The sequence below is a fragment of the Nocardioides hungaricus genome, assembly GCF_054782915.1.
Genome location: NZ_BAAGRO010000026.1, coordinates 112,378 through 165,293, shown reverse-complemented (window position 1 = coordinate 165,293; position 52,916 = coordinate 112,378). Strand labels below are relative to the sequence as shown.

The following is a 52,916-nucleotide window of genomic DNA, read 5'->3' as shown; positions in this document are numbered from 1 at the left end:
CAGTTCTCATGTCCGCCAGCGGGCAGTTTCGTGGCCGTCTCCGGGCAGTTTCTCGTGGCCGCCCACACCTGATCTGGTAGCGGGGGCAGTGTTGTGGTTCAGGACATCCCGGACACATGTCTCAAGACATCCCGGACTGATGTCGCGCGACATCCCGGAATGAGCACAGCCCCGCCGTCAGCGTGCGGGCGTGACACTCAACCGATTGCTGATCACCTCGGTGGTGGTCGAGAACCGACCCGTTGCCCACGTCGCCGCCCAGTACGGCGTCTCTGTCTCCTGGCTCTACGAGCTCCTGGCCCGCTACCGCCGCGAGGGCGATGCTGCGTTCGAACCCCGCTCCCGACGGCCCGTATCGAACCCGAACACCACCCCTGCCGAGACTGTCGACCTGATCCTCGAGCTGCGCGAGAAGCTGTCCACCGCCGGCCTGGACTCCGGCCCCGACACCATCGGCTGGCACCTGGCCCATCACCACGGCGTCACCGTCTCCAGAGCCACCATCGCCCGGCATCTGACCAAGGCCGGGCTGGTGGTCCCGGAGCCGAAGAAGAAGCCGAAGTCGTCCTACATCCGATTCGCTGCGGCCATGCCCAACGAGTGCTGGCAGGCCGACTTCACCCACTACCGACTCACCCGACCCGACCGCCGACCGGGTGCCGACACCGAGATCCTGAGCTGGCTCGACGACTGCTCCCGCTTCGCCCTGTCGGTCACTGCCCATCGCCGGGTCACCGGCCCGATCGTGCTGGCCACTTTCCGCGAAACCGTTGCCGAGCACGGGATTCCGGCCTCGACGCTGACCGACAACGGGATGGTGTTCACCACCCGGCTCTCCCAGGGCAAGAAGGGCGCCGGCACCCGCAATGGGCTCGAGACCGAGCTCCGCCGGCTCGGGATCGTCCAGAAGAACGGGAAGCCCAACCACCCCCAGACCCAGGGCAAGGTCGAGCGGTTCCAGCAGACCCTGAAGAAGTGGCTCCGCGGACAACCCGAGCAGCCCACCACGATCGACGACCTCCAGGCACTCCTCGACGCCTTCGTCGAGGAGTACAACGACCACCGACCGCACCGATCCCTGCCCCATCGGGCAACACCCAGCGCGGTCTACACGACTCGGCCCAAGGCGACCCCGAGCACCGGCAACCGCGACGACGACACCCACGACCGGGTCCGCCACGACAAGGTCGACAAGGCCGGCAAGATCACTTGGCGCTACCAGGGCCAGATGTACTCCATCGGCATCGGTCGAACCCACACCGGAACCCGCGTCATCGTCCTGTCCCAGGACCTCGAGATCAGGATCATCGACGCCGCCACCGGCGAACTGCTCCGCGAGCTCGTCCTCGACCCATCCAAGCGCTACCAACCCACCGGACGCCCACCCGGCCCCACCCGCTGAAATGAAGGAGGGCCGAACCCACGTCTATTGGGTTCGGCCCTCCGTGATGTCTTGAGACATCACATGGTAGCGGGGGCAGGATTTGAACCTGCGACCTCTGGACCTCCAGCGCGTGCTCGTCTCGCAACGGGCTTGTTTGACCACACTTGCCGGCGTGTGCTCTGACCTGCGCAGACGCGCACAAGCCAGCGGCGCGACCCTGCACCGTCTTGATGCTGTCTGCTCGTAATAGAGGGCTTGCGCTGGCGTTTTCGGTACATAAGCGCGGCATGACTCGAATCGCAAGTGGGTTCGGAGAGCCAGGCTCACTACCCGCGTCTATCCATCGCCACGATGCTGGGCAACCAGCTGCCCAAGGTCGAGCAAATGTTTCGCAACGCCCAAAGGCGCGAGCTCCTCACCCACGGTTCAAGCCAGCCCCCACACGAGGTAGAGAAGGCCCGCATCCAGCGTCAGTGCTCAAGCGACGAGTCCCCGGATCGCCCACGTGCGCGCCACGGGCGACCAGGCCAGAATGAGCCGCCCAGCGAAAGCGTCACCCCGGCACCCTCAGCGGGCGAGGGGAGAGCCGAGACTCCCAGGGCGCAGAGGCCGACGGCCCGTGGCCGTCGCGGCGACGTGCACGATCGACCGGGCCTCCTGCCCGTGTTCGTCCCCGTGGTGCACTGTGAAGACCAGCACCGTGTCAGGCGCCAACGGCACCGCGGCGAGCAGCGCGAGGCCGACCGAAACCGTCACGGGTGGCACTTCCCCGGGTGTGGCGGCTCCGGAGTGGGCATCCCTTGCCCGAGGAACATGAGGGGCACGTCAGAGCGCGGCTACGTCACCGACCACAATGATCGCCGGCGGCTGTACCTCTTCGTTGTCGATCGACTCCCCGAGTTGACTCAAGGTCGTGCGGATGACGCGTTCGCTCGCCATTGATCCGTCCACGACGATGGCCGCGGGCTGACCGGTGTGGCGTCCGCCATCGATGAGGGTCTGGGCGATCACAGCGGCGTTGTGGACGGCCATCATCAGAACGATCGTGCCTCTTGATGCGGCCAGGGCGTCCCAGTTGACGAGGCTGTCAGGGTGGCGGGGCGGTACGTGTCCTGAGACGACGGTGAAGTCGTGGACGACACCTCGGTGTGTGACGGGGATTCCCGCCAGCGCTGGTACGGAGATGGACGAGGAGAGGCCGGGGATGACACGGACCGGGACCCCGGCTTGTTGCAGGTGAAGCACCTCCTCGAACCCTCGTCCGAAGACGTGGCTGTCGCCTCCCTTGAGGCGGACGACCCTCTTTCCGGCTCGTGCCCGGTCGAGCAGGACGGCGTTGATGTCTTTTTGGGCGGTGAACCGGCTGCGCGGGAACTTGGCGACGTCGATGAGCTCCACATCGGGAGCGAGCCCCGCAAGCAACTCATGAGGCACCAGCCGATCGGTCACGACGACATCCGCGCCGAGCAGCGCCTTGAGGCCGGCGATCGTGATGAGGTCCGGGTCGCCTGGGCCGGCGCCGACGAGTGTGACTCCGGTGAAGGAGGCTGGGTCAAGGCAAAGGGCTTGGTCAGGCATGAGCGTCATTGTCCAAGCCAGGTGAGGTGGTCGCCGATGGCCACGGCGCCGTTGGGGACGTCGACCCACGGTGCTTCGTGTGGCTTCATGCCTTGGAGGTACGCGACGGCGGACCGTATCGCGTCCCCGTGCGACACGAGGACGGATACGTAGCCGCGGTCGAGGTCGCTGAGCACAGCACCCATGCGGTCGTACACGTCCATGTGCGACTCGCTGATGTCCATCCGTTCTCTCTCGTTCTTCAATGAAGACCCTGCGTGGTGACGACGGCTGACTAGGCATCGTCACCGTCGCCACGCAGGGCCCTCACGAGCTGTCACGACACGCGAAGAACGAGGAGCGGGGACTTCTACACGGCCACCACCGGGGACAACCCATGGCCACCAGCGGGGACCGCTACCTGGCCACCAGCGGGGACTTTTTCATGGCCACGGACAGACGGGGTGCTCGCCTATCGATCCCGATCTCGCCAGCATCCCAGCCGCGCAAGATCGCGATCACTTCTTCCACCCCGAGCAAGGCCTAGCTTCCGGACCGAGGTCTTGTGACCGTCCGGCTGTGACCGTCCGGCAAGGGGTCATCCAGCCGCGGCTCCACCCTCGAGCGTTCGTTCGATCCATCGTCGGAGGTCGTGAGCGGGTGCGGCGCCGGCGCGTCGAGCGAGGACCTCGCCCCGCCGCAGGATCATGAGAGTGGGGATCGCCCGGGCGTCGTAACGCGACGCTGTCGCGGGGTTGTGGTCGACGTTGACCTTGACCAGCTTGAGCGAGCCGGCCATCTGGGTAGCGATCTTCTCCAGCGCTGGGCTGATCTGCCGGCAGGGGTCGCACCAGGGCGCCCACAGGTCCACCAGAACGGGTAGAGCCGCGTCGCGGATGACAGAGTCGAAGGTGGCGTCGCTGGCATCCACCATCCAGGGCAGAGGCTCATGACACTTCCCGCACGACGGCCGTCCGCTGCCGGCTGCGGGTACCCGGTTCTTCGTGCCGCACGCCGGGCACGGAACCACCGAAGTCACTGCTGTTGACATGTGGTCTGCCTTCCTCGCCTTCGGGGACCCTTGAGCCCTGGTCGAGCTCGGCGGCCCGGCGGCCCAGCTGGATGCTCTCTTCCGAGTCTAGGTCCTGGTGAGTCCTCCTGGATGAGCACGATCAGAGAGCTGGTCGAGCACGACCGAAGCAACGATCGGGCTTGTCGCGGTTGGGGTGTTATCGGTACGGGACGTCGACTACGGTCGCTGGTTCGATGCAACGAGCCAGGCCCGGCGGCTTCCTCGCGTCGTACCCGAGCGTGACGCTCTTGCGGGCGCGCAGGACCGTCGTTGCGAGCGCACGGCGCAGAACCTCCAGCGGGACACCGTGCCGAGCAGTCTCGGACGCGGTCGCTTGCTCGGCGTTGATGTCAAGTACTGCGACGTGGTCGAACTCGAGACCCGTAACTGCGTGAGGTTCCGCGATCGCGACCCCCGGCTCGTCCGCGGGCCATGGGCGAGCCTCGTCGAGCTCGGCGAAATCGATGCCGGCGGCCTCCAAGGTGACTCGCACCTGGCTCAGGTGTTCCGGTCCGCCGAACGAAACTACGAGGGCGCTTTGCTCGACCGGGTCGAGGTCCTCCAGCTGGCGCACCAAGTGGTCGATCAGGCGACGGGGATCGCCCCACAGGGTGGGTCGAATCCCGCGGGGGGCCTCAGCGGCCGCGTGCTTGTGGAGTGCGATGCCGTCTTGTGGTCGTGACCCGAGGATGCCTGTGGCGAGCGCGACCACCGATCCGGGGCAGCGCCAGCCACGGCTGAGGTGGTGGGTGTGCTCGACAAGCGCCGTGGCGCGTGAAGGCACACCCGACAGGTCGTCGAACACGAATGTCGACGCATGCTCCGGTGCTGTGTGCCTGGCGATGGCCCGGACCTGGGTCGCTGAGGCGTGCTGCGCATCGTCCACGACGAGGATGTCGCTCTGGGTCTCAGTCGAGCTAGGGGCCGCCGCGGCCATGGCGGCCAGGTCGTGGTCATCTACTAGACCGTGCTCGGCCTTGAACTGGTGCAAGGGCACGACCACACGGTCGACGACCGCTCGGCGCAGCTCGGGGGTCAGCTCCTCGTGTGCGTTGAATGCTGGGGCCGTCGGGTGGCCGGTGATGTATTCGTTAAGCCGATCAGGGTGGTAGGTCCCCAGTACCTGATCGACCTCGTAGCGCAACCGACCATGGCTGAGTCCTAGGCCCTCGCCGAGCTCCCAGATCCGCTTTTCCCGTGCATTCTTCGGCCAGGTGAGACCGTGGTACTTGGCGACGCTGCGGTTGAAGGTCTGCGGGGTCTCGACCCTGACCCTCAGTAACGGATGTCGTGGGAGGTGGTGAGCGACGACGTCACCCACGTAGCCGACGAGTGGAGTGTCGTAGACCAGTAGCGTGACACGCACAGGCTCGGACGAGGAGGCTTCCTCCCGCTCGCGCAGCCGGACGCGGGCAAGTTCTGCGGCCCGGCGGATCGCGACCGCTGTCTTGCCCGAGCCAGCTGGCCCGTGCAGGCCAACTACGCCCGGCGTCGGGTCGCCGACTACCCCGTGCTGCTCGGCGCTGAGAGGCGGAGATGTCAGCTTGCGCACGTGAGTCGCCCGCCGGGCCGGCCGGTAGGCCCGTCTGAGTGAGTGCCCCCGGAGAGCAGGGCACCGAATGCGAGGTGTTCGCATGCCCGGGTCTTTGCCGAGGCGGATCTCATGATCTTGGGCTGGGCGTCGAGGACTCCGCATCGTCTGCTGGCTGGTGCTGGACCAGGATCTGCCCGGCCTCGACGTCGACCAGTAAGGTGGCGCCGTCGGGGATGGCCTGTGCCAGCAGCTGTCGGCCGATGCGCGTCTCGACCTCCCGCGCGATGAAGCGCCTCAGCGGTCGCGCACCGTAGACGGGGTCGAAGCCTTGCTCGGCGATGTAGGCGAGTGCCTTCTCGGTCACTTCGAGGCTGATCCGACGATCGGTGAGCCGATTACGGAGTTCGTCGAGCATCAGGTCGGCAATGCGTTCGATCTCGCTCATTGCCAATGGCTTGAACAACACGATCTCGTCGATCCGGTTCAAGAACTCTGGACGGAAGTGGCCCCGCAATTCGGCCATCACGCTGTCTCGCGCGGCGTCGCTGATCTCTCCGTCCCTGGTCACGCCATCGAGCAGATAGGGCGAGCCGATGTTCGACGTCATGATGAGCACCGTGTTGCGGAAGTCCACGGTTCGGCCCTGGCTGTCCGTGAGGCGCCCGTCGTCGAGGACCTGCAACAAGATGTTGAACACGTCAGGGTGTGCCTTCTCGACCTCGTCGAACAGCACGACCGAGTACGGCTTGCGTCGCACGGCTTCTGTCAGCTGACCACCCTCGTCGTATCCGACGTAGCCCGGGGGTGCGCCGACCAACCGCGAGACCGTGTGCCGCTCCTGGTACTCGCTCATGTCGACGCGCACGATGTTCTCGTCCGTGTCGAACAAGGAGGCGGCCAGCGCCTTGGCCAGCTCGGTCTTGCCGACGCCCGTGGGGCCGAGGAACATAAACGATCCGATCGGTCGGCGGGGGTCCTTGATCCCCGACCGCGCCCGGATGATGGCGTCCGCGACGACCTGGACCGCCTCGTCTTGGCCCACCACACGCTCGTGCAACACCTCGTCGAGGCGAAGCAGCTTGTCTCGCTCCCCCTCCTGCAGTCGGTGAACCGGGATTCCGGTCCACCGCGACACGATTGCGGCGATCTCGTCCTCGGTGACGACCTCACGCAGAAGCCGACGGTCACGCTGCTTGACGGCGAGCTGCTCCTCGGCGGCCGCCAGGCGCTCCTGGAGTTCGGGGAGGCGGCCATGTCGCAGCTCGGCTGCTCCGTTAAGGTCGTACTCGCGCTCTGCCTGCTCTGCTGCGACCTTCACGTGCTCGATCTCGGCGCGCAGAGCCTGCGCTTTGCGAAGTGCCTGTCGCTCGGCCTCCCACTGAGCGCGCATCGCGTCGGCCTCGGCACGTACGTCAGCCAGCTCCTTGCGCAGGTCCTCCAGCCGGGCCTGGCTTGCCGGGTCCTCCTCGTGGGACAGCGCTGCCTCCTCGATCTCCAGGCGCGTAACTCGACGGGTCAGCTCGTCAAGCTCGGCAGGGAGCGAGTCGATCTCGGTGCGCAGCATCGCGCAGGCCTCGTCGACCAGGTCGATCGCCTTATCGGGCAAGAAACGATCTGAGATGTAGCGATGGCTCAAGGTCACTGCGGCCACCAGCGCCGTGTCTTGGATCTTCACTCCGTGGAAGACCTCCAGCCGCTCCCGAATGCCCCGCAGGATCGACAAGGCATCCTCGACGTCTGGTTCGTCGACCAGCACCGGCTGGAAGCGGCGTTCGAGGGCAGCGTCCTTCTCGATGTGCTGCCGATACTCATCGAGGGTCGTCGCGCCGATCATGTGCAGCTCACCGCGTGCAAGCATGGGCTTGAGCATGTTGCCTGCATCCATGGCCCCCTCGGATGCACCGGCGCCGACGATGGTGTGCATCTCGTCGACGAACAACAAGATCTGCCCCTCGGCTGCCTTGACCTCGTTCAACACTGCCTTGAGCCGCTCCTCGAACTCCCCGCGGTACTTCGCGCCTGCGATCAGTGACCCCATGTCCAACGCGAACACGATCTTGTCCCGCAACCCCTCCGGGACGTCCCCGTTGGTGATGCGCTGCGCCAAGCCTTCGACAATCGCGGTCTTGCCGACCCCGGGTTCCCCGATCAGCACCGGGTTGTTCTTCGTCTTGCGTGAGAGGATCTGCACGACACGACGAATCTCGGTGTCCCGCCCGATCACCGGGTCCAACTTGCCGGTGGCGGCCTCGGCTACCAGATCGCGGCCGTACTTCTCCAGTGCCTCGTACGCCACCTCGGGCATGGCCGAAGTCACCCGCTGGTTGCCACGGACCTCGCTCAACGCAGCCAGGAAGCCATCCGCGTTCACGTGGTGCCGGTTCAGCACCCGCCCTGCTCCCGAACTGGAGCCCTCCTCGAGGAGCGCCATCATGAGGTGCTCGACCGAGACGTACTCGTCCTTGAGCGCGCGAGCCTGCGCGTCGGCGCGTTCCAGCAGCGTCGACAGTCGCTGCGTGACATGGATCTGACCTGGCATGCTCCCGGGGCCGGTGACGCGTGGGCGGCGTTCGAGCTCGGCTTCCAGGTCGCGCCGCAGCGCTTCGAGGTTGCCTCCCGCTCGCTCCACGAGCCGCGGCACCAGACCCTCGGGCTGATCGAGAAGCGCCAGGAGCAGATGCTCCCCGTCGACCTCGGTGTGCGAGTAGCGCAGCGCCTTGGTCTGTGCATCGTGGAGGGCCTCTTGCGACTTCTGAGTCAAGCGGTTCATGTCCATGATGGTGTCTCCTCACTCAGGCATGTGTTCGGGGTCAGGACGGTTGCGAGGTGCGCTCGGTCCGACGCTCGGATTCCAGCGCATCGATTCGGTTCAGCAGGTCCATCACCAGACCCAGCGCGGAGTAGTTGAGCGCGAACGACGAGCGCAGTCGTTGCATGCGTGCAACCGCCCGGACCTGCGATCGGTCAAAACACCATTGGCCGTTGGCATCGCGGGTCGGTTCGACTATCCCCAACACGATCAGACGGCGCACCAACTCGGGGTGGAGCCCGGTCATGGCGGCGAACGCGTCCAGGCTCAGCCGTGGGACCGGCACCAGCTGGTAGCCCATCACTCACTCCTGCCCATCACTCACTCCTGCCCATCACTCACTCGTGCCCATCACGCGATCCTGTCCAGGTGTCGCCGGATCGGTCTGCCACGGCCGGGTGCCTACGCGCACGGCTACTCGCCTGGTGCAGCGCTTGCGCCCGAAGGGCAGCCCCTGGTGACGGCTGAGTGCTCATGACCGCTCCTTGCGCGTCGAGGAACGCGAGCCTGATGCGCGCGCGGGCCGATCCCCGCGAGGGTCGAAAGTCGAGATCTGGTTCAGGCGCTCATACAGGTCACGCTCTTCGTCGGACAGGTGCCGTGGCACCTTGATGCTGGCTTGGGCGAAGAGGTCACCGGCTGGGTTCTTGCCGCGACCGGGCAGCCCTCTACCCTTGAGCCGGAGCTTCCCGCCGCTCGAGGTGCCATGTGGCACCTTGACCGTGACGGCCCCGCCTGGGGTGAGCACCTCGACCTCGGCGCCCAGCGCCGCCTCGGGCGGCGTCAGAGGGAGGTCAACGGTCAGATCCCGACCCGACACACGGTACCGATGGTGGGGGGCCAACCTAACCACGAGGTACAGGTCGCCCGCGGGCGCCCCGCCGCTGCCGGCGCCGCCCTGGCCACCCAACCTGATCCGCTGACCGTCGGTGACACCCGCGGGCACCGTGACATCGATCGTCTTGACCCCCTCCGCAGAACTCAGCTGCAGCTGCCGTTTGGTGCCGTGGTAGGCGTCCTCGACACTGACGGTGATCTCCACCTCCTGATCCGCGCCCGGCACCCGACCCCCGAAGCCGCCGCGGCGTCCGGAGAACATCCCCCCGAAGAGGTCCTCGATGTCGACGCCACCGAGGTCGTCGCCGTAGACCTGCCAGCCGCCCGCATCTCCGCCGGCAGCACCTCCCCCCCACCCGGGACCGGACCTGCCGCCGCCAGGCCACCCACCAGCACCGCTACCCGGGGCGCCACCTGCGGCGCCGCCCGTCTCGACGACCCGACGAAAGTCCGGACCGTAACGGTCGTACTTGCCGCGGGTGTCGGGGTCGGAGAGCACGTCGTATGCCTGCGAGATGCGCTTGAACCTCGCCTCGGCGCCGGGATCCTTGTTGACGTCGGGATGGTACTTGCGTGCGAGCTTGCGGTAAGCGCGTTGGATCTCGTCCTGCGACGCAGATCGTGGCACGCCGAGCTCGGCGTAGAAGTCCTCAGCGTCCGGCATCGACGTCCCCGGTCGCTACCACGACCGCTGCAGGCCGCAGCACCTGGCCTGGAGTGCCATAGCCCGCGCGCACCTCGTGGACGACGGCTCCGGCCGGGTACTCGGCAGCGGGCAACGTCGAGACCGCCTCGTGCTGCGATGGATCGAAGGCGGCTCCTTGGACCTCCATGCGGGGGTAACCCATCGACGCGACCACCTCGTGGGCCTGCGATCTCACACGTTGTACCCCCGCGAGAATGCTGTCCCGGTCGGCGTCGGCGTGCTGCAGGGCCAGGTCGAGGCTGTCTAGGACCGGTAACCATGCCCGGGCAACCTCACCCCGCGCTTCGGCGAGAGCTCGCTCAAGATCGCGCGCATACCGCTTGCGTGCATTGTCTGCCTCCGCCACGGCCCGCCGCCACCGGTCCTCCAACTCCGCGACCTGCTGGCGCAGACGCGCTACCTCGTCGGCGTCCGGTTGCGTGGTGCTGGCGGTGGCAGCGGACTCATCTGCCTGCTCAGGCGTTGCTTCCTCGCCGTTCGGTGCCGGACGTCCCCGTGAGTGTGTCGTCGAGTGCGTGGAGGGGTCTCCAGGGCCGTGCTGCCCGGCCCGGGACGCGGGGTTGGTGTCCATCGTGGTCAGCTGGTGGTGAAGTCCGCGTCGATGACGTCGTCATCCTCAGCTGCGGCGCGGCCGGGAGCACCGTCGCTGCTGCCGTCAGGTTGGGCGGCCCCGCTGGCCGAGAGCCCGGCAGCGACCTGTGCCAGCTCGCTGGCGAGCTCACGCATGGCGCTTGGAGAGGCGTCCGGGTCGTCGACGAGCTCCCGGGCCTGGGCGACCAGGAGTTCGGCCCGAGCGCGGTCGTGCTCGGCGACACGGTCACCCAGATCGCCCAGTTGCCGCTGGACACCATAGGCAACCGCATCTAGCTCGTTTCGCGCCTCCACACGGGTACGGAGGGCCTCGTCCTCGCCGCGGTGGGCCTCCGCATCTGCGATCATTCGTTCCACCTCGGACTGGTCGAGGTTCGAGGACTCACTGATCGTGATGGCCTGCTCGGCACCGGTGTCCTTGTCGCGGGCGCTGACATGCAAGATCCCGTTGGCGTCGATGTCGAAGGTGACCTCGACCTGCGGCACTCCGCGAGGTGCGGGCCGGATGTTCTCCAGGCGGAACCTTGCCAAGACCCGGTTGTCGGCAGCCTTCTCACGCTCGCCCTGGAGGACCACGATGTCCACCGCGGTCTGGTTGTCCTCCGCGGTGGAGAAGGTCTCCGAGCGCCGCGCCGGGATCGTGGTGTTCCGCTCGATCACCGTCGTCATCACCCCACCCAACGTCTCTAGCCCCAACGACAAAGGAGTGACGTCGAGCAGCAGGACGTCCTTGACCTCACCCTTGATGATGGCGGCCTGCACGGCTGCGCCGACGGCGACCACCTCATCGGGGTTCACCGTCATGTTCGGCTCTTTGCCCTTGGTCAGCCTCTTCACCAGCTGCTGGACTGCCGGAATCCGTGTCGAGCCCCCCACGAGGATCACCTCGTCGATCTCATTGGCGGTCAGCTTGGCATCGGCAATGGCCCGCTCGACCGGTCCCAGACAGCGCTCGACCAGGTCGGCGGTGAGCTGGTCGAACTTCGAGCGCATCAAGGTCATCTCGAGGTGCTTCGGGCCCGACGCGTCGGCGGTGACGAACGGGAGGCTGATCGTTGTCTGCGACACCGTCGACAGCTCCACCTTGGCCTTCTCCGCGGCCTCGAACAGGCGTTGGAGCGCCTGGGCATCCTTGCGAAGGTCGATCCCGTGATCGCTCTGGAACTGCTCGGCGATGTAGTCGACGACCTTGCGGTCGAAGTCATCGCCACCGAGGTGGGTGTCCCCCGCGGTCGAGCGCACCTCCACCACCCCATCGCCGACGGTCAAGATGCTCACGTCGAAGGTACCGCCGCCCAGATCGAACACCAGCACGGTCTCGTTCTCGCGCTTGTCCATTCCGTAGGCCAACGCGGCAGCCGTGGGCTCGTTGATGATGCGCAGCACCTCGAGCCCCGCGATCTTGCCGGCATCCTTGGTCGCCTGCCGCTGCGCGTCGTTGAAGTACGCCGGGACCGTGATGACCGCCTCGGTGACCCGCTCGCCCAAGAACTTGGCAGCGTCGTCGACCAGCTTGCGCAAGACCTGAGCAGAAATCTCCTCCGGGGCATACTTCTTGCCGCGGATATCGAAGCGGACCGCACCGTCAGGTCCATTCACCACGTCATAGGCCACTGTGGATTTCTCTGACTCGACCTCGTCATACCGCCGACCGATGAACCGCTTGGCCGACGCGACCGTCCCCTTGGGGTTGAGCACCGCCTGCCGACGAGCCAGCTGGCCCACCAGCCGTTCGCCGGACTCGGTGAAGGCCACGACACTCGGCGTCGTCCGCGCTCCTTCCGCGTTGGGCACGACAACCGGCTGCCCGCCCTCCATCGCAGCCACCACCGAGTTGGTGGTGCCGAGGTCAATTCCCACTGCCTTCGCCATCGTTCAGATCCCTCCCGTCGATGCCGCTTCAAGTCGCCGCCCTGGTCGTTTCGAGGGGAGCGACATCGCCGAGCCTAGAACTGAACCCGCCGCGAGCGCTACACACGAATCCGACAAGCACTGTCAACCCAGGGATTGCCTCACAGCCCCGTCCATCCCACCCTGAGAATGCGTCCACGGCACCTCGGCGTCAGGACCACGGGCTGCTGGACGAGTCCCTGCCCGAACCAACCCGGGGACCCTGAGGAGACGACCACGTGACCACGCCACGACTACCCGCACGCACGGAACCCACCACGTCAACGCCACCCTCGTTCTCGACGATGATCTTTGGCGACTTCGACTGCCCGCTGAGCTACCTTGCCAGTCAACTCGCAAGAGAGTTGGAGTCACACGGCGTCACCATCGACTGGCGCGCGGTCACCGCAGTCGGCAGCCGCGCCGATGCTCGCCAGCTCGATCGGCTTGCCGTCGATCTGCGCATCCCCGGCGCCCGACGGCCGCTAGTTCTCCCCGCCCGCCCCAACCTCGCTACCACCGCGAGCCCCGCAGCGGTCTCTGCCTACGCCGAAGCGTCCGTGGCCCACCGAAGTACCGCCATGCGCCACCTGCTCTACTGCGCGCGATGGGTTCACGACACCGACCTGACCCACATCGACGCGCTGCGACACCTCACGCCGGTCGTCATGATGGGCGCGAACTCACCGAGCGCCACAGTCAGTGAGTGGGGAATGGTGCCCGCGTTCAACGCCGAGCCCCTCAGCACACAGGCCTGGGAGCTTCGCCGGCAGTGGCGCCAATCCTGGGCAGAGCTCAACCAACAACCCACCCCCGTCCTCATCACAGGTGACGCCGCTCCCTTGTCCGGGCCCGAAGCGCTCGCGGCTCTGAACGACATGGTCGCAGCACTCGTCGCCGCCGAGCCCGCAGATCTGCTCACTGACGCACCGAGAGCCCCCGCCCTTCGAGACAAGTTCGCGGCACTTGAACGCGAAGTGCCGTGCAACGCCTGGCTGAGCGCCAACGGCGGCCGATGGTTGAGACGCAAGCACCAGCTCGACGCCGCCCGCGAGTTCCTCGATTGCTGCAGCGACCATGGATTCGGCCAGCGCAGTCGCGAAATCGTGGCAGCACCATCCTGAGTCAGGAAGGATGCGCCCATGCCCAAGAAGATGCTGTCCACCGGGCCAGACCGGACACTGCGCACGTCGGGGTAGTGCGTTACATAACCGGCATCGATCATGGTGTCGAGCAGGTGATAGGTGGTCGAGCGAGGCAACGCCAGGTCGCGGGACATGGACGCAGCGCCACCGGCGTGGCCTGCTGTGCCAAGTAGGTCAGGAGCCGCAACGTGTGAGCCCCCGCAGGAACTTGCGCCATGGCTCCCCTATCGAGCCGACCGGCCTGAGCCGAGTACGGCGGACCCGCTCACCGGCGCCCGCCCCGGGGACTGAGCGTGGCGTAGGAGAAGTCGACCAGGTAGTCGTTCAGATCCCGCGCGGCAGCCTCGGCGGCGTCCGCGTCGCGTCCGAGGATGGCTCTCAGGGTGGCCACATGGAGGTTCGCACCCGCCTTGATCTCGGTGTCCACGTCAGTGACGTGGGTGAACCAGAACCGGCGAGACAAGCCCTGCAGAGGCGCGACCTCTTCGTGCTCGCCTGGTTCGTGGCGTCGGCGGCGACCGTTGGCGGGGGTCTGGGCAGCGGCCTGGAGTCGGACGAGGCGATCCGCGCGGCCGCGTACTCAAAGCGCGAGGAGGATCGTCGCAACCGTCTCGCGCGGCAACGAACCTCGGACCGGGGTCTGTCAGAACGTCGGTGAGCGTAGCGATCGCGACGCAGTCCAGCTGGTCGCCCGGGCCCTTCCGAGCGAGCAGGTGGTCTTCGAGAATGTCGAGAGCGGTGCCTGCGACCGTCACCGGAAGCACTAGTCAGGAGGAGGCACGCAGGCGTGGACATCCGACTCGGTTCGCCCGTCCGGGTACTCGGTCAGCGGGGCATGCCGGGGCCTGATCCTCGCCACATTGTCCGCATAGTCAGACCACAAGCCTGCGGCAGGTGCTGCATAGGTGGCCTCGTCGGTGCCGATGACGACCACGCCTCTCATGAAGTCAAAGGCCACCGTGCGCACCTTGCCTGCGGGGGCGATGCCGATCTCGCGAACGAACCGCATGACTTTGGCCTCGAGCTCTCGCTCCTTCATATGGCGGCACACTACGCGGGCCTCGTGTACATCCTCCGGGAGCCAGCCTGAGAACGCCGGGACAGAGGCACGAGGCTGCTCGCATGACCTCAGTCGGCCCAGGACCGACCAGCGCAGTTGCGCCAGTCCCGGGACCTGTCGCTTGCTTCACGCAGCGCGTTGATCCGACACTGGCACCATGACGCGCGAAGGTCGAAACCATCGGCGCAGCCCGGCCGCTTCCCCATGAGCGCGAATGAGGTGGCGATCGGAATCATCTCGGCTCCGGGGTCGGCGACTGAGATTGCATCGATGCTCGCCGACGACCTAGACGCTGAGCTGAGTTCTCACGTGCCCACCGTTCAGTGGCGAGTGTCCACCGTGGTCGACGCCCTCGTGTATCCACCTTCCGACGACGCGACCATCGTCGCCGCGGCAAGGGACCGGCTCTTGAGGGAAGGATGGGACCTGGTCGTCTGTCTCACCGATCTGCCGCTGAAGGTTCGCCGGCGGCCGGTGGTGGCTCATGCGAGCCCTCTGCACGGCGTCGCTGTGGTGTGCCTACCGGCGCTCGGCCCCGTCCGACTGCGTCGACGCACCCGTGACACGGTCGTCGGGCTCGTGCGGACCTTGCTCGGGGACACGGCGGACGACGCCCTCTCGGGCCGTGGCGGCGGTCTCGGGCGCCGCGCCACCCAGCTCGGAAGGAGCCAGCGGCCAGACGGAGACGGCAGCGTCGTGTTCACCGCGAGAGTACTCAGCGGGAATCTGCGACTGCTGCTCGGCATGATCCAGGCCAACCAGCCGTGGAGGCTGGCGATCGGGCTCTCGAGAGCGCTGACCGCCGCACTCGCAGCCGGGGTGTTCGCCCTCGTCACCCCCGACATCTGGCAGCTGAGCGCCGCGCTCGACTGGATCCGGCTCGCGGCGATCGCACTGGGGTCGGTCGCGGGGATCACGATCGCGCTCATCGCCGGCGCCGGCCTGTGGGAGCACACGTCACACCCGGGCGGCCGCAAGCAGGTGACCCTCTTCAACCTGGCCACCGCGGCAACGGTCGTCCTGGGTGTGCTCTCCCTCTACGCCGCGCTGCTCCTGCTCGCCCTCGTGACCTCACCGGTTCTGGTGCCCACCCACCTGCTCGAGGAGGGCGTCGGCCATGCCGTGCACGTGGGCGACTACCTGAAGCTGGCCTGGCTCACTAGCTCCCTGGCGACCGTGGGTGGCGCCCTCGGTGCCGGCCTGGAGAGCGACGAGGCGGTCCGGGCCGCCGCCTACACCTACCGGCAGGAATCCCGGCCGGGAGCGCAGGAGGAGTGAACCGGCAGGCGCTGATCGCCGTTCCTCACTCCCGTCGGCCTGGCAGGACGGTCAGGACCATCTCGACGTAGGTACGGAACTCGGTCATGAAGGCGCGGAGGAAGTCCCTGGTGGAGTCGTCGGTGATCTCACCGTCGTCCAGGAAGACCGCGGGCGAGAACTGGATGTAGGCCTCGGGTGAGGTCATCTGGCGGGCGTTGCAGAAGCTGAGCACGCCGCGCAGGCTCTGTTGACCCATCGCGGTGCCGATCTGGCCGATGGAGGCTCCGATCACCGCGGCCGGGATGTGGTCGAAGGAGTTCTGCCCCCATGGTCGAGACGCCCAGTCGATCGCGTTCTTAAACGCGCCGGGGATGGAACGGTTGTACTCGGGTGAGACGAAAAGCACCGCGTCGACGGCAGCGATCGACGCCTTGAGCACCCGGGCATCAGGGCGGGTAGTCGCTGTCGAAGTCCGGGCTGTACAGCGGCAGGTTGCCGATGGGAATCTCGCTGAACTCCAAGTCGTCCGGAGCCAGCCGGATGAGGGACCGGGACAGGATGCGGTTGATCGACGTCGACGAAAGGCTTCCGACGAAGTAACCGACGTTGTAGATGGTCATGTGTTCCTCCTGGGTTCGTGCTTCCTGGCGAGCGGATCCTCAGCGGCGTCCCTCGGCTTCCAGGAACTCGTGGACCTGGCGGATCACGCCCGCGCCCTCGCCGACGGCAGAGGCGACGCGCTTGACCGAACCACTGCGCACGTCGCCCACGGCGAACACGCCTGGGCGGCGGGTCTCGAACAGGCCGTCGGAGCCGTCGGAGCCGTCGGCCGCGGGCCCGGTGAGGATGAATCCCTTGGCGTCCAGCGGGATCTCTCCCTGGAGCCAGCTCGTGTAGGGAGCCGCTCCGATCAGCACGAACAGAGCCGTCGTCGGGACGCGATGCTTCGCATCGGTGCGGAGGTCATGCAGCACCACCTCGTCGAGCGCCTCGTCGCCGATGAGCTCGCTCACCTCGGTGTGGCGCCAGACCTTGATGCGCGGCGACTGCTCGACACGGTCGGCCAGGTAGCGGGACATGTCCCTCCCCAAGTCGTCGTGCCGGATGACCAGGTTGACCACCGGCGACCGACGAGCCAGAAAGCAGGCCGCCTGGCCCGCGGAGTTGCCGCCCCCCACGACGGTGACGGGGTCCTGCTGGCACAACCGGGCCTCGGACTCCGTGGCGGCGTAGTAGACGCTGCTGCCCTCGAGACGATCCAGCCCCGGGACGTCGAGACGTCGGTAGCGCACCCCCGTGGCGACGAGCACGGCGTGGGCGACGAGGTCTCCTCCGTCGGCCAGCCCCACCACGTGGTACCCGTCGGCCTGGGTGAGGGAGGTCGCCTCGCCTGGGATGCTGAAGGCGGCGCCGAACTTGCGGGCCTGCACCACGGCCCGGTCGGCGAGCTCCGCCCCGGTGATACCGGCCGGGAACCCCAGGTAGTTCTCGATCTGGGACGACGTGGCCGCCTGCCCGCCGGTGGCGAGCGCGTCCAGGACGACCGTCGAGAGCCCCTCGGAGGCGGCGTACACCGCCGCGGCCAGGCCACCCGGGCCGGCGCCCACCACGACCAGGTCGTACGCCGACCGGCTCGGCGCCGCTCGCAGGCCGAGGAGCTCGGCCAGCTCCGTGTTGCTGGGGTTCCGCAGGACCGTCCGCCCCTTCCAGATCACGACGGGTGTCTGGTCGGGCGGGATGTCGAAGGCCCGCAGGGTGGCCTCGGCATCGGGGTCCTCCTCCACGTCATCCCAGCGGCACGGGATGCGGTTGCGGCTCGCGAAGTCCCTCAACCGGCGGGTGTCGGCCGAGTAGCGGGAGCCGATGATCCGGAGCCCGGCGCCGAGGATGGCGTGGATGGTGCGCCGCATGATGAAGGCTCGCAGGATCAGGTCTCCGAGCGCCTGGTCCTGGGTGACCGCCGCCTTGAGCCGGTCGTAGGGCACCTCGAGGACGTCCACATCGGTCTGGGCGAGGGCGGTGACGTAGACGGCCTGGCCGGTCAGCATGGAGAGGTCACCCACGAAGCGACCTGGCCCGTGGACGGCGAGCACCCGTGACTCCGCCGCAGGCCCTTCTTCCTGGACGACCCGGACCCGGCCGTCCAGGACGACGAACATCCCGCAGTCGCGGTCTCCCGCGCAGAACAGCGTGGTGCCCCTGGTCAGCGCCTTCCGCCCGCCGGCGCGCGAGAGCAGCATGACCTGCTCGTCGCTGAGCCGGGGGTAGGCGCCGGTGGAGTCGGGGGTCTCGGGCAGGTCCTCCAGCTCGAGCTCAGACGAACTGCTCGTCGACATAGCACCATCTCCAGTTCTCCCCCGGCTCGATCGAACGCACGATGACGTGTCCCGTGGTGGCGGCGTGAGCGCGCGCGTGTCGCAGCGGTGACGAGTCGCAGCAGCCGACCAGGCCGCAGGTCAGGCACTGGCGCAGGTGCACCCATGGTGTGCCAAGCTGCACGCACTGCGGGCACTCGCGCCGGGCGGGCGGCCGCACGGCCCGGATGATTCCCAGGTGCGGCTCGGCGCTGACGGGCGTCGGGTTGGCGGTCATCACCCCTCCTTTGGGAGCTTGGACTCGAGCCATGAGCGCAGCCGGTGCTCCGGAAGAGCCCCTATCTGCTTGTCGACGACCTTGCCGCGGTCGAGGAGCACCAGGGTCGGGATCGACTGGACCTGGAACCGCCGGCTCACGGTCGGGTTCTCGTCGGCGTTGACCTTGACCAGCTTGAGGCTGCCGGCCAGCTCCCCGGCCAGCTTCTCCAGGGCCGGGCTCACCATCCGGCAGGGGCCGCACCATGGAGCCCACACGTCGACCAGCACCGGCAAGCTCGCCGCGTCGACGACGGCGTGGAACTCGTCGTCGTCGGCGTCCACAACCCAGCGCAGCGGAGTCCCGCACTTCCCGCAGCGTGGCGTGCCCTCGGCAGCCACGGGAACGCGGTTCCTTGCTCCGCAGTTGCCGCACTGGACCGTCGTCGACTTCTGCGTGGTCGCGGTCATGCCACGGCCCTCCCATCGGACGGACTACCTGCCGCGGTCACCGTGAGCCTCCCGTCGGCGACGTCCACCGAGATCGCGCCACCGTCGACAGCGTCGCCGCGCAGCAGCGCGCGGCCGACCTCCGTCTCCACCTCCCGGGAGATGAACCGTCGCAGCGGGCGGGCGCCGTACGCCGGGTCGAAGCCCTGGTCGGCGATGAAGCGACGTGCGGCGGCCGTGACGTCGAGGGTGATCCGCATGCCGGCCAGCCGCTCGCGCAGCTCCTCGAGCTGGAGGTCGACGATGCGCTCGATCTCGGCGAGCGTGAGCGGCTTGAACATCACGATCTCGTCGACGCGGTTGAGGAACTCCGGGCGGAAGTGAGCCTGCAGGGTGCGCATCACCATCGAACGCGCGTCGTCCTTGACCTCGCCGTCAGCGGTGACGCCGTCGAGGAGGTACTCCGAGCCGATGTTGGAGGTCATGATCAGCACGGTGTTGCGGAAGTCCACGGTGCGGCCGTGGGAGTCGGTCAGGCGGCCGTCGTCGAGCACCTGGAGCAGCGTGTTGAAGACGTCGACGTGGGCCTTCTCGATCTCGTCGAGCAGGACCACCGAGTAGGGCTTGCGACGCACGGCCTCGGTGAGCTGACCGCCCTCCTCGTAGCCGACGTACGCGGGCGGTGCTCCGACCAGCCGGCTGACGGTGTGCCGCTCCTGGTACTCGCTCATGTCGATTCGGACCATGTTCTCCGCGGTGTCGAACAGGGCGACGGCCAGCGTCTTGGCCAGCTCCGTCTTGCCGACGCCGGTGGGTCCCAGGAAGATGAACGACCCGATCGGCCGCTGGGGGTTCTTGATGCCTGAGCGGGCGCGGACGACGGCGTCGGCCACCAGCTGGACCGCCTGGTCCTGGCCGATGACGCGTTCGTGGAGCACCTCGTCGAGGCGTAGCAGCTTGTCGCGCTCCCCTTCCTGCCGAATTGGTCCTCGACCGCCGAGTCCACGCTCTCGGCGAGGAACGACGTCATGTCTTCGATGGTGAACTCACCCGTGCGGGGGTAGGCGTCCGAGGTCCGCTCGACGTCGAGCAGCGCCGATCGGCGCGAGTAGTCCGGGCCCGGCTGTCCGACAGCCCGGTCCCGGACCAGCGCCGGCTCGACGTCGTCGATCAGGACCAGACACTTGTCGCCCTGACGCAACCCCTCTGGCTATGGACCGCGTCGTCACTCGGGCCCCGTCGGGCCCCGTCGGGCCGCGCCTCGCTTCGCGACCAACGGGGTTTCTGGGTCACGAAAGCGCGACACAAGCCGTAATGGTTCAAATGACCAGTGGCCCGTGACCTGCGTTTCCGCAGGTCACGGGCCAGTTTTCAGTAGCGGGGGCAGGATTTGAACCTGCGACCTCTGGACGCCGCCCGCGTCGCCATCGCGCTAGAGAGTGCTTTGACCAGGCTTGCTGACATGGGCCGTGACCTGCACGAACGTCCGGCAACGGAGCATCCTCGGACCCCGAGTTCTTGACGCCGTGCGTGCTCGTCTGACGGCTTGCGCTCGCGTTTTCGGGACATATTCGCGACACGACTCGAATCTCTCGATAGTGCCCCCCAGTCCTAGCGCCCCGCCTGCGCGGTGACGAGTTACGTCACGTCCCGACGCGGTAGGTCCGTCTCCACCTGACCAGATACGATTCGGTGCCGCCTGCCGCCAACTTCTTGACTCAGGCGCGCCGTGCTGGCGTTCACGCGTTCCCGCGGTCGCACTGGTCGAAGATCTGGTCGACCAACCCGCTCGAGCGGGTGAACAAGGAGATCAAGCGTCGAGCGCGCGTCGTCGGGATCTTCCCCAACGATGCCGCGGTGATCCGCCTGGTCGGCGCCGTGCTGGCCGACTTGCACGACGAATGGCAATCAGGCGACCGCCGCCCCTTCTCCGAAGGCTCCATGGCACTCCTCAAGCCCAACGGCGATACTGGCACCGTCGCCGCGATCAACAGCGGCGAGTAGGCACCGAGGATCAACCCTCAAAGCCCACCACCCAGCGGGGCACTTCCCGGTGCTCGTCGTGCCACCTCTGGAGCCGCTCGCTGTACGTCGAATCTCGCCTCGTTTTCCTGTCCGAGGACGAGCGGGTCCGGATCACCGACCTGGCCAGCCGGGTCTCGGGCCGACAGCGATCGGGCGGGAGTTGGGCCGCGCAGCATCGACGATCAGCCGCGAGCTGCGACTTGACCCTGCTTGAATCGGACGAATTCGAACGACGATGTCCCCTCCCGCTCGACCAGCGGGTCGATATCGGATTCCTGCCCAGCCTCCCGGTACGCCACCGACCGAAGACCGCGAGCTTCCCGTAGCCCGCATCATCGGCGATACGCCGATAGCACTGGAGCAGCCGCCTCGATCCGCTTCTCCGGGTGAACGCTCGGCAGATCCGAAGCTGCATTCACGTGCTGACTCACTGCGGGCTGGCTGATTCCGAGCGCCGTTGCGATCTCCCGCTGACTCATCCCCGTTGCGACCATCTCCCGCAGCGCGGGCACACGCCGAAGCTGTGCGACATCCTCATCATGTCGCGCGGCGCGACACTCGGCCGAGAGGTCCATAAGGCAACCTCATCACGGTCGCTGCGGTGAACGCTCCCCTGAGCGTCGGGCTCAGCAGCGTCACACCGGAGGTTAAGAGGGCGCGATCAAATCCAGCTGCCACCCGGAGCGACCGCGTCACGGCCCGCTCCACCGCCGGGCCTGGTAACCGATGAGGGGTACCAGCCGCTGCCAGGTCACGGGGCTGCACTGTAAGTCTCGTCGTCCACGTAGACCGAGCTCCCGAGCTCGAGGAACTGTGCGGACTTCTCGGCCATGCCCGTCGCGACGTAGTCGCGGACGTCCTGGCTGATCCGCATCGAGCAGAACTTCGGCCCGCACATGGAACAGAAGTGCGCGGTCTTGCTGGCCTCGGCCGGGAGGGTCTCGTCGTGGAACGCCTCGGCGGTGTGCGGGTCCAGGGAGAGCGCGAACTGGTCGTGCCAGCGGAACTCGAAACGGGCACGTGACAGCGTGTCGTCCCAGTCGCGGGCACCGGGGTGACCTTTGGCGACGTCGGCCGAGTGGGCGGCGAGCTTGTAGGTGATCACCCCGGTCTTCACGTCGTCGCGGTTGGGCAGGCCGAGGTGCTCCTTGGGGGTGACGTAGCACAGCATCGCGGTGCCGTGCATGGCGATCGCCGCCGCGCCGATGGCAGAGGTGATGTGGTCGTAGCCGGGCGCGATGTCGGTGGCCAGCGGCCCGAGGGTGTAGAACGGCGCGTCGTGGCACCACTCCTGCTGCAGGACGACGTTCTCCTCCACCAGGTTCAGCGGCACGTGCCCGGGGCCCTCGACCATCACCTGCACGTCGTGCTCCCAGGCGCGCTGCGTCAGCTCCGCCAGGGTGCGGAGCTCGGCGAGCTGCGCCTCGTCGTTGGCGTCGGCGGTGCAGCCGGGACGGAGGCCGTCGCCGAGCGAGAAGGACACGTTGTACCGGGCGAAGATCTCGCACAGGTCGTCGAAGTGGGTGTAGAGGAAGTTCTCCTCGTGGTTCGCGAGGCACCAGCCGGCCATGATCGAACCGCCACGAGACACGATCCCGGTGATCCGCTGGGCGGTCAGCGGCACGTAGCGCAGCAGCACGCCGGCGTGGATGGTCATATAGTCCACGCCCTGCTCGCACTGCTCGATGACGGTGTCCCGGAACACCTCCCAGGTCAGCTTGCTGGCGTCGCCGTCGACCTTCTCCAGGGCCTGGTAGATCGGCACGGTGCCGATCGGGACCGGGGAGTTGCGGATGATCCACTCGCGGGTGGTGTGGATGTCGTCCCCGGTGGACAGGTCCATCACCGTGTCCGCACCCCAGGTCACCGCCCAGGTGAGCTTGTCGACCTCCTCGGCGATCGAGCTCGTCACCGCGGAGTTGCCGATGTTGGCGTTGACCTTCACCAGGAACCGGCGTCCGATGATCATCGGCTCGGCCTCGGGATGGTTGACGTTGGCCGGGATGATCGCGCGCCCGGCTGCCACCTCGGAGCGGACCAGCTCGACGTCACAGCCCTCACGGATCGCGACGTACTCCATCTCCGGGGTAACCCGTCCCTGGCGGGCGTAGTGCATCTGGGTGACGACGCCGGCGCCGCGGCGCGGACGAGGCCTCGTCCCCCGCCACTGCTCGCGCGCCTCGCCCCGCCGGAGCGCGGCCTTGCCGTTGTCGAGCAGCTGGGTCTCGCGCCCGGCGTACTCCTCGATGTCGCCACGCTCGGCGACCCAGGCGGCCCGCAGGGGCGGCAGGCCCACCTCGGGGTCGCTGCCCGGTCCGGCGGTGGTGTATCTGTCGAACGTCTCGCCGTTGGTCAGCGCGACCCGGGTGAACGGGACACGGATGTCGGCTCGCGATCCGCTGCGGTGGACGGTGCTGTGGCTCGGGTGGATCTGCATCACTTCTCCTGGGTGGGCGGGTTGTGTCGGGCTGGGGTGAACGTGTGGGCGACCGGGCCGCGGCCGCGACCGAGACGCCAGTCGGCGCTGGTGCGCAGTGCGGCCGCCACGAATGTGTGGGCGGCGGTGGCGGCGTCGATCAGGTCGGCGCCGCTGGCCAGGTGGACGGCGAGGGCCGCCGCGAACGTGCACCCGGTGCCATGGTCGTTGGTCGTGGGTACGGCGGCGTACTCGACCGTCCGCACCCGACCGCGGGCGTCCACCACCACGTCGCGGCACGTCGGGGCCTCGGCGTCACCACCGGTGAGCACGACCGCAGGCCCGAGCGCATGCAGGGCCAGAGCCACGTCCTCCCGCGGATCCGCCGGACCGGCGCCGGTCAGCCGGAGCGCCTCGTCGAAGTTCGGCGTGACGACCGTGGCTCGCGCAAGGACGTGGTCGCGGTAGGCGGCCACCACTGCGGCATCGCCGAGCTCCGCACCGCTCGTGGCGACCAGGACCGGGTCCACGACCAGCGGGAGTCCGGGCGGCAGGTCGGTCACCACTGCGGCGACCTCGGCGGACCCGAGCATGCCGGTCTTGACCACGGCGACCGGCAGGTCCTCCAGGACGGCGTCGATCTGGGCCCGGACATCGTCGGCCGACAGCGGCACGACCCGGCGCACTCCGACGGTGTCCTGGGCGGTCACGGCCGTGACGGCGCAGGCCCCGTGCGCACCGAGCGCCGCGAACGTCGTCAGGTCGGCGGCCACCCCGGCGGCACCGCCGGAGTCGGTGCCGGCGACGGTCAGTGCGACCAGCGGGCTGCTCACCGGACAGCCTGCGAGATCCGCCGGAAGGCGCCGCCGGGGTCGTCGGCGCGCATGACGGCACCCATGACGGCCACCCCGTGGGCACCCGCGTTCCGCAGGTCCGCGGCGTTCTGCTCGTCGACCCCTCCCAGGGCGAAGACCGGCACGTGTCCTGCGAGCGTCACGGCACGTCGGAGGCCGGGCAGGCCGAGCGCGGGGCCGTAGCCGGGCTTGGACGCCGACGCGGCGACCGGCGAGATCGTGAGGTACGACGCACCGCCGGACACGGCGGCGCGGATCTCGGCGTCGTCGTGGCATGAACGTCCGTGCGGGAGGGGAGGCCCCTCGTCGGGGCGCGCCTGCGCCGTTGCCAGGTGCACGCCGGCCACTCCGTCCAGCCGGGTGCGAGCGCTGAGCACGGCGACCCCGGCCGCGCCGAGCGCGCGGGCGAGCCGTTGCCGCTGGTCCTCGGGCAGGTCGAGCTCGCGCAGCACCACCGCGTCGAGCCCCGCATCGACGCACGCGGCCACGGTGCCCACGAGGTCGCGGCCGGCGGGAAGCTGACTGCGGTCGGTGAGCAGCAGCACGCGGGGCAGGTTCATGTGCCCACCCGGCCCGCCATCGGGCTCGACGCGCGAGCGGTGGTGAGCCGGGGGATGCGACCGGCCCGGCGTGCCATCTCGCCGGCCCCCACCGCCGCCCGCAACGCCGCGGCCATCTGGGCGGGACGGTCCGCCCGGGTGATCGCCGTGGCCGCCAGCACGGCATCACATCCCAGCTCCATCGCGAGCGCCGCATCGCTGGCGGTGCCGATCCCGGCGTCCAGGACCACGGGAACCGCGACAGCGGCGCGCACGGCCTCGATGGCCCTGGGGTCGTCGAGGCCACGGCCCGTGCCGATCGGAGATCCGAGCGGCATGACGGCCGCGCAGCCGACGTCGACCAGGCGCCGGGCGAGGACCGGGTCGGCACTGGTGTAGGGCAGCACCGTGAATCCCTGCCGGACCAGCGTCTCGGCCGCGTCCAGCAGCTCGACGGCGTCCGGCATCAGGCTCGTCTCGTCGCCGATCACCTCGAGCTTGACCCAGTCGGTCTCGAGTGCCTCGCGCGCCAGCTGAGCGGTGAGCACGGCCTCCCGGGCGCTGAGGCATCCCGCCGTGTTCGGCAGGATGCGCACACCCAGCGCCCGGAGCATGTCGAGCAGCCCGCCGCGCTCGGTGTCGGAGGTGCGCCGCACCGAGACGGTCACCAGACCGGGCCGGGCCGCCTCGACGATCTCACCCACGAGGCTGGTGCTGGTCAGACCCCCGGTGCCGATCCACAGCCGCCCGGGGAGGTCGATACCCGCCACCCGCATCCCAGTCACCCGCCCTGGTGGGCGGTGACGACCTCCACCGCGTCGTTCTCCGACAACCGAGTGTCGTGCCACGCCGCCGCCGGAACCACGGCGCCGTTCAGCGCGACTGCCACCCCTCGCGCGGACGGCACGAGGCTGTGCAGGGTCGCCTCCTCCTCCACCACCCGCGGTGTCCCGTTGACCTTGATGTTCATGGCACGACCACCCTTCCGTGAGGTGCCGGCGTGAGACTTCCGGAGCCGTACGACGAGAACCGGCTCGGCACGAACCGCCGCACCGTGGCTGGTACGTCACCACCTTCGACGTAGGCCCGCACGGCCCGAGCGGTCACCGGAGCCAACAGCACGCCACCGCGGTAGTGGCCGACAGCCAGCACCTGGCGCACGGGTCCGACCGCGGGGTGCGGTCCGATCAGCGGCCCGTTGTCGGGGGTGCCGGGGCGATGCCGGGCGGTGATCTCGACGACTTCGGCGCTCTCCAGCCCGGGGACGAGGGTGCGCGCGGCGTGCAGCAGCCGCACCACCGCCCCGAGCGTCGCCACCGGCTCCGAGGCATGCTCCTCCTCGGTCGCACCCACCACGACCTCGCCGCCCGCCCGCGGCACGACGTACACCGTCTCGCCGTGCACCCGCGCGCGCAGGACCCGGGACGGCCGGTCGGCCCCCCGCAGCCGGATCGTCTCTCCCCGGACCGGTCGGACCTGCGGCACCAGGCTTCGGGCCTCGGCCCCGGTCGCGACGACCACCGCGTCGCAGCCGAACTCGGTCCCGTCCGCGAAGGCGACTCCCCCGTCGAGCACCGTTGCCCGGGCACGGACCACCCGGTCACCCAGCAGGCACAGGAGGGCCTCGGCGACCAGGCGCGGGTTGACGTTGTGATCCTCGGGAAGCAGGGTCGCGCCGGCGACCCGCGACAAGGTGGGCTCGTGCGCGCGTGCCTCTCGCCGGTCGAGCTCCTGGAAGGCGATGCCTTGGGTCGCGAGGACCTCGAGCGTGCGTCGCATCTGCTGCAGGTCGTCGTGGTCCTGCCCCACCAGCAGCGTGCCCGCGGTGCGCAGGTCGATGTCCACGCCGGAGGCGGCCTGCAGTCGAGCCGCGTACTCCGGCCACAGTCGCGCAGAGGCGACGCCGAGCCTGAGCAGGTCGGTCTCACCGTGCCAGGCCTCACCGGCCGGGGCGAGCATCCCGGCCGCCGCCCGGGTGGCGCCGCCGCCCGGGTCGGGATCGAACACCCGCACGTCGTGCCCGCAGCGCACTAGCTCCTCCGCGCAGGCGAGACCGACTATGCCGGCACCGATCACCCCCACCCTCATGCGAGCGCGATGGCGTCGACGAGTCCTCTCGCGGCGATGGCGGGCTGAGGTGATCGACAGATGGCCGACGCCACCGCGACCCCGTAGGCCCCGGCCGCCATCACCTCGGGCACGCGCTCGGCGTTGATGCCAGAGATCGCGATCGCCGGCAGGACCCGAGCCGCATCACGCAGCGTCTCCAACCCGATCGGGTTGGGGAGACCGCTCTTCGTGGTCGTGGGATAGACGGGCCCAACACCCACGTAGTCGGCGCCCTGCGCCTTCGCCTCACGGGCCTGATCGGCGTTCCGGCAAGTGCCGCCGACGAGGAAACCCTGCGGTGCCAGGCGTCTCGCCGCGGCGACGGGGACGTCATCACGGCCGAGGTGGACACCGTCCGCGCCGGCGGCAAGTGCGAGGTCGACGCGGTCGTTGACGATGATGCGCACCGAGGTCCCGGCAAGGCGATCCACGAGGATGCGGGTGAACGCGACAATCTGACGGTCCGACAGCGACTTCGCCCGGACCTGGACCGCGTCGACGCCCTGGCGGACCACGGCCTCCAGCACGGCGATTGCTTCGTCGTCGTACGACCCGAAGTGGGTGATGCAATGAATGCGCGGTAGCACGTCGCTCCTCACTTCCTTCGCCGGCATTACCCGGATCAGGTTCGACGGTCAGAGCGGCTCCAGCCCCATCTCAGCCCGATGCCTCGGGCTCCCGTGTGGAATGCGACGATCGTAGCAGCCGTGCAAGCTCTCTCGGAAGGAGGTCAGCCGGACGGCACAGCCGTCCCGCATTTTGCGTGACAACCACGCCGACCCGCGGTGAGGCCAACCAGTGAGCTGAGCAGGTCAGAGCCCGGCGACGTCGCCGATCAGGATGATCGCCGGCGGGCGTACCTTCTCGGTCTCGATCGACTTTCCGAGCTGACCCAAGGTCGTGCGGATGACCCGCTCGCTCGCCAAGGATCCGTCCATGACGATGGCCGCGGACTGGCCGGCGTCGCGTCCGCCAACGATGAGGGTCTGGGCGATCACAGCGGCGTTTTGGACGGCCATCATCAGGACGATCGTGCCTCTTGATGCGGCCAGGGCGTCCCAGTTGACGAGACTTTCAGGGTGGCGGGGCGGTACGTGTCCTGAGACGACGGTGAAGTCGTGGACGACACCTCGGTGTGTGACGGGAATTCCCGCCAGCGCTGGTACGGAGATGGACGAGGAGAGGCCGGGGATGACACGGACCGGGACCCCGGCTTGTTGCAGGTGAAGCACCTCCTCGAACCCTCGGCCGAAAACGTGGCTGTCGCCTCCCTTGAGGCGGACGACCCTCTTTCCGGCTCGCGCCCGGTCGAGCAGGACGGCGTTGATGTCTTCTTGGGCGGTGAACCGGCTGCGCGGGAACTTGGCGACGTCGATGAGCTCCACATCGGGAGCGAGCCTTGCAAGCAACTCATGAGACACCAGCCGATCGGTCACGACGACATCCGCGCCGAGCAGCGCCTTGAGGCCAGCGATCGTGATGAGGTCCGGGTCGCCTGGGCCGGCGCCGACGAGTGTGACTCCGGCGGAGGAGGCTGGGTCAAGGCAAAGGGCTTGGTCAGGCATGAGCGTCATTGTCCAAGCCAGGTGAGGTCATCGTCGATGCGGGCCACGGCGCCGCTGGGGACGTCGACCCACGGTGCTTCGTGTGGCTTCATGCCTTGGAGGTACGCGACGGCGGACCGTATCGCGTCCCCGTGCGACACGAGGACGGATACGGAGCCGCGGTCGAGGTCGCCGAGCACAGCACCCATGCGGTCGTACACGTCCATGAGCGACTCGCCACCCGCGATCGGTTGCGTCGGGTCCGACCAGTCGAAGGTCTCCGCTGCGGCCCAGGTCTCCTCGTACGTTCGGCCCTCCAGGTCACCCAGATGTTGCTCGCGGAGGCGGGGGTCCGACTCCGGGGTCAACTGCAGCCGGCGGCCGATTACCGCGGCGGTCTCCGCCGCGCGGGTCAGGTCGCTGTTGAGGAGGCGCTTCGCGGCCAGGCCCAGGCCCTTCAGATCCGCCGCGATCAGCTCTGCCGCCGCAGCCGACTGCGAACGGCCGAGATCGGTCAGCGGCGGATGTGCCGTCTGTCCTTGGGTCAGGCGGCGGAGGTTCCACTGCGACTGGCCGTGGCGGACGAGGTAGACCGGGTGAGGCATGGCGGTGATTCTCCCGTAGGCTGCGGACTGCTCGTGGTGCAGGAACCCGGTGAGAGTCCGGGGCGGTTCCGCCACTGTGACGTCGACAAGACGCAGCCAGACACTGGCCATGGGCTGATCCGACCGATTGACGGGGCGAGAACCCCGGAGGAGGAAACCGGCCCATGGCTGCGCCTACCCGCATCGCACTGTTGTCGACTTCCGACACGGACCTGCTGTCTGCTCGCGCCAGTGTCGCCGGCTATGTCTGGGGGAACCCCGCCCGCAGCACCGACGCCGAGCTCACGGCACTCATCGCCGGGGCCGACCTCGTCGTCGTACGCCTGCTCGGCTCGCCTCACGACCTGTGGCCCGGCCTCTCGACCGTGCGCGAGGCCGGCACCCCGCTGGTGATCCTCGGCGGCGAGCAGCAGCCGAACGCCGAGCTGATGGAGCTCTCCACGGTGCCGATGGGGACGGCAGCCGAGGCACACCGCTACCTGGCCGAGGGCGGTCCGGCCAACCTCGCTCAGTTGCATGCCTTCCTTTCCGACACCGTGCTGCTGACCGGCGAGGGGTTCGAGGCGCCCGTGGCGATCCCGGCGTGGGGGTACGCCGACCGACCTACCGCCGGCGACGGCGACCTGCCGCGCGTGGGCGTGCTCTACTACCGCGCGCACGAGGCCAGCGGCAACAACGCGTTCGCGCACGCCCTCGCCGACGCGATCGACGCGACCGGCCGAGCGGTCGGCGTCCCGATCTTCGCCGGGTCGCTCCGCTCGGCGCCCGATGACCTCTACGAGGCGCTCGGGACGCTCGACGCCCTCGTCGTGACGGTGCTCGCGGCAGGCGGCAGCGCCCCTGCCACGGCCGGTGCCGGCGGTGACGACGAGGCGTGGGACGTGGAGCGGATGGCGGCTCTCGACATCCCGGTGCTGCAGGGCTTGTGTCTGACCAACAGCCGGGCTGAGTGGGAGGCCTCCGACGACGGGATCAGCCCGCTCGACTACGCCAGCCAGATCGCCATCCCGGAGTTCGACGGCCGGATCACGACGGCGCCGTTCTCGTTCAAGGAGATCGACGCCGAGGGTCTGCCGGCGTACGTCGCCGACTCCGAGCGCTGCGCTCGGGTGGCCGGCATCGCGGTCAACCACGCCAGCCTGCGGCGGGTGCCCACCGGCGAGAAGCGGATCGCGCTGATGCTGAGCGCCTACCCCACCAAGCACGCGCGGATCGGCAACGCGGTCGGCCTCGACACGCCGGTCTCGGCCATCCGGCTGCTGCGCCGCCTGCGTGAGGACGGCTACGACCTCGGCACCGACAACCCGGTGCTGCCGCTCCTCGACCTGCCCGAAGACACCGAGGCCGGCGACGCGCTGATCCATGCCCTCATCGCCGCCGGTGGGCAGGACGAGGAGTGGCTCACCAACGCACACCTCACCGACGCGCACGTGCGCATCGGCAAGGCGGCGTACGACGCCTGGACGGCCGACCTTCCGGCGTCTCTGCGTGACGCCATGGTCGAGGCGTGGGGCGAGTCACCGGGCGGCCTGTTCGTGAACGATGACGGCGAGCTCGTGCTCGCCACCCTGCGGGCCGGCAACGTCGTGATCCTGATCCAGCCTCCGCGCGGCTTCGGCGAGAACCCGGTCGCGATCTACCACGACCCCGACCTGGCGCCCAGCCACCACTACCTCGCGGCCTACCGCTGGCTCGGGGCGGATGTCCAGGCCGGGGGCTTCGGGGCACACGCGGTGGTGCACCTGGGCAAGCACGGCTCGATGGAGTGGCTGCCCGGCAAGAACGCCGCACTGTCCGCCGCCTGCGGCCCCGACGCCGCCATCGCGAACCTGCCGCTGATCTACCCGTTCCTGGTCAACGACCCCGGCGAGGGCGCGCAGGCCAAGCGACGCGCGCACGCCACGATCGTCGACCACCTCGTCCCGCCCATGGCGCGCGCGGAGTCCTACGGCGACATCGCACGACTCGAGGGCCTGCTCGAGGAGTACGACAAGATCTCCGCGATGGACCCCGCCAAGCTGGCGGCCATCCGGGGTGAGATTTGGCAGCTCATGCACGCCGCCCAACTGCACCGTGACCTCGGCCTGGAGGAGCGCCCCGACGACGAGGAGTTCGACGACTTCCTGCTCCACGTCGACGGTTGGCTGTGCGAGATCAAGGACGCCCAGATCCGCGACGGCCTCCACGTCCTGGGCGCGGCGCCGACCGGCGAGGCCCGCGTCAACCTGGTGCTCTCCATCCTGCGCGCCGCGCAGGTGTGGGGCGGCGTCGGCAACGCGGTCCCCGGCCTGCGGGCCGCGCTCGGCCTCAAGGATGGCGCCGATCTCCGGGCCGTCGACGAGACGGAGGCGCGGGCCCGGGCGCTGGTCGAGGCAATGGAGGCGGCTGACTGGGACCCGACGTTCGCGACCACGCTGCATGACGCGCCGGAGGTCCAGCAGGTGCTGAGGTTCGCGGCCGAGCAGGTCGTCCCCCGCCTGGCCGGGACGACCGGCGAGCTCGACGCGGTCCTCCACGCGCTCGCTGGCGGGTTCGTGCCGGCCGGGCCCTCCGGCTCTCCCCTGCGTGGCCTGGTGAACGTGCTGCCGACGGGCCGCAACTTCTACACCGTCGACCCGCGGGCCGTCCCCAGCAGGCTGGCCTGGCAGACCGGCCAGGCGATGGCCGACTCACTGGTGCAGAAGTACCTCGACGAGACCGGCACCTATCCCACGTCGGTCGGACTGTCGGTGTGGGGCACCAGCGCCATGCGGACCTCCGGGGACGACGTCGCCGAGGTGCTGGCGCTGCTCGGGGTGCGTCCGGAGTGGGACGCCGAGTCCCGTCGGGTCCGCGAGCTGGTCGTCGTCCCGCTCGAGGAGCTCGGCCGCCCGCGCATCGACGTCACCGTCCGGATCTCGGGCTTCTTCCGCGACGCGTTCCCCCACGTCGTGGCGATGCTCGACGACGCGGTGCGGATGGTGGCCGAACTCGACGAGCCGGCCGAGGCGAACTACGTGCGCGCCCACTTCGCCACCGACCTGGCCGAGCACGGCGACGCCCGCCGCGCGAGGACCCGCATCTTCGGGTCCAAGCCCGGGTCGTACGGCGCCGGCATCCTGCAGGTCATCGAGTCCGGCACCTGGCGCGACGACAACGACCTCGCCGAGGTCTACACCGCCTGGGGCGGCTTCGCCTACGGCCGCGACCTCGACGGTGCCCCGGCCGCCGACGACATGCGCGCCAACTACCGCCGCATCAAGGTCGCCGCCAAGAACGTCGACTCCGCCGAGCACGACATCGCCGACTCCGACGACTACTTCCAGTACCACGGCGGCATGGTCGCCACGGTCCGCGCGCTGACCGGTGCCGATCCGAAGGCGTACGTCGGCGACTCCACCTCGCCGGACGCGATCCGCACCCGCACCCTGTCGGAGGAGACCGCCCGCGTCTTCCGGGCTCGGGTGGTCAACCCGCGCTGGATCGCCGCCATGCAGCGGCACGGCTACAAGGGCGCCTTCGAGCTGGCCGCCACCGTCGACTACCTCTTCGGCTTCGACGCCACCGCCGGGGTGGTGCACGACTGGATGTACGACAAGCTCGCTCAGGAGTACGTCCTCAACGAGCGGAACCAGGAGTTCCTGCGCAAGTCGAACCCGTGGGCACTGCGCGGCATTGTCGAGCGACTTCACGAGGCCGCCGAGCGCGGACTGTGGGCCGAGCCCGACGCCGACACCCTGGCCGCGATGCAGCAGGTCTACCTCGAGGTCGAGGGCGACCTCGAAGACCGCGAGTGAACGCCCGGTGAGGGTCCGCGTTCTCGGCGTCGGCATGGGGCCGCAGCACGTCACCCCGGAGGTGGCCGACGCACTCCGGTCGTGCGACTACGTCCTCGCCGCCGAGAAGCGCGAGGACGACGGCCTGCTCTCGGTCCGCCGAGCCATCGCGGCCGAGCACGGCGTCGAGGTGGTCGCGGTCCCCGATCCCGAGCGGGATCGGGCCGATCCGGTCGACTATGCGAAGGCCGTCAAGGACTGGCACGAGGCTCGGGTGGCGGCCTACGAGCGGGTCCTGCGCGAGCGGGGTGGCACGGCGGCGTTCCTCGTCTGGGGTGATCCGTCGCTCTACGACTCGACGATCCGGGTCGTGGACCGGCTCGCCGAGCGGATGCCGCTGGAGTACGACGTGCTGCCGGGCGTCAGCGCACCGCAGCTGTTGGCCGCCCGCCACCGGATCGTTCTGCACCCTGTCGGGCGCCCGGTCCACATCACCACCGGCCGGCGGCTCCGCGAGGAGCTGACGGCCGGCCAGACCAACCTCTGCGTCATGCTCACCGGCACCCTCGACCTGGCCGGACTCGACGACTGCTCGATCTGGTGGGGTGCCAACCTCGGCACCGACTCCGAGGAGCTCATCGCCGGGCGGGTCGCCGACGTGCTGCCCTCGATCGAAGCGGCGCGCGAGCGGGCGAAGACAGCGGCCGGCTGGCTGATGGACGTCTATCTGCTGCGGGCGCGGGAGACGCAGCCGTGAGCGGTCTGCTCGTCGCCGGGACGACCTCGGACGCCGGCAAGTCGGTCGTCACCACCGGCCTGTGCCGCGCCTTCGCGAGACGTGGCGTGAAGGTGGCGCCGTACAAGGCCCAGAACATGTCGAACAACTCGATGGTCTGCGCCGCCGCCGACGGCACGACCGCCGAGATCGGCCGGGCACAGTGGGTCCAGGCACTGGCTGCCCGCGTTGCCCCGGAGCCGGCGATGAACCCGGTGCTGCTCAAGCCCGGCAGCGACAGGCGCAGCCATGTCGTCCTGATGGGCCACCCCGCCGGCGAGGTCTCGTCGGCGGACTGGGAGACCGGCCGACGTCACCTGGCCACGGCCGCACACACCGCGTACGACGACCTCGCCGCGCGATTCGACGTCATCGTGGCCGAGGGAGCAGGGAGCCCGGCCGAGATCAACCTGCGCGCCGGCGACTACGTCAACATGGGGCTGGCCCGGCACGCATCGCTGCCCACCGTGGTCGTGGGCGACATCGACCGCGGCGGTGTCTTCGCCGCGATGTACGGCACGGTCGCGCTCCTGGAGCCCGCCGACCAGGAGTTGGTGGCCGGCTTCGTGGTCAACAAGTTCCGTGGCGAACTGGCGCTCCTCTCCCCCGGCCTGGACTCCCTGGAGCGGCTGACGGGCCGTCGGGTGTTCGGCATACTGCCGTGGGATCCGAGCCTGTGGCTGGACTCCGAGGACGCCCTCGACCTGGACGGTCGTCGCTCCAGCGGTGAGGCCGCCTTCCGGATCGCGGTCGTGCGGCTGCCGCGAATCAGCAACTTCACCGACGTCGACGCGCTCGGGTTGGAGCCCGACCTCGACGTCGTCTTCGTCTCTGATCCCCGCGACGTCGCCGATGCCGATCTGCTCGTGGTGCCGGGAACCCGCTCGACGATCAGCGACCTGGCCTGGCTGCGCGCACGGGGCCTGGACGCCGCGATCCTCGACCACGCCCGCCGAGGTCGCCCGGTGCTCGGCATCTGCGGCGGCTTCCAGATACTCGGCCGCACCATCACCGACGCCGCCGGTGTCGAGGGCGTGCCGGGTGCCGAGGTCGAGGGGCTGGGGCTGCTCGACGTCCGCACCGACTTCGCCGCCGAGAAGGTGCTGCGATTGCCCACCGGCGCCGCCCTGGGCGCACCCGCCTCGGGCTACGAGGTCCACCACGGCCGGATCACCCGCGCCGGTGGCGAGGAGTTCCTCGGCGGAGCCCGCGCGGGCAAGGTCTTCGGCACGATGTGGCACGGCAGCCTCGAGGGCGACGCGCTGCGGGGTGCGCTGTTGTCCGAACTGCTGGGCCGAGAGCCGTCCGCGGTGAGCTTCGGTGCCGCCCGCGACGCCAGGCTCGACCGGCTGGGCGACCTGGTCGAGGAGCACCTCGACGTCGACGCACTGCTGACACTCGCCCGCGACGGCACACCAGCCGGCCTGCCCGTCCTACCCCCAGGAGGTTCCCCGTGAGGCTGCTGCTCCTGGGAGGCACCAGCGAGGCCCGCGACCTCGCCGCCCGGCTCGTCGACGATCGCGACAGCGGCATCGAGGTGACCAATTCCCTGGCCGGCCGGGTTGCCGAGCCGCGTCTGCCGGTCGGGAAGGTGCGCATCGGCGGCTTCGGCGGAGTCGAAGGTCTGCGGGCCGCGCTCGCCGAGTACGACGCCGTGGTAGACGCGACGCATCCCTTCGCCCTCGGCATGAGCGCCAACGCCGTAGCCGCCTGTCGCCTCGAAGACGTCCCCCTGCTGCGGCTCGAGCGGCCCGGTTGGGAGCCAGACCCGAGGTGGCACTACGTCGACGACCACGAACGGGCGAGCACGCTGGCCGCCTCGCTCGGTGCGCGGCCGTTCCTCACCGTCGGCCGCCAGGAGCTGGCTCGCTTCGTCCCCGCGCTGTCCGGCCACGCCGTGCTCGCCCGGGTCGTCGACCGTCCCGCCCTCGACCTGCCCGAGACGTGGACGCTGCTGACCAGCCGTGGCCCCTACACCCTCGACGGCGAGCTCGCCCTGATGCGGCAGCACGCCATCGACGTCCTCGTCACCAAGGACTCAGGCGGCAGCTACACGTGGCCCAAGATGCAGGCCGCCGCCGAGCTCGACGTCGCCGTGGTCGTCGTACGGCGTCCCGCGTGCCCGGTCCGGGTGCCGACCGTGCACGACGTGGACGATGCCGTCGCCTGGGTCAGGGAGCAGTCGTGAGAGTGCTCGTCACCGGCGGAGTCCGCTCCGGCAAGTCCCGTCACGCGGAGTCGCTCCTGACCGGACCGGTCACCTACCTCGCCCCAGGGCCGGTCCAGGACGACGCCGACTGGGCCGCGCGGATCGCCGCCCATCGGGCGCGGCGGCCTGTCGACTGGACGACTGTCGAGTCCCACGACCTCGTCGGAGTGCTCGCGCGCACGGACGGGCACGTCATGGTCGATTGCCTGGGCACGTGGCTCACGGCGGTGCTCGACGAGCGTGGCCTCTGGGGTGCGCCGGCGGACGAGATCACCGACGTGATCGGACACGTTGCGCAAGAGACAGCGGACGTCCTCGCTGTTCGCGACCAGGGAGAGGACACCGTTCTCGTCACCAACGAGGTCGGCCTGGGCGTCGTCCCCGAGCACCAGTCCGGTCGGCTCTTCCGGGACCTGCTCGGACTGGTCAACCAGCGCATCGCGGCGGCCTGCGACGAGGTGCACCTGGTGATCGCAGGCAGGGTGGTCCGGCTATGACCCAGCCAGGCACCGCGCTGCTTCTCGTTGGCATGTCCGTCTCCGATGTCGACCGTCGCGACGAGCTGCTGGCGGCGGCCGCCCGCCACCATGCGGGCGTCGCCTTCTTGCAGATGGGCGACCCATCGATCTCGCGCGAGCTCACCCGGCTCGCGGACGCCGGCGCCACCACGATCAGCCTCGCCGGCATCAGCCTCGGCCCGCTCGCCCCTGGGCAGTCATGGCTACGGAGGATCGCCTCCCACTGGTGGCGCGAGCGCGCCGGGCACCGCCCGGTGATCGAGGTTGCGACCCGGCTGGCCTCCACGATCGAGGAGATCGAGCTCGCGCTGTTCGACCTGAGGCCGATCTCGGGCGCCGAGCCGGGCCTGACCTCGACCGCCTGGGAGGACGTGACCCGCCACCGGCGCCAGGTGCTCATCTGCCGCGGCCCGCGGTGCACGGCCCGCGGATCCGACGAGACGGCCCGCGCGCTGATCCTCGGACTGATGGAGGCCGGGCTCGGCGACCATGACGTGCTGGTCACCCACACTGGTTGTCAGTTCCCCTGCAACCAGGCCCCGGTCGTCAGCGTGCAGCCCGACGACGTCTGGTACGGCGGCGTCGATCCCCCCGCGGCCCGCCGGATCGTGTTCGACCACCTGCTGGCCGACACTCCCGTGGAAAGCCGCCGGCTCCCGCGCTGAGCGCAGGAGCCGACAGGTTGGTTCGCGGGACGGCCGTCAGAGGCTCGCGGCTAGCGCGCGCCGCTGCGCCCGCTCCGTCTGCGCGGCGTAGAGCCGACCGACCAGTCCGGTGAGCACCACGCCGATCACGCCCCACATCGTGGCCAGCGTGAACAGTGACGCCCGGCGGAAGAACCAGAGCGTGTCGGCCGGGAAGTCGCCGACCTCGTTGACGGTGGCGAAGAGCTGGCCGGCGACGACCATGACGGCCAGGTAGCCGGCTGCACCGGCGACGACGCCACCGTAGGTGCCGAGGCGGTTGCGCAGCCTCAGCGCGACGTACGTCGCGGCGATGACCGTCAGGACCGAGACGACCACGAAGCCGAAGTAGAGCGCCGTCCTGTCGCCGATGGTGTCACCACTTCCGACCGCCGGCGGGTTTGCCGGATACTTCAGGAACGGCACCAGGGCGAAGGCGACGAAGCCGAGCAGAGTGATCAGGGCGGTGGACTGGCCGGGCTGGAGCCGGCCCATGCGGCCGATGGTGCCGGCCGCGACGAGGGCGACGATGCCGCCGAGCGCGAGTCCGACGGCGAGGCTGCCGGTGAGCAGGCCCCAGGTCCGCTGGCTGTCCCGGGAGACTTCGGTATCCTCGCCCTCGTCACCGTGAGAGTGGCTGTGCGTGTGGCTGTGGCCTCCGGCGGCCTCGTCGCCATGGTCGTGGGACGCGTCGGTCGGCGCCTCCTCGGCTGCGGTGCCTGACTCCTCGAGGGCAATGGCAGTCTCGACGTGGGGCTCCCCCACCGAGTACGCGACGAAGAAGGTGGCGATGCCGGCAACCAGGCCGGCGATCAGACCACGGATGAGAAATGCACGTGCGGTCATGCTGGTTTCCGTTCAGGAAGCAGCGCGGCGCCGACGTCGGCGCCGCGCGCGAGAAGGTCGTCAACAGCCCCGCCGCGCTTGTTCGGGGTCGCTATCGCGCCGAAGAGCGCTCAGAGCTCGGCCCGGATCCCGGGCTCAGGCCTGGATCCGGGCCGGAATCAGGCTCAGTGGCAGGGGTAGCCGAGAAGGTGGCGTCCGTCGTGGACCCACTCGTGGATGGCCGTGCCGGCCAGGAGGGAGACGGCACCCTGGTCGGTGCTGACGAAGAAGAGCACCAGCGTCCCGAGGAGACCGAAGAACAGCGCCCATGGCGCCAGCTGGCCGAACGGGATGGTGGGAACGGAAGGTGCGCCGGCGACCGGCACCGCAGAGACCTGCGACATGTGTCCTCCTCAGGGATACGTGCGTCCCTGTTCGATGGGATGGATACGGACACTCGGGTCTGACTCCACCGCCCGGAGGCGATGTCACAGTAGCGCGACTGTGCCGGATTCTCACCGGCTTCCTCGTGCCCGTTAGCCGGATGCTATCGCACGCCGGCCCGCTGTGCGCCGAGCCACGAGCAACGCGCCGGATGCCGACACGACCGCACCGATGATGCCAACCCTGCGTGCGAGTCGGGCGGCCCGACCGATGTCCTCGGGTCGTACGGCGCGCCCGTCGCCCATGACGGAACGGTGCTCGAGCCAACTGCCGTAGTAGCGGTTCGTGCCGCCCAGCCGGATGCCGAGAGCGCCGGCGAAAGTGGCCTCGACGACTCCGGCGTTGGGGCTGGGATGGGCGGCGGCGTCACGGCGCCATGCCTTGGCGGCGGACCGCGCCGTTCCTGGCGAGGCAAGGAGCGTGGCGGCACCGCCGATCCGCGAGCCGGGCAGGTTGACGAGATCGTCGAAGCGGGCGGCGGCCCAGCCGAACCGCTCATAGCGGTCGTTGTGGTGGCCGACCATCGCGTCGAGGGTGTTGGCCGCCCGGTAGCCGAGCAGCCCGGGCATCCCGGCCACGGCTCCCCACAGCAGCGGTGCAACGACGGCGTCCGAGGTGTTCTCCGCGACGGACTCCACGACCGCGCGCGCGACCTCCGACTCCTCCAGCGCCGAGGTGTCGCGGCCCACCAGATGGGTGAGGCGTTCACGGGCGGCCGGGAGGTCGCCTGCTCTCAGGAGCGCGTCGACCGCGAGTGCCTCGCGCTCCAGCGAGCGCCCACCGAGCACCGTCCAGGCCACCACGGCGGTGGCCACCGCCTGGGCGACGGGGTTCCGCGCTGCCCGCTCCGCTACGACTCCCACCACGATCGCCGCCCCGACGAGTGCCGCCGTGTGTGCCGCACCCCGCGGCCGCGAGTCGGCGTACAGCCGACGCTCCAGCGCCGCGGCCGCGTTGCCGAAGCCGGCAACGGGATGGAGATGCTGCGGGTCTCCGAGCACGCGGTCCGCGGCGAACCCGAGCAGAAGACCGACGGCTCGGGCGCTCACGAGAGGGCCACCAGCAGGGCGGCGAGCGCCAGCTCGATCGCGGCACCGAAGACGTCGCCGGTGACGCCACCGAGCCGCCGCACCGCTCGCGCGACGACGACGGCGACCGCGGCGAGTGCCATCGCGCTGGCCAGCGCTCCGCGCCACCAGGCGAGTCCGGACCAAGCGCCGGCGAGCGAGAGAACGGCGGCGCACGTCAGCCACATGAGCACGACGACCGGCCGGGCCACGGTGCCGGTGTAGGTGTCGCCGAGTCCCCCGGGTCGTGCGGACGGCACGCCCCGGGCGCAGCAGGTGGCGAGCGCGGCGCGGGAGACGCAGAGCGCGCAGCCGGCGAGGACGGCGGCGCGCACAGGGTGCGTTGAGGCCAATACTGCGACCAGGCCTGTGGCCTGCAGGCCGAGGACCAGGACCACCGCCACGACGCCGGCCGGACCCGACGTGCCGCTCTTCATCACCGCCAATGACCGCTCGCGGTCGTAGGAGGCCGCCATGCCGTCGACGGTGTCGGAGAGCCCGTCGAGGTGGAAGGCGCGGTTGCCGAGGATGGTTGCGCCCAGCGCCAACAGAGCCGCCACGGGGATCGGCAGGTCGAGGCCATGCCCGGCCAGAGCCACCAGAGTCACCGCCACCGCGAGCGGCAGGACTGCCAGCGGTGCGAGCACCATGGCCATGCCGGCCCGGCGTCGGTCGACGAGGGCCGGTGGGGCGACGGGGATAGCGGTGAGTGTGCCGAGGGCCAGCCGCCACGCGTCGAGCAGCATCACGCCCGTAGCTCGGACAGCAACGCCACCTCGCGGAGCACGGCGGAGGCGCTGCGGACCACCGGAACGGCCGCGACAGCACCTGACCCCTCCCCCAGCCGCATGCCGAGGTCGAGCAGCGGTTCTCGGCCCATCTTGGCGAGCGCGAGGGACTGGGCAGGCTCGGTGGAGCGGTGCCCAGCGGCGTACCAGGCGGCGGCGCCGGGCTCGATCCGGTCGGCGGTGAGGGCACAGGCCACGCTCATGAGTCCGTCGAGCAGCACCGGTACGCCGTCCTGGGCTGCGGCAAGGAGGTAGCCGGTGGTGGCGGCCAGGTCTGCGCTTCCCAAGGCTGTCAGTGTCTCGACCGGGTCGCCGGCCCGGGTGCCGGCACGCCGGAGGGCGATGTCGATCACCTCGGTCTTGTGCGCAAGCGCGACATCGTCGATCCCCGTGCCGCGCCCGACCACCTCGGCTGCGGGAAGCCCGAGGCCGGCGGCGACCAGGGCCGCGGCGGGGGTGGTGTTGCCGATGCCCATGTCTCCGCCGAGGAGCAGCTGAGCACCGGCCCGGATCTCCTCTCGCGCGATCGCCGCCCCTGCGTCGAGGGCCTGCCGGGTCTGCTCCGGCGTGAGCGCGTCCTCGAGATGAATGGCGCCGCTGGACCGACGGACTTTGTGGACGGTCAGCGCCGCGCGAGTCGCCTCGTCGAGATCGGCGAAGTCGTCGTCGACACCGAGGTCTAGCACGCGGACCGCGACGCCGTGGGTGGCTGCCAAGGCATTCACAGCCGCCTTGCCAGCTAGGAAGGTGCGGACCATCGCACCGGTGATCGCGGGCGGGAACGCGGAGACACCGTGCGAGGCGACGCCATGGTCGCCGGCAAAGATGACCAGCCGGACGTCATTCACCGGCTTCGGAGGTACATGGCCCTGGCAGGACGCGAGCCAGATACCCAGCTCGCCGAGGCGGCCGAGGGCACCGGGCGGGGTGGCCAGCGCGGCCAAGCGCTTGGCCGCATGATCGCGGGCGATGTCGGACGGGGCGGAGACGTAGGGCATGGCGGACCTCACGAGGTGGGCTGGAGAAGGCGGACCGCGTCGAGCGCGGTGAAGAACTGGTTCGTCATCCCCGGTGGACGCACGGCGATGCGGACCCAAGTGGAGTCGAGCCCCGGGAACGTGTCGGCCCGGCGTACGGCGACGCCGCGCTCCCTCAGCGCCGCATGAGCGCCCCGTCCCAACCGCGCCAGGACGAAGGGCGCCGCCGATGGCGCGTAGTCGATCCCGCGTCCGCGAAGACCGCCTTCGAGGAAGTCGCGCCAGCGCGCCAGCGTGGCCGCGCGGTCGCGGGCCTCGGGGGTCGCTGTCCGGCTGGTGCACGCGATCGTTGCCGCGATGGCCGGTGCCGAGACGGACCAAGGCGTTTGCCGGTCGGCCAACCAACGGACCTGCGTGCGATCGCCGACGATGTAGCCGACTCGGATGCCCGGGATGGACCAGTGCTTGGTGAGACTCCGGACGACCACCAGGCCCTTGAGTCGCTCGCGGGCCAGGGAGCCGGTCTCGCCGGGCACCGCGTCCATGAACGCCTCGTCGACCACGACGAGTCGACCTCTCCGGCGCAGACCGCGGAGCAGGTCTGCGGGGTGGAGGACACCGGTCGGATTGGTGGGATTGCCGATGACGACGAGATCGGCGTCATCAGGGATCGCGTCGGGGTCGAGCGCGAAGCCATTCGCCGGTCGGCACAGGACCGTCGTCACGGTGTGTCCGGCCTGCTCCAGCGCCGCATGCGGCTCGGTGAACTGGGGGTGTACGACGATGGGGCGCCGCCATGGGCGCAGCTGGGCGATCAACGTGAACGCCTCCGCGGCGCCGGCGGTCGGAAGGACCTCCTCGAGCTCTCGGCCGTGCCGCTGGGCGATCGCGGCGCGGGCCGGCTCGGCGTCGGGGTACGCCGCCGCCGCGGTGAGGCTCTCGCGCAGGGCGCGCTCCAACCAGGCCGGCCGGCCGCCGTCGTAGACGTTGACGGCGAAGTCCAAGAGCCCCTCCCCCGTCTCGACGTCGCCGTGATGGCGCAAAGGGTCGGCCACACGGTCACGGGGTCGCGTGACGGGCACCGCAGGCGGAGCGGGCGAGACCACGTGCATCGGCGCGGCGTAGACGGCGTCGGCGAACCGCTGGGCGAGCTGAGGGTGGCCGGCCCAATGGACGTGGAGGTACGACGCGTGGAGGTTCCCGCTGGCATAGCCGACTGGTTCGTCGTCGATCGCCCATGCCGCGCTCTCGCCGGCCGCCGGGGAGGTACGGGTGCGGTGGAACTCATGGCCGGTGACCTCCTCCCCTGCCTTGGTGAGGAGCGAGTCGGTCGCGGCGACCGCAGCCGGGTAACGCAGCACGAGCCGCCCTGCCATCGCAGCCGTGGCCGGGAGGATGCCCGCCATGGGTGCGCCGTCGAGCGACTCGGCCAGGTAGAGCAACCCGGCGCACTCGGCGACCGTCGGGATCCCGGCTGCCACGGCGCTACGCAGATCGTCCAGCAGACCACGGTTAGCGGCGAGCTCGGCGGCGTACACCTCGGGGAACCCGCCGCCGAGGTAGATGCCCTGCGTGCCAGCCGGAAGGGCCTGATCGACGAGCGGATCGAAGGTGACGACCTCGCAGCCGGCAGCGGTCAGGAGCTCTTCGGTCTCCGCGTAGCGGAACGTGAAGGCGCGCCCGCCGGCCATCGCGACGACTGGCCGGTGGTCGCTGGCGCCGACCGACATCACCTCTCGTGCGGGGCTCCACGACTCGGCGTCCAGATGCGGCGCCGAGCGGGCGACCTCGAGGATCGCGTCGAGGTCCAGGTGGCGGGCCACCTGCTCCCCGAGCTGTTCGATCATCCGGATGGAACCGTCCCGTTCGGCGGCGGGGACGAGCCCCAGGTGGCGTGAGGGTGTGGAGAGCCGGACGTCGCGCGGCATCACGCCAAGGACCGGCAGGCCCGTTTGCTCGAGCGAGCCGATGATCTCGGCGGTGTTGCGGTCCGATCCCGCCTGGTTGAGGACGACACCGGCCACCCGGACTCCGGCGTCGAACGTCGCCATGCCGAGGGCGATCGCCCCCGCGGAGCGGGACAGCTTGGCGACGTCGATCACGAGCACGACTGGCGTCCGGGTGAGTGTGGCGACGTGCGCGGTGGAGGCGAATCCGTCGGTGCCCAGTCGTCCGTCGTACAGGCCCATGACGCCCTCGATCACCGCGATGTCCGCGCCGGACGCACCGTGCAGCAACATCGGGACGAGCCGCTCCTCGCCCACGAGGTGCGGGTCGAGGTTGCGGCCGGGGCGGCCGGTCGCCAAGGCGTGGTAGCCGGGGTCGATGTAGTCCGGACCGACCTTGTGGCCGCTCACCTCGTGGCCGGCGATCCGCAGTGCCGCCATCAGGCCGGTGGCGATCGTGGTCTTCCCCTGTCCGGTCGACGGTGCTGCAACGACGAGCCGGGGCAGGGCTACCACTCGATGCCCCTCTGGCCCTTCTGGCCGACGTCCATCGGATGCTTGACCTTGCTCATCTCCGTGACTAGGTCGGCAGCCTCGACGAGTAGGGGATCGGCATTGCGGCCCGTGATGATCACGTGCTGGAAGCCCGGGCGGTTGGTCAGCGTCTCTACGACGTCCTGGACGTCCACCCAGCCCCACTTCATCGGGTAGGTGAACTCGTCGAGGATCAGCAGGTCGTGGCTCTCGTCGGCCAGGCGGCGCTTGATCTCCTGCCATCCCTGCAGAGCCGCGGTCTCGTGGTCTTCGGCGTCACCCTGCTTTCGGGTCCACGACCAGCCGGAACCCATCTTGTGCCACTCGACCGGGCCGCCCTCGCCCGTCTCCTCGTGCAGCCGGCCCAGTCGCTCCAGAACGGTCTGCTCGCCGATGCGCCATTTGGCCGACTTCACGAACTGGAAGACACCGATCTTCCAGCCCTGGTTCCACCCGCGGAGCGCGAGCCCGAAGGCGGCGGTGGACTTCCCCTTGCCGTCGCCGGTGTGCACCACCAGCAGTGGTCGGTTGCGACGCTGCTTCGTCGTCAGGCCGTCGTCGGGGACGACGGCGGGCTTGCCCTGGGGCATCAGGCCGCTCCCTTTTGCGTGCGGGATCGGACCGTGCCGGCCAGCGCCTCAGCACTGACCTCGGCCACGGGGAGGTGTTCGGCACGCAGCAGCTCGGCGAGTCGCAGTGCGAGGCCAAGACGCAGGGGGCCGCTCTCGCCGTCGATGACGACCGTCGTCACGCCGAGCCCGGCGACGTACTCCGCAGCCTGCTGTGACCGCGCGACAGCGTCTTTTCCGCCCGTCGCGCGACCGTCCGTGACCAGAACCAGGAGTGGTCGCAGTCGTGGATCGCGCATTCGCTCACGGGTCAGCACGCGAGCGGCTTCGAGCAGCCCTTCGGCCAGCGGCGTACGTCCCCCTGCCGGAACTTCGTCGAGCCGCGCTGCAGCGATGTCGACGGAGCGTGTGGGCGGCAGCGCGACCGTCGCCTCGGCGCCTCGGAAGGTGACCAGGCCGACCTTGTCACGGCGGCGGTAGGCGTCGAGCAGCAGCGAGAGGATCGCGGTCTTCACCTGGGACATCCGCTTACGCGCGGCCATAGAGCCGGAGGCGTCAACGCAGAAGAGCACAAGATTGGCCTCCCGACCCTCCCGCACGGCGACCCGGAGGTCCTCGTTGCGCAGCTCCACGCGTCCGGTCGTGCGGCCGCGCGAGGACTGCTTGCCAGCGGCCGCCAGCAGGGTCTCCACCAGGTGGAGCGAGCCGGTGGGCCCGTCCGGCAGCCGGGCGCCGACGCGGCGACCGGTGCTCGCGAGGGCTCGGCTGCGTCGTCCGGCCGCGCCCTCGCCGAGCCCCTGCACCTTCAGCAGTCGCGGTCGGTACGGCGCGGTGGCACGAACCGTCGAACCGGCCTCGGTGCCTGCGGGAGGCGTCATCGGCTGCTCGACGTCAGACTCGGCCGGAGTCTCCGCCAGAGTGTCGTCGGTCGGCGCCTGATCACTGTCGCCCTCACCGGCCTCGTCCCGCGGTCCGGCAGCCTGCGCCTGATCTGGTGTGTCGTCCTCGGGTGGGCTCTGCGGCTCATCGGGGGCCGGACCCTCCGGCGGCTCGGGCGGTAGCTCGTCGTCGCCCAGGACCTGGTCGAGTAGGTCATCGTCGAGACCGGGAGCATCGAAGGGGTTGCGGCGGCGCCGGTGCGGCAGCGCCAGCAGTGCGGCGCGTCGGATGTCGGCGCGGGTGACCTCATCGCGGCCCTCCCAGGCGGCGTGGGCGACCGCGGTGCGGGCGGTGACGATGTCGGCGCGAAGCCCGTCGACCTCGAACGTGGCACAGACTTCGGCGATCTTCATGAGCGCAGACTCGGTGAGCCGCACCTTGGCGAGACGCTCGCGGGCGGTCTCGACTCGCTCGGTTAGGGCGCGGTCGGCGTCGCGGTAGCGCGCGGTGAACGCGACCGGATCGGCGTCGTAGGCCATCCGCCGGCGCACGACCTCGGCGCGTAGCGCCGGCTCCCGGGGGGCGGCAACCTCGACGGTGAGCCCGAAGCGGTCGAGCAGCTGCGGGCGCAGTTCCCCCTCCTCGGGGTTCATCGTGCCGATCAGCACGAACCGGGCTGCGTGCTCGACCGATACGCCGTCGCGCTCGACGGTGACCTGACCCATTGCCGCGGCATCTAGGAGCAGGTCGACGAGGTGGTCGTGCAGCAGGTTGACCTCGTCGACGTAGAGGATGCCGCGGTGTGCTCTCGCGAGCAGTCCGGGCTCGTACTCCACCTTGCCGTGTGACAGCGCCCGCTCGAGGTGGAGGGAGCCGAGGACTCGGTCCTCGGTCGCGCCTACGGGTAGTTCGACGAGCCGCACCGGACGGACGATGGTCTCCGTCTCGGTGCCGAACGGGCCGTCGGGCGATGTGGCTGCCGGGTCGGCAGGGTCCACGGAGAACCTGTCGGCCGCGTACACATCGATGGGCGGCAGCACGGCGGCCAGCGCCCGCACCGTTGTCGACTTCGCGGTGCCCTTCTCGCCCCGCACGAGCACGCCACCGATCTCCGGCGAGATCGTCGTGAGGACGAGCGCGAGGCCCATGTCGTCCAGGGCGTCGGTCTCGCAACCGAGGACGGCTGAAAATGGGTAGTGCTGTGGCATGTGAGGCTCCCGCTCTGTTCGCCAGCAGTGACTGGTCGGGCGGGAGGCCGGTCTTCGGACTTGCCGAGTCCTCCGCTCAACTCGTGAGTGGAGGCTCGGTTCACCGCAGCGGGCCTGTGCCGGAATCTCACCGGCTTCCCAGATTCTCCCCGTCCGCCGTCCCCACCGTTTCCGATGGCTGGGCCGTTGGGGCACCTCTCGCCTTGCGGGGCTCACGATAGCGTCTGCTCGCGTGATCACTGTGGTGGGTATCGGCGCCGACGGCTGGGACGGTGTGCCGGAGGTTGGCCGGGCCTGGGTCGAGCGAGCCCGCGTGGTGCTCGGTGGGCGCCGGCACCTCGACCTCCTGCCCGACGTGCCGGGGCAGCGCCGCGAGCCCTGGCCCTCCCCGATGCGTGACCGGTTGCCGGCGCTGCTCGCGTCCCTGGCGGACGAGGCGGCGGGCGGGCATGTCGTCGCCCTGGCGTCCGGCGACCCGCTGGTGTCGGGGATCGCCACGACCTTCATGGACCTGCTCGGGCCTGACGAGGTGACTGTCGTCCCGGGGATCTCCTCAGTCGCCCTCGCACGGGCGGCGATGCGCTGGTCGGCGGAGAGCCATGCGGTCGTGAGCGTGGTGGGTCGCGACGTCGCGCTGGTGCGCCGCGAGCTCGCCCCTGGCCGTCGGATCCTGGTTCTCTCGTCCGATGAACACACGCCGAGGGATGTGGCGGCGCTGCTGGTCGCGGAGGGGTACGGCGACAGTGAGCTCACCGTCCTCGGCGACCTGGGCGGACGCGAGCAGAGCTCTTTCCTGTTCGACAAGGCCGTCATCCTCACCGGCAAGGAGTTCGACCTCCCTCGGCTCAACGTCGTCGCGATTGACTGCGTCGGCCCGAGCCTCGGCGGCTGGGTCGCCGGTCTGCCCGACGACGCCTTCGAGCACGACGGCCAGCTGACCAAGCGCGACCTGCGCGCCAGCGCTCTCGCCCGGCTCTCCCCGACCCCGGGCGAGCACCTGTGGGATGTCGGCGCCGGAGCCGGCTCGGTCGGGATCGAGTGGATGCGCGCCCACCCGTCCTGCACGACGACGGCGGTCGAGGCGGACGCCGACCGTGCTGCGCGGATCAGCCGCAACGCCACGAGTCTCGGTGTGCCGGGGCTCGAGGTCGTGCACGGACGGGCCCCCGGCGCGCTCGCCGGGCTCCGCCCGCCGGACGCCATCTTCATCGGCGGCGGCGCCACCCGCGACGGGGTGATCGACGCCTGCCTGACGGCGCTGCGACCGGCCGGCCGGCTGGTCGTGCACGGCGTGACGCTCGAGACCGAGATGCTGCTCGGTCGGCTCTACCGGGAGCACGGCGGTGAGCTGACCCGAGTCTCGGTCGAGACCAGTGCACCGGTCGGCGCCTTCACCGGGTGGACCCCGGCCCGTACCGTCACGCAGTGGGCACTGACGCGCTGACGCCGTACCTCTCCTCATGCAGGACGCTCGCCAACGGCGAGCGGTGCCGCCAGCCGTAGCGCTCCAGGTCAGGCACGTCCGGTAGCTCCGAGACGGCGCCGACGCAGAGCCACGCCACCGGCCGTACGCGCTCCGGCATGCCGACGAGGTCGCGCAGGAACTCCTCGCGGTAGAAACTGACCCACCCCACCCCGACGCCCTCGGCGGTCGCGGCGAGCCAGAGGTTCTGGATGGCGCAGACCACCGAGTAGAGCCCGGCGTCGGCGATGGCGTGTCGCCCGAGCACCCTCGGCCCGCCGCGGGTCGGGTCGTAGCCGACCACGATCCCGAGCCGCGACTCGCGGATCCCTTCGACCTTGATCCGCGAGAACGTCTCGGCGCGCTCACCGCTGAGCGTCGCCGCGAATGCGTCCCGCTCGAGCGCGACGTGGTCGGCGAAAGCGCTGAGCGCGTCCGGCGAGCGGACCAGCACGAAGTCCCACGGTTGGCTCATCCCGACACTCGGTGCACAGTGAGCCGCCGACAGCAGCCGCTCCAGCACCTCGGCGGCCAACGGCTCACCTGTGAATTCTCGGCGAGTGTCACGACGACGGTTGATGACGTCGTAGAGCTCCATCAGAGCCCCCGATCGCCGCGTCGCTTCGAGCTCCGGTCGCGGGCCGCGTCGTAGAGATAGGACTCGCCGCCCTCGCGGGCCAGCGCCCAGCCGACCAGGATCACGGCCGCCTGGCGCAGCCCTGCCGCCTCCACCACCTCCGAGATGGTCGCCACCGTGCCACGCAGCACCTGCTCCCCGGGCTGGCTGGCGCGGTAGACGACGGCCACCGGGCAGTCCTCGCCGTACTCCGGTTCGACCTCGGCCATCAGCGCCCGCACTCGCGTGATCGCCAGATGCAGCACGAGCGTCGAGCGGGTCGCAGCGAACGCCGCCAGCGACTCGGACTCCGGCATCGCGGTAGAGCGGGCCTGGATGCGGGTCAGCACCACCGACTGCGCCACCAGCGGCACCGTCAGCTCGCTCCCGACCAGCGCAGCAGCGGCAGCATAGGCGGGCACCCCGGGCGTCACCGACCAGGCAACCCCGGCAGCATCGAGCCGGCGGGTCTGCTCGTGCAGCGCGGAATAGAGAGACGGGTCGCCGGACGTCAATCGCACCACCGTCTGCCCCGCGCCAGCTGCGCCGACCATCCGCGCGACCATCGTGTCGAGGTCGAGGTCTTGGGTGTCGACGAGCTCTGCGCTCGGGCCGACGTGGGCGAGCACGTCGGGATCGAGGTAGGTGCCGGGATAGAGCACCAGGTCCGCCTGCGCCAGCAGGTGCGTCGCGCGCACGGTCAGCAGGTCGGCCGCGCCCGGTCCGGCGCCGACGAAGTGGACGGCAGCACTCACCGCACGTACCTCGGCGTCCACACGCCGGCGCGGCTCACCCGCGTGCTCTCGGCACCCACGATCAGCAGGCACTTCATGTCGATCGTCTCCGGGTCCAGGTCGGCCAGCGTCGTGACGGTCAGCGACTCCTCGTCGCGCCCGACGTCGCGCCCGACGATGACGACGGTCTCTGGCTTGCGGTGTTCCAGCAGGACACGGTGGGCGGTGGCTATCTGCTCGGTCCGGGAGCGGGAGGCCGGGTTGTAGATCGCTAGCACGAGGTCGGCGTCGGCGATGGCGCGGAGGCGCCGTTCCACGACCTCCCACGCCTTGAGCCTGTCGGAGAGCGAGACGACGGCGAAGTCTGCCCCGATGGGCGCACCGGCACGGGCGGCCACCGCCTGCACGGCGCTGACCCCCGGCAGCACCCGGATCGGCACGCCCGCGTACGCCGGGTCCTCGGCCGCCTCGAAGACGGCTGCTGCCATCCCGAAGACGCCAGCGTCGCCGCCTGAGACGACCGCGACCCTCTCCCCCGCTTTGGCCAGGTCGAGCGCGACACGAGCCCGGTCGACCTCTACGGTGTTGCCCGACGCGTGGCGGGTCAGTCCGGCACGCTGCGGGACGCGAGCCACGTACGGGGCGTAGCCGACCACGTGGTCGACCTCGCCCAACGCCGCCGAGGCTTCTGGCGTGAGCCAGTGGTCGGGGCCGGGACCGAGGCCGACGACCAGGAGTTCAGCGGTCCGCTCGTCGTGTGTCGCGGCGGATCCACTGGGCTCCGCGTCGCGAGCGCGCAGCCGGTCAGCGGTCGGCCGGTTGGCCGTGTCGCCAGGGACGACGATTAGGGAGAAGTAGGGCACGGAGTCCGGGTCGACCTCGGCGACGGGCAGCCAACGCTCCTCGGACTGCGACGCCCGCTCGACGTACCAAGCGCCCTCGAGCCGCCCGGCCTGCGCCAGCGCTGAGCGCACGGCCGGAAACGTCCGGCCGAGCTTCATGATGACGGCGGCTTCCGTGTCCGCCAGCCGTCTCGCAAGCTCCGGCTCGGGCAGGGTTCCAGGGAGGACGGTCAGGACGTCTGTCTGTCGAACCAGCGGGCCAGAGCTACCAGAGATCGCCGCTGTCGCCGCCGCGAAGGCGGGCACGCCCGGCACCACCTCGGTCGGGTAGATCTCCTTAAACCGGTCGTGGAGGTACATCGACGAGCCGTAGAAGAGGGGATCGCCCTCCGAGAGCAGAACCACGTCGCGACCGGCGTCGAGGTGATCCGAGAGCCGCACCGCGCAGGACTCGTAGAAGTCGGCCATCGCCCCGACATACCCACCGGGGTGGTTCGTGGTGCCGGTGGTGACCGGGTAGCGCAGCTCCTCCTCGATGGCGTCGGCCGGAATGACGCCGTCGGCGATGCGGCGTGCGTGGGACTTCTTCTTCACGCCAGCGTGGTACGCGACGACGTCGGACGCGCCGATGATCCGAGCGGCTCTCAGCGTCATGAGCTCCGGGTCGCCGGGGCCGATGCCGACAACCGTGAAACGGCCGGTCATTCTGCCTCCTGCGCGAGAGCGTTGAGTGCTGACGAGGTCATCGCCGATCCACCGCGACGGCCGCGGACGGTCGCGTAGGGGATGTCGATGCCGTGCTCGGCGTGGAGGTCCACGAGAGCCTGCTTGGACTCGGCAGCACCGATGAAGCCGACCGGGCAGCCCACGATCGCCGCGGGTCGTGGGCCCCCGTCGAGAATCATCTCCAGTAGGTGGAACAGTGCAGTCGGAGCGTTGCCGATGGCGACAACGGCACCGTCTAGTCGCGGCCCCCACAGTGAGACGGCAGCGGCGGTACGGGTGGTACGCCACTCGCGGGCCAGCCCGGGCACCCGCGGGTCGTTGAGCAGGCAGACGACGTCGTTGTCCTTCGGCAGTCGGCTCCGGGTGACGCCGGTCGCGACCATGGTCGCATCGCACAGGATCGGCGCGCCCGACTCCAGCGCGGCCCGGGCAGTCGACACCATCTGCGGATGCACGATCAAGTCATCAGCGAGGTCGACCTGCCCGCTGCCGTGGATCATGCGGACGGCGAGCTTCTCGGCATCGGCCGGCACGGCCCGCAGGTCGGCCTCTCGCCGGATGGTGGCGAAGGAGTCGACATAGATGGCGGGTCCGGAGTCGACGTACTCGTAGTGGCGCGTTGGCCTGCGCAGGTTGGTCATCTGCTCTCCTCGGGAATGAGCACGCCACGCCACGGTGTGACAATCACGTGATCGACTGCTGCGGTCAGGTCTTCGATGACCTGTTGGTCGAGACCGGTCTCGGAAACCTCGACATGACGCCCACCGGGCACCGCCCCGAATGGCAACGGTTCCGCCGGGTCAGGGAGGCCTGGATCGGACGCTCTCGGTACGGCGAGGGCCTCGGCCAGCTCCGACACGTGCCAGGCCGCGCCCGGCCCGCACCCTCGGCATACGACGAACTCATGCGCCAGCTCCGCGATCCGCCCTGCCGCCTCCGCGAGCTCCACGGTCGCCCCCCACCCGGTCCCGATCCGTAGCTGAGCCCAGGTCGAGTCCAGCGCGACCAGCCCCAGGTCGCAGCTGCGAGCCAGTAGATCGCCGCGTCCGTCGTCGAGCACGAACAGGAACCGGCCCGACAGGGCCGCGAGATCCGGGTCAGCGCACAACCGGTCGTCCAGCTCACGTGCAACCGCTCGGAGGTCGGCGCGACCCCCGGCCAAACCGGTTTGCGGGGACACCATCACATTGCGGACCAGTTCATGGGTCCTGCTGGGCAGGAGGCCCGTTCGCTCGAGGGCGGCGAGCGCCTCGGATGACAACCGGCCTTCGAAGCCGGGGAAGGCACGCACCTGAAGATTCGCCCGCGACGTCGTGTGCACGCGTCCGTCGCCGTACTCCTCAGCGACCTCGACGAGCGACCTCAGCGCTCTCGCGGGAACCCTGCCCCCGATCAGTCGAAGCCGTACGAGAAGGCCGTCCGCAGCCCGCCACGGCCGGAGGGCGCCAGGACACCGGTCGGCGCGAGTGCGGGAGGCTGACACTGCCAGGACCTATCTGGTCAGGGACCCTGTCGCGGAGTCCACGTACGACCTGGCGACGGTTGTCACCAGTGCCAGCAGGTCTTCGGACTCGGGATCAACCGGTGCGAGGCACCTTCCCAGAGCATCGCTCCAGTGGCGTGTTGCCTCGCCCGTCACCCTCACCGCTGCGCGTCAGTCCCGGAATCTCACCGGGTTCCCTGACTCCACGAGTGGAGTACGACTGGCGCCCACACACTAGCGCCTCCCACTCACGCGACCGATGGGGCGAACCCGCGGAGACCTCCGCCCCGCTTGCTGCAGGCCTGTCAGGGTGCGGATCGGCCATCGCCGGGACCGCTCTGACCAGGCAATGGAAGAGGTTGGAAGACCAACGAGAGCCAACGAGAACTACGACATCTGATCCCGCGCGGGGCTAAGTCCGCCGCGCCTCCAAAGGCCCGAGACATCGGCGCCATTCCGGTCACGCCTCGGTTCGCTGGCTATGGACCGCGTCGTCACTCGGGCCCCCTCGGGCCGCGCCTCGCTTCGCGACCACCGCGGTTTCTGGGTCACGAAAGCGCGACACAAGCCGGAATGGCTCAAATGACGAGTGACCCGTGACCTGCGTTTCCGCAGGTCACGGGCCAGTTTTCAGTAGCGGGGGCAGGATTTGAACCTGCGACCTCTGGATTTGAGGTCGCGACCCCAGATGGCGACGAGGCGGCTACAGGTCGCGAGGTAACAACTGCACACCTTCAAGGCGAGGGCACCCGACCCCGTCACGAGGGAGCAACTATGAACACCACGATCACCCCGCGGACGACCGTCGCCGACCTGGTCGGGTTCTGGGTGGAGCAGCTGCGAGCCGAGCAACGGCTCGACCGGACAACGATCGATGAGTACGAGCGCGTCCTGCGCAATCTCGTCATTCCCAGAATTG

At 69.7% G+C, this 52,916-nt stretch carries 51 protein-coding genes, 3 pseudogenes and 4 riboswitches (1 of these 58 running past the window's edge); of the genes and pseudogenes, 13 read left to right on the top strand and 41 right to left on the bottom strand.

Features of this window, described 5'->3' with window-relative positions:
- Positions 1-190 precede the first annotated feature (190 nt).
- On the top strand, positions 191-1,402 hold the full coding sequence (locus tag ACYVKX_RS11845; protein WP_460832355.1) for an IS481 family transposase: 1,212 nt from the start codon (positions 191-193) through the stop codon (positions 1,400-1,402).
- A gap of 807 nt (positions 1,403-2,209) precedes the next feature.
- Here the strand turns inward: ACYVKX_RS11845 and cobA (ACYVKX_RS11840) are convergent.
- From cobA (ACYVKX_RS11840) to dnaK, 9 genes are all read right to left on the bottom strand, one after another.
- Entirely contained in the window at positions 2,210-2,962 is a 753-nt protein-coding gene (gene cobA, locus ACYVKX_RS11840; RefSeq protein WP_460832352.1) for a uroporphyrinogen-III C-methyltransferase, read from the bottom strand.
- Between the two features lie 5 nt (positions 2,963-2,967).
- Positions 2,968-3,186, bottom strand: coding sequence for a histidine phosphatase family protein (locus tag ACYVKX_RS11835; protein WP_460832349.1), 219 nt, complete (start codon positions 3,184-3,186; stop codon positions 2,968-2,970).
- 353 nt (positions 3,187-3,539) lie between these two features.
- Positions 3,540-3,875 carry a thioredoxin gene (gene trxA, locus ACYVKX_RS11830; RefSeq protein ID WP_460832347.1) on the bottom strand — a complete coding sequence of 112 codons (336 nt, stop codon included), beginning with the start codon at positions 3,873-3,875 and terminating at the stop codon, positions 3,540-3,542.
- A 295-nt stretch (positions 3,876-4,170) separates the two neighbouring features.
- Complete coding sequence (locus ACYVKX_RS11825) at positions 4,171-5,565, bottom strand: DEAD/DEAH box helicase (RefSeq protein WP_460832343.1); 1,395 nt, start codon at positions 5,563-5,565, stop codon at positions 4,171-4,173.
- Positions 5,566-5,674: 109 nt separating this feature from the next.
- Complete coding sequence (clpB, locus tag ACYVKX_RS11820; protein ID WP_460832339.1) at positions 5,675-8,323, bottom strand: ATP-dependent chaperone ClpB; 2,649 nt, start codon at positions 8,321-8,323, stop codon at positions 5,675-5,677.
- Between the two features lie 34 nt (positions 8,324-8,357).
- Positions 8,358-8,657: a chaperone modulator CbpM gene (locus ACYVKX_RS11815; RefSeq protein WP_460832336.1), complete on the bottom strand. Its 300-nt coding sequence runs from the start codon at positions 8,655-8,657 to the stop codon at positions 8,358-8,360.
- A gap of 171 nt (positions 8,658-8,828) precedes the next feature.
- Positions 8,829-9,857: a DnaJ C-terminal domain-containing protein gene (locus ACYVKX_RS11810; protein ID WP_460832333.1), complete on the bottom strand. Its 1,029-nt coding sequence runs from the start codon at positions 9,855-9,857 to the stop codon at positions 8,829-8,831.
- Positions 9,844-10,470, bottom strand: coding sequence for a nucleotide exchange factor GrpE (locus tag ACYVKX_RS11805; protein WP_460832331.1), 627 nt, complete (start codon positions 10,468-10,470; stop codon positions 9,844-9,846). Before ACYVKX_RS11805 ends, ACYVKX_RS11810 begins: the two co-directional genes overlap by 14 nt.
- A gap of 5 nt (positions 10,471-10,475) precedes the next feature.
- Positions 10,476-12,362 (bottom strand): molecular chaperone DnaK, encoded by a 1,887-nt coding sequence (gene dnaK, locus ACYVKX_RS11800; protein ID WP_460832329.1) that lies wholly within the window; start codon positions 12,360-12,362, stop codon positions 10,476-10,478.
- A 257-nt stretch (positions 12,363-12,619) separates the two neighbouring features.
- On the opposite strand from dnaK, the gene ACYVKX_RS11795 reads away from it, so the two are divergent.
- Positions 12,620-13,504, top strand: coding sequence for a hypothetical protein (locus ACYVKX_RS11795; protein WP_460832326.1), 885 nt, complete (start codon positions 12,620-12,622; stop codon positions 13,502-13,504).
- Between the two features lie 89 nt (positions 13,505-13,593).
- Here the strand turns inward: ACYVKX_RS11795 and ACYVKX_RS11790 are convergent.
- Together ACYVKX_RS11790 and ACYVKX_RS11785 are read right to left on the bottom strand one after the other, a co-directional pair.
- Positions 13,594-13,689: pseudogene (locus ACYVKX_RS11790) on the bottom strand (hypothetical protein); the annotation flags it as partial.
- 101 nt (positions 13,690-13,790) lie between these two features.
- A complete protein-coding gene (locus ACYVKX_RS11785; RefSeq protein ID WP_460832324.1) occupies positions 13,791-13,916 on the bottom strand; it encodes a hypothetical protein in 126 nt (41 codons plus the stop codon).
- On the opposite strand from ACYVKX_RS11785, the gene ACYVKX_RS11780 reads away from it, so the two are divergent.
- Positions 13,917-14,183, top strand: a complete 267-nt coding sequence (locus ACYVKX_RS11780; protein WP_460832321.1) for a hypothetical protein — start codon at positions 13,917-13,919, stop codon at positions 14,181-14,183. It begins immediately after the preceding gene.
- Positions 14,184-14,288: 105 nt separating this feature from the next.
- Here ACYVKX_RS11780 and ACYVKX_RS11775 read toward each other — a convergent pair whose 3' ends face one another.
- Positions 14,289-14,564 (bottom strand): hypothetical protein, encoded by a 276-nt coding sequence (locus tag ACYVKX_RS11775; protein ID WP_343905673.1) that lies wholly within the window; start codon positions 14,562-14,564, stop codon positions 14,289-14,291.
- A gap of 600 nt (positions 14,565-15,164) precedes the next feature.
- On the opposite strand from ACYVKX_RS11775, the gene ACYVKX_RS11770 reads away from it, so the two are divergent.
- Entirely contained in the window at positions 15,165-15,863 is a 699-nt protein-coding gene (locus ACYVKX_RS11770) for a hypothetical protein (RefSeq protein ID WP_460832315.1), read from the top strand.
- 25 nt (positions 15,864-15,888) lie between these two features.
- Here the strand turns inward: ACYVKX_RS11770 and ACYVKX_RS11765 are convergent, their stop codons facing one another.
- The 6 genes and pseudogenes from ACYVKX_RS11765 to ACYVKX_RS11740 form a co-directional block, all read right to left on the bottom strand.
- Positions 15,889-16,284, bottom strand: a complete 396-nt coding sequence (locus ACYVKX_RS11765) for an NADPH-dependent FMN reductase (RefSeq protein WP_460832312.1) — start codon at positions 16,282-16,284, stop codon at positions 15,889-15,891.
- A 7-nt stretch (positions 16,285-16,291) separates the two neighbouring features.
- On the bottom strand, positions 16,292-16,465 hold the full coding sequence (locus ACYVKX_RS11760) for an NADPH-dependent FMN reductase (protein WP_460832310.1): 174 nt from the start codon (positions 16,463-16,465) through the stop codon (positions 16,292-16,294).
- A 39-nt stretch (positions 16,466-16,504) separates the two neighbouring features.
- The gene (locus ACYVKX_RS11755) at positions 16,505-18,181 is read right to left on the bottom strand and encodes an FAD-dependent oxidoreductase (protein ID WP_460832307.1); all 1,677 of its coding nucleotides are present in this window, start codon (positions 18,179-18,181) and stop codon (positions 16,505-16,507) included.
- The gene (locus tag ACYVKX_RS11750) at positions 18,159-18,437 is read right to left on the bottom strand and encodes a UBP-type zinc finger domain-containing protein (protein ID WP_460832305.1); all 279 of its coding nucleotides are present in this window, start codon (positions 18,435-18,437) and stop codon (positions 18,159-18,161) included. The genes ACYVKX_RS11755 and ACYVKX_RS11750 overlap by 23 nt, the downstream gene beginning before the upstream one ends.
- Positions 18,437-18,886 carry a thioredoxin gene (gene trxA, locus ACYVKX_RS11745; RefSeq protein WP_460832303.1) on the bottom strand — a complete coding sequence of 150 codons (450 nt, stop codon included), beginning with the start codon at positions 18,884-18,886 and terminating at the stop codon, positions 18,437-18,439. Before trxA (ACYVKX_RS11745) ends, ACYVKX_RS11750 begins: the two co-directional genes overlap by 1 nt.
- A pseudogene (locus ACYVKX_RS11740) lies at positions 18,883-19,839 on the bottom strand (AAA family ATPase); the annotation flags it as partial. The pseudogene ACYVKX_RS11740 and the gene trxA (ACYVKX_RS11745), both read right to left, overlap by 4 nt.
- Positions 19,840-20,611: 772 nt before the next feature.
- Here ACYVKX_RS11740 and ACYVKX_RS11735 point away from each other — a divergent pair.
- Positions 20,612-20,869: pseudogene (locus ACYVKX_RS11735) on the top strand (transposase); the annotation flags it as partial.
- Positions 20,870-21,222: 353 nt separating this feature from the next.
- Here the strand turns inward: ACYVKX_RS11735 and ACYVKX_RS11730 are convergent.
- From ACYVKX_RS11730 to ACYVKX_RS11685, 10 genes are all read right to left on the bottom strand, one after another.
- The gene (locus ACYVKX_RS11730; RefSeq protein WP_224131772.1) at positions 21,223-21,369 is read right to left on the bottom strand and encodes a winged helix-turn-helix transcriptional regulator; all 147 of its coding nucleotides are present in this window, start codon (positions 21,367-21,369) and stop codon (positions 21,223-21,225) included.
- A gap of 272 nt (positions 21,370-21,641) precedes the next feature.
- Positions 21,642-23,327, bottom strand: coding sequence for a phosphomethylpyrimidine synthase ThiC (thiC, locus tag ACYVKX_RS11725; protein ID WP_460832301.1), 1,686 nt, complete (start codon positions 23,325-23,327; stop codon positions 21,642-21,644).
- Entirely contained in the window at positions 23,327-24,139 is an 813-nt protein-coding gene (thiD, locus tag ACYVKX_RS11720; RefSeq protein WP_460832299.1) for a bifunctional hydroxymethylpyrimidine kinase/phosphomethylpyrimidine kinase, read from the bottom strand. The genes thiC and thiD overlap by 1 nt, the downstream gene beginning before the upstream one ends.
- Complete coding sequence (locus ACYVKX_RS11715; protein ID WP_224131733.1) at positions 24,136-24,720, bottom strand: thiamine phosphate synthase; 585 nt, start codon at positions 24,718-24,720, stop codon at positions 24,136-24,138. The genes thiD and ACYVKX_RS11715 overlap by 4 nt, the downstream gene beginning before the upstream one ends.
- Entirely contained in the window at positions 24,717-25,475 is a 759-nt protein-coding gene (locus ACYVKX_RS11710) for a beta/alpha barrel domain-containing protein (protein ID WP_173406168.1), read from the bottom strand. Before ACYVKX_RS11710 ends, ACYVKX_RS11715 begins: the two co-directional genes overlap by 4 nt.
- A 5-nt stretch (positions 25,476-25,480) precedes the next feature.
- Positions 25,481-25,669, bottom strand: coding sequence for a sulfur carrier protein ThiS (thiS, locus tag ACYVKX_RS11705; protein WP_034228030.1), 189 nt, complete (start codon positions 25,667-25,669; stop codon positions 25,481-25,483).
- Complete coding sequence (gene thiO, locus ACYVKX_RS11700) at positions 25,666-26,787, bottom strand: glycine oxidase ThiO (protein ID WP_460832295.1); 1,122 nt, start codon at positions 26,785-26,787, stop codon at positions 25,666-25,668. Before thiO ends, thiS begins: the two co-directional genes overlap by 4 nt.
- The gene (thiE, locus tag ACYVKX_RS11695; protein WP_460832292.1) at positions 26,784-27,422 is read right to left on the bottom strand and encodes a thiamine phosphate synthase; all 639 of its coding nucleotides are present in this window, start codon (positions 27,420-27,422) and stop codon (positions 26,784-26,786) included. Before thiE ends, thiO begins: the two co-directional genes overlap by 4 nt.
- Positions 27,391-27,500: riboswitch (TPP riboswitch) on the bottom strand. (Overlaps the previous gene by 32 nt.)
- 120 nt (positions 27,501-27,620) lie before the next feature.
- The gene (cobA, locus tag ACYVKX_RS11690) at positions 27,621-28,373 is read right to left on the bottom strand and encodes a uroporphyrinogen-III C-methyltransferase (protein ID WP_460832289.1); all 753 of its coding nucleotides are present in this window, start codon (positions 28,371-28,373) and stop codon (positions 27,621-27,623) included.
- A 5-nt stretch (positions 28,374-28,378) separates the two neighbouring features.
- Positions 28,379-28,957, bottom strand: coding sequence for a histidine phosphatase family protein (locus ACYVKX_RS11685; RefSeq protein ID WP_460832285.1), 579 nt, complete (start codon positions 28,955-28,957; stop codon positions 28,379-28,381).
- A 17-nt stretch (positions 28,958-28,974) separates the two neighbouring features.
- A riboswitch (cobalamin riboswitch) is annotated at positions 28,975-29,083 on the top strand.
- Positions 29,084-29,121: 38 nt separating this feature from the next.
- On the opposite strand from ACYVKX_RS11685, the gene cobN reads away from it, so the two are divergent.
- Genes cobN through ACYVKX_RS11655 form a run of 6 tightly spaced genes read left to right on the top strand, consistent with a single transcriptional unit; the run spans position 29,122 to position 36,879 of the window.
- The gene (gene cobN, locus ACYVKX_RS11680; RefSeq protein WP_460832282.1) at positions 29,122-32,733 is read left to right on the top strand and encodes a cobaltochelatase subunit CobN; all 3,612 of its coding nucleotides are present in this window, start codon (positions 29,122-29,124) and stop codon (positions 32,731-32,733) included.
- A gap of 7 nt (positions 32,734-32,740) precedes the next feature.
- Entirely contained in the window at positions 32,741-33,469 is a 729-nt protein-coding gene (gene cobF, locus ACYVKX_RS11675) for a precorrin-6A synthase (deacetylating) (RefSeq protein ID WP_460832279.1), read from the top strand.
- Entirely contained in the window at positions 33,466-34,944 is a 1,479-nt protein-coding gene (locus tag ACYVKX_RS11670) for a cobyric acid synthase (protein ID WP_460832276.1), read from the top strand. The genes cobF and ACYVKX_RS11670 overlap by 4 nt, the downstream gene beginning before the upstream one ends.
- Positions 34,941-35,675, top strand: coding sequence for a cobalt-precorrin-6A reductase (locus tag ACYVKX_RS11665; RefSeq protein ID WP_460832272.1), 735 nt, complete (start codon positions 34,941-34,943; stop codon positions 35,673-35,675). Before ACYVKX_RS11670 ends, ACYVKX_RS11665 begins: the two co-directional genes overlap by 4 nt.
- Positions 35,672-36,193, top strand: a complete 522-nt coding sequence (locus ACYVKX_RS11660) for a bifunctional adenosylcobinamide kinase/adenosylcobinamide-phosphate guanylyltransferase (RefSeq protein WP_460832270.1) — start codon at positions 35,672-35,674, stop codon at positions 36,191-36,193. The genes ACYVKX_RS11665 and ACYVKX_RS11660 overlap by 4 nt, the downstream gene beginning before the upstream one ends.
- A gap of 32 nt (positions 36,194-36,225) precedes the next feature.
- Positions 36,226-36,879 carry a (2Fe-2S) ferredoxin domain-containing protein gene (locus ACYVKX_RS11655; protein ID WP_460832267.1) on the top strand — a complete coding sequence of 218 codons (654 nt, stop codon included), beginning with the start codon at positions 36,226-36,228 and terminating at the stop codon, positions 36,877-36,879.
- 36 nt (positions 36,880-36,915) lie between these two features.
- Here the strand turns inward: ACYVKX_RS11655 and ACYVKX_RS11650 are convergent, their stop codons facing one another.
- From ACYVKX_RS11650 to ACYVKX_RS11615, 8 genes are all read right to left on the bottom strand, one after another.
- Positions 36,916-37,743 carry a CbtA family protein gene (locus tag ACYVKX_RS11650; RefSeq protein ID WP_460832265.1) on the bottom strand — a complete coding sequence of 276 codons (828 nt, stop codon included), beginning with the start codon at positions 37,741-37,743 and terminating at the stop codon, positions 36,916-36,918.
- 164 nt (positions 37,744-37,907) lie between these two features.
- Positions 37,908-38,126 (bottom strand): CbtB domain-containing protein, encoded by a 219-nt coding sequence (locus ACYVKX_RS11645; RefSeq protein ID WP_068751247.1) that lies wholly within the window; start codon positions 38,124-38,126, stop codon positions 37,908-37,910.
- Positions 38,127-38,258: 132 nt separating this feature from the next.
- Positions 38,259-39,215: a cobalamin biosynthesis protein gene (locus ACYVKX_RS11640; RefSeq protein WP_460832262.1), complete on the bottom strand. Its 957-nt coding sequence runs from the start codon at positions 39,213-39,215 to the stop codon at positions 38,259-38,261.
- A complete protein-coding gene (locus ACYVKX_RS11635; protein ID WP_460832369.1) occupies positions 39,212-39,979 on the bottom strand; it encodes an adenosylcobinamide-GDP ribazoletransferase in 768 nt (255 codons plus the stop codon). Before ACYVKX_RS11635 ends, ACYVKX_RS11640 begins: the two co-directional genes overlap by 4 nt.
- The gene (cobT, locus tag ACYVKX_RS11630; protein ID WP_224131706.1) at positions 39,979-41,019 is read right to left on the bottom strand and encodes a nicotinate-nucleotide--dimethylbenzimidazole phosphoribosyltransferase; all 1,041 of its coding nucleotides are present in this window, start codon (positions 41,017-41,019) and stop codon (positions 39,979-39,981) included. The genes ACYVKX_RS11635 and cobT overlap by 1 nt, the downstream gene beginning before the upstream one ends.
- An 8-nt stretch (positions 41,020-41,027) precedes the next feature.
- Positions 41,028-43,460 carry a cobyrinate a,c-diamide synthase gene (locus ACYVKX_RS11625; protein WP_460832258.1) on the bottom strand — a complete coding sequence of 811 codons (2,433 nt, stop codon included), beginning with the start codon at positions 43,458-43,460 and terminating at the stop codon, positions 41,028-41,030.
- Positions 43,454-44,068, bottom strand: coding sequence for a cob(I)yrinic acid a,c-diamide adenosyltransferase (gene cobO, locus ACYVKX_RS11620; RefSeq protein WP_246298455.1), 615 nt, complete (start codon positions 44,066-44,068; stop codon positions 43,454-43,456). The genes ACYVKX_RS11625 and cobO overlap by 7 nt, the downstream gene beginning before the upstream one ends.
- On the bottom strand, positions 44,068-46,134 hold the full coding sequence (locus ACYVKX_RS11615) for a VWA domain-containing protein (protein ID WP_460832253.1): 2,067 nt from the start codon (positions 46,132-46,134) through the stop codon (positions 44,068-44,070). The genes cobO and ACYVKX_RS11615 overlap by 1 nt, the downstream gene beginning before the upstream one ends.
- A 29-nt stretch (positions 46,135-46,163) precedes the next feature.
- Positions 46,164-46,310: riboswitch (cobalamin riboswitch) on the bottom strand.
- 56 nt (positions 46,311-46,366) lie between these two features.
- Here ACYVKX_RS11615 and cbiE point away from each other — a divergent pair.
- Positions 46,367-47,578, top strand: a complete 1,212-nt coding sequence (gene cbiE, locus ACYVKX_RS11610) for a precorrin-6y C5,15-methyltransferase (decarboxylating) subunit CbiE (protein ID WP_460832250.1) — start codon at positions 46,367-46,369, stop codon at positions 47,576-47,578.
- On the opposite strand, the gene bluB is transcribed toward cbiE, so the two are convergent.
- The 5 genes from bluB to ACYVKX_RS11585 are packed head-to-tail and all read right to left on the bottom strand — an operon-like array spanning position 47,553 to position 51,997.
- On the bottom strand, positions 47,553-48,194 hold the full coding sequence (gene bluB / locus ACYVKX_RS11605) for a 5,6-dimethylbenzimidazole synthase (RefSeq protein ID WP_460832248.1): 642 nt from the start codon (positions 48,192-48,194) through the stop codon (positions 47,553-47,555). The genes cbiE and bluB overlap by 26 nt on opposite strands.
- Positions 48,194-48,967, bottom strand: coding sequence for a precorrin-4 C(11)-methyltransferase (gene cobM / locus ACYVKX_RS11600; RefSeq protein WP_460832245.1), 774 nt, complete (start codon positions 48,965-48,967; stop codon positions 48,194-48,196). The genes bluB and cobM overlap by 1 nt, the downstream gene beginning before the upstream one ends.
- Positions 48,964-50,493 carry a precorrin-3B C(17)-methyltransferase gene (cobJ, locus tag ACYVKX_RS11595; RefSeq protein ID WP_460832242.1) on the bottom strand — a complete coding sequence of 510 codons (1,530 nt, stop codon included), beginning with the start codon at positions 50,491-50,493 and terminating at the stop codon, positions 48,964-48,966. Before cobJ ends, cobM begins: the two co-directional genes overlap by 4 nt.
- A complete protein-coding gene (locus ACYVKX_RS11590) occupies positions 50,490-51,155 on the bottom strand; it encodes a precorrin-8X methylmutase (protein WP_224131692.1) in 666 nt (221 codons plus the stop codon). The genes cobJ and ACYVKX_RS11590 overlap by 4 nt, the downstream gene beginning before the upstream one ends.
- On the bottom strand, positions 51,152-51,997 hold the full coding sequence (locus ACYVKX_RS11585) for a nitrite reductase (protein WP_460832240.1): 846 nt from the start codon (positions 51,995-51,997) through the stop codon (positions 51,152-51,154). The genes ACYVKX_RS11590 and ACYVKX_RS11585 overlap by 4 nt, the downstream gene beginning before the upstream one ends.
- A 56-nt stretch (positions 51,998-52,053) precedes the next feature.
- Positions 52,054-52,237, bottom strand: a riboswitch (cobalamin riboswitch).
- A 534-nt stretch (positions 52,238-52,771) separates the two neighbouring features.
- On the opposite strand from ACYVKX_RS11585, the gene ACYVKX_RS11580 reads away from it, so the two are divergent.
- A protein-coding gene (locus ACYVKX_RS11580; RefSeq protein ID WP_460832238.1) for a tyrosine-type recombinase/integrase crosses the window boundary here: on the top strand, positions 52,772-52,916 show its 5' portion. Its footprint extends 692 nt past the window's final position; 145 of the gene's 837 nt are visible here — the first part of the coding sequence; its start codon is at positions 52,772-52,774; the stop codon falls past the right edge of the window.

Excerpts from the sequence above, each read along its gene's own strand:
- cobJ (WP_460832242.1), bottom strand. The coding sequence starts at position 50,493 with ATGACCGGCCGTTTCACGGTTGTCGGCATCGGCCCCGGCGACCCGGAG.
- bluB (WP_460832248.1), bottom strand. The coding sequence starts at position 48,194 with ATGGAGCTCTACGACGTCATCAACCGTCGTCGTGACACTCGCCGAGAA.
- ACYVKX_RS11805 (WP_460832331.1), bottom strand. The coding sequence starts at position 10,470 with ATGGACACCAACCCCGCGTCCCGGGCCGGGCAGCACGGCCCTGGAGAC.
- ACYVKX_RS11590 (WP_224131692.1), bottom strand. The coding sequence starts at position 51,155 with ATGACCAACCTGCGCAGGCCAACGCGCCACTACGAGTACGTCGACTCC.
- trxA (WP_460832303.1), bottom strand. The coding sequence starts at position 18,886 with ATGACCGCGACCACGCAGAAGTCGACGACGGTCCAGTGCGGCAACTGC.
- ACYVKX_RS11715 (WP_224131733.1), bottom strand. The coding sequence starts at position 24,720 with ATGAACCTGCCCCGCGTGCTGCTGCTCACCGACCGCAGTCAGCTTCCC.
- ACYVKX_RS11650 (WP_460832265.1), bottom strand. The coding sequence starts at position 37,743 with ATGACCGCACGTGCATTTCTCATCCGTGGTCTGATCGCCGGCCTGGTT.
- ACYVKX_RS11755 (WP_460832307.1), bottom strand. The coding sequence starts at position 18,181 with ATGTCGACGAGCAGTTCGTCTGAGCTCGAGCTGGAGGACCTGCCCGAG.
- ACYVKX_RS11685 (WP_460832285.1), bottom strand. The coding sequence starts at position 28,957 with ATGCCTCACCCGGTCTACCTCGTCCGCCACGGCCAGTCGCAGTGGAAC.
- cobA (WP_460832289.1), bottom strand. The coding sequence starts at position 28,373 with ATGCCTGACCAAGCCCTTTGCCTTGACCCAGCCTCCTCCGCCGGAGTC.
- trxA (WP_460832347.1), bottom strand. The coding sequence starts at position 3,875 with ATGGTGGATGCCAGCGACGCCACCTTCGACTCTGTCATCCGCGACGCG.
- ACYVKX_RS11780 (WP_460832321.1), top strand. The coding sequence starts at position 13,917 with ATGGAGGTTCGCACCCGCCTTGATCTCGGTGTCCACGTCAGTGACGTG.
- ACYVKX_RS11810 (WP_460832333.1), bottom strand. The coding sequence starts at position 9,857 with ATGCCGGACGCTGAGGACTTCTACGCCGAGCTCGGCGTGCCACGATCT.
- cobT (WP_224131706.1), bottom strand. The coding sequence starts at position 41,019 with ATGCCCTACGTCTCCGCCCCGTCCGACATCGCCCGCGATCATGCGGCC.
- ACYVKX_RS11655 (WP_460832267.1), top strand. The coding sequence starts at position 36,226 with ATGTCCGTCTCCGATGTCGACCGTCGCGACGAGCTGCTGGCGGCGGCC.
- clpB (WP_460832339.1), bottom strand. The coding sequence starts at position 8,323 with ATGGACATGAACCGCTTGACTCAGAAGTCGCAAGAGGCCCTCCACGAT.
- ACYVKX_RS11645 (WP_068751247.1), bottom strand. The coding sequence starts at position 38,126 with ATGTCGCAGGTCTCTGCGGTGCCGGTCGCCGGCGCACCTTCCGTTCCC.
- ACYVKX_RS11775 (WP_343905673.1), bottom strand. The coding sequence starts at position 14,564 with ATGAAGGAGCGAGAGCTCGAGGCCAAAGTCATGCGGTTCGTTCGCGAG.
- ACYVKX_RS11635 (WP_460832369.1), bottom strand. The coding sequence starts at position 39,979 with ATGCTGCTCGACGCGTGGCGGCTGGCCCTCGGCACACTCACCGCTATC.
- ACYVKX_RS11710 (WP_173406168.1), bottom strand. The coding sequence starts at position 25,475 with ATGCGGGTGGCGGGTATCGACCTCCCCGGGCGGCTGTGGATCGGCACC.
- thiE (WP_460832292.1), bottom strand. The coding sequence starts at position 27,422 with ATGCCGGCGAAGGAAGTGAGGAGCGACGTGCTACCGCGCATTCATTGC.
- thiO (WP_460832295.1), bottom strand. The coding sequence starts at position 26,787 with ATGAGGGTGGGGGTGATCGGTGCCGGCATAGTCGGTCTCGCCTGCGCG.
- thiC (WP_460832301.1), bottom strand. The coding sequence starts at position 23,327 with ATGCAGATCCACCCGAGCCACAGCACCGTCCACCGCAGCGGATCGCGA.
- cobA (WP_460832352.1), bottom strand. The coding sequence starts at position 2,962 with ATGCCTGACCAAGCCCTTTGCCTTGACCCAGCCTCCTTCACCGGAGTC.
- ACYVKX_RS11750 (WP_460832305.1), bottom strand. The coding sequence starts at position 18,437 with ATGACCGCCAACCCGACGCCCGTCAGCGCCGAGCCGCACCTGGGAATC.
- thiS (WP_034228030.1), bottom strand. The coding sequence starts at position 25,669 with ATGAACATCAAGGTCAACGGGACACCGCGGGTGGTGGAGGAGGAGGCG.
- ACYVKX_RS11815 (WP_460832336.1), bottom strand. The coding sequence starts at position 8,657 with ATGGGCTACCAGCTGGTGCCGGTCCCACGGCTGAGCCTGGACGCGTTC.
- ACYVKX_RS11615 (WP_460832253.1), bottom strand. The coding sequence starts at position 46,134 with ATGCCACAGCACTACCCATTTTCAGCCGTCCTCGGTTGCGAGACCGAC.
- cobN (WP_460832282.1), top strand. The coding sequence starts at position 29,122 with ATGGCTGCGCCTACCCGCATCGCACTGTTGTCGACTTCCGACACGGAC.
- ACYVKX_RS11730 (WP_224131772.1), bottom strand. The coding sequence starts at position 21,369 with ATGAGTCAGCGGGAGATCGCAACGGCGCTCGGAATCAGCCAGCCCGCA.
- dnaK (WP_460832329.1), bottom strand. The coding sequence starts at position 12,362 with ATGGCGAAGGCAGTGGGAATTGACCTCGGCACCACCAACTCGGTGGTG.
- cobO (WP_246298455.1), bottom strand. The coding sequence starts at position 44,068 with ATGCCCCAGGGCAAGCCCGCCGTCGTCCCCGACGACGGCCTGACGACG.
- ACYVKX_RS11835 (WP_460832349.1), bottom strand. The coding sequence starts at position 3,186 with ATGGACATCAGCGAGTCGCACATGGACGTGTACGACCGCATGGGTGCT.
- ACYVKX_RS11760 (WP_460832310.1), bottom strand. The coding sequence starts at position 16,465 with ATGACCATCTACAACGTCGGTTACTTCGTCGGAAGCCTTTCGTCGACG.